The 55,513-nt window shown below is 70.4% G+C and carries 52 protein-coding genes (1 of these 52 cut by a window edge); 21 read left to right on the forward strand and 31 right to left on the reverse strand.

Translation table 11 applies throughout. The annotated features are described in order from the left end of the window. Positions 1 to 46: 46 nt before the first annotated feature. From ACFUN8_RS07355 to ACFUN8_RS07380, 6 genes are all read left to right on the forward strand, one after another. Entirely contained in the window at positions 47 to 994 is a 948-nt protein-coding gene (locus tag ACFUN8_RS07355) for a hypothetical protein (protein ID WP_383632830.1), read from the forward strand. Positions 995 to 1,016: 22 nt separating this feature from the next. After that, complete coding sequence (locus tag ACFUN8_RS07360; RefSeq protein ID WP_383632833.1) at positions 1,017 to 1,598, forward strand: hypothetical protein; 582 nt, start codon at positions 1,017 to 1,019, stop codon at positions 1,596 to 1,598. 26 nt (positions 1,599 to 1,624) lie between these two features. Beyond that, complete coding sequence (locus ACFUN8_RS07365; protein WP_383632836.1) at positions 1,625 to 2,998, forward strand: peptidoglycan-binding protein; 1,374 nt, start codon at positions 1,625 to 1,627, stop codon at positions 2,996 to 2,998. Then, positions 2,995 to 3,693: an ABC transporter ATP-binding protein gene (locus ACFUN8_RS07370; protein WP_383632839.1), complete on the forward strand. Its 699-nt coding sequence runs from the start codon at positions 2,995 to 2,997 to the stop codon at positions 3,691 to 3,693. The genes ACFUN8_RS07365 and ACFUN8_RS07370 overlap by 4 nt, the downstream gene beginning before the upstream one ends. Then, on the forward strand, positions 3,687 to 4,982 hold the full coding sequence (locus ACFUN8_RS07375) for an ABC transporter permease (protein ID WP_383632842.1): 1,296 nt from the start codon (positions 3,687 to 3,689) through the stop codon (positions 4,980 to 4,982). Before ACFUN8_RS07370 ends, ACFUN8_RS07375 begins: the two co-directional genes overlap by 7 nt. A 93-nt stretch (positions 4,983 to 5,075) precedes the next feature. Continuing rightward, entirely contained in the window at positions 5,076 to 6,062 is a 987-nt protein-coding gene (locus ACFUN8_RS07380; protein ID WP_382565145.1) for a sigma-70 family RNA polymerase sigma factor, read from the forward strand. Here ACFUN8_RS07380 and ACFUN8_RS07385 read toward each other — a convergent pair. From ACFUN8_RS07385 to ACFUN8_RS07440, 12 genes are all read right to left on the reverse strand, one after another. Then, positions 5,989 to 6,390, reverse strand: a complete 402-nt coding sequence (locus ACFUN8_RS07385) for an STAS domain-containing protein (protein ID WP_383632845.1) — start codon at positions 6,388 to 6,390, stop codon at positions 5,989 to 5,991. The genes ACFUN8_RS07380 and ACFUN8_RS07385 overlap by 74 nt on opposite strands. A gap of 102 nt (positions 6,391 to 6,492) precedes the next feature. After that, entirely contained in the window at positions 6,493 to 7,770 is a 1,278-nt protein-coding gene (locus ACFUN8_RS07390; RefSeq protein WP_383632848.1) for a thymidine phosphorylase, read from the reverse strand. A gap of 36 nt (positions 7,771 to 7,806) precedes the next feature. Further along, on the reverse strand, positions 7,807 to 8,217 hold the full coding sequence (locus ACFUN8_RS07395) for a cytidine deaminase (protein WP_383632851.1): 411 nt from the start codon (positions 8,215 to 8,217) through the stop codon (positions 7,807 to 7,809). Then, a complete protein-coding gene (locus tag ACFUN8_RS07400) occupies positions 8,214 to 9,479 on the reverse strand; it encodes an ABC transporter permease (RefSeq protein ID WP_383632854.1) in 1,266 nt (421 codons plus the stop codon). Before ACFUN8_RS07400 ends, ACFUN8_RS07395 begins: the two co-directional genes overlap by 4 nt. After that, positions 9,476 to 10,618, reverse strand: a complete 1,143-nt coding sequence (locus tag ACFUN8_RS07405) for an ABC transporter permease (RefSeq protein ID WP_383632857.1) — start codon at positions 10,616 to 10,618, stop codon at positions 9,476 to 9,478. Before ACFUN8_RS07405 ends, ACFUN8_RS07400 begins: the two co-directional genes overlap by 4 nt. Continuing rightward, positions 10,615 to 12,201, reverse strand: a complete 1,587-nt coding sequence (locus tag ACFUN8_RS07410; protein WP_383633087.1) for an ABC transporter ATP-binding protein — start codon at positions 12,199 to 12,201, stop codon at positions 10,615 to 10,617. The genes ACFUN8_RS07405 and ACFUN8_RS07410 overlap by 4 nt, the downstream gene beginning before the upstream one ends. A 169-nt stretch (positions 12,202 to 12,370) precedes the next feature. Then, positions 12,371 to 13,426, reverse strand: a complete 1,056-nt coding sequence (locus ACFUN8_RS07415) for a BMP family protein (RefSeq protein WP_383632860.1) — start codon at positions 13,424 to 13,426, stop codon at positions 12,371 to 12,373. Between the two features lie 160 nt (positions 13,427 to 13,586). Then, on the reverse strand, positions 13,587 to 14,828 hold the full coding sequence (locus ACFUN8_RS07420; RefSeq protein ID WP_383633090.1) for an amidohydrolase: 1,242 nt from the start codon (positions 14,826 to 14,828) through the stop codon (positions 13,587 to 13,589). Positions 14,829 to 15,049: 221 nt separating this feature from the next. Then, positions 15,050 to 16,120, reverse strand: a complete 1,071-nt coding sequence (locus ACFUN8_RS07425; RefSeq protein WP_383632862.1) for a hypothetical protein — start codon at positions 16,118 to 16,120, stop codon at positions 15,050 to 15,052. Between the two features lie 5 nt (positions 16,121 to 16,125). Then, a complete protein-coding gene (locus ACFUN8_RS07430; protein ID WP_383632865.1) occupies positions 16,126 to 17,055 on the reverse strand; it encodes an N-acetylneuraminate synthase family protein in 930 nt (309 codons plus the stop codon). A 10-nt stretch (positions 17,056 to 17,065) separates the two neighbouring features. Continuing rightward, positions 17,066 to 18,286 (reverse strand): cytidylyltransferase domain-containing protein, encoded by a 1,221-nt coding sequence (locus tag ACFUN8_RS07435; protein ID WP_383633093.1) that lies wholly within the window; start codon positions 18,284 to 18,286, stop codon positions 17,066 to 17,068. 362 nt (positions 18,287 to 18,648) lie between these two features. Beyond that, positions 18,649 to 19,974, reverse strand: a complete 1,326-nt coding sequence (locus ACFUN8_RS07440; RefSeq protein ID WP_383632868.1) for a DUF6716 putative glycosyltransferase — start codon at positions 19,972 to 19,974, stop codon at positions 18,649 to 18,651. 187 nt (positions 19,975 to 20,161) lie between these two features. Between ACFUN8_RS07440 and ACFUN8_RS07445 the strand changes: the two genes are divergently transcribed. The 3 genes from ACFUN8_RS07445 to ACFUN8_RS07455 all read left to right on the forward strand — a co-directional run bounded on the left by ACFUN8_RS07445 (position 20,162) and on the right by ACFUN8_RS07455 (position 23,458). Next, complete coding sequence (locus ACFUN8_RS07445) at positions 20,162 to 21,142, forward strand: glycosyltransferase family 2 protein (RefSeq protein WP_383632871.1); 981 nt, start codon at positions 20,162 to 20,164, stop codon at positions 21,140 to 21,142. Next, positions 21,142 to 22,491 (forward strand): polysialyltransferase family glycosyltransferase, encoded by a 1,350-nt coding sequence (locus ACFUN8_RS07450; RefSeq protein ID WP_383632874.1) that lies wholly within the window; start codon positions 21,142 to 21,144, stop codon positions 22,489 to 22,491. The genes ACFUN8_RS07445 and ACFUN8_RS07450 overlap by 1 nt, the downstream gene beginning before the upstream one ends. 169 nt (positions 22,492 to 22,660) lie before the next feature. Beyond that, the gene (locus ACFUN8_RS07455; RefSeq protein ID WP_383632877.1) at positions 22,661 to 23,458 is read left to right on the forward strand and encodes a hypothetical protein; all 798 of its coding nucleotides are present in this window, start codon (positions 22,661 to 22,663) and stop codon (positions 23,456 to 23,458) included. A 26-nt stretch (positions 23,459 to 23,484) separates the two neighbouring features. Here ACFUN8_RS07455 and ACFUN8_RS07460 read toward each other — a convergent pair whose 3' ends face one another. The 3 genes from ACFUN8_RS07460 to ACFUN8_RS07470 form a co-directional block, all read right to left on the reverse strand. Continuing rightward, complete coding sequence (locus ACFUN8_RS07460; protein WP_383632880.1) at positions 23,485 to 25,878, reverse strand: glycosyltransferase; 2,394 nt, start codon at positions 25,876 to 25,878, stop codon at positions 23,485 to 23,487. Beyond that, positions 25,875 to 27,293, reverse strand: a complete 1,419-nt coding sequence (locus ACFUN8_RS07465; RefSeq protein ID WP_383632883.1) for a hypothetical protein — start codon at positions 27,291 to 27,293, stop codon at positions 25,875 to 25,877. Before ACFUN8_RS07465 ends, ACFUN8_RS07460 begins: the two co-directional genes overlap by 4 nt. 436 nt (positions 27,294 to 27,729) lie before the next feature. Then, entirely contained in the window at positions 27,730 to 29,997 is a 2,268-nt protein-coding gene (locus tag ACFUN8_RS07470; RefSeq protein WP_383632886.1) for an MMPL family transporter, read from the reverse strand. A gap of 273 nt (positions 29,998 to 30,270) precedes the next feature. Here ACFUN8_RS07470 and ACFUN8_RS07475 point away from each other — a divergent pair, with 273 nt between their 5' ends. Further along, positions 30,271 to 30,993: a TetR/AcrR family transcriptional regulator gene (locus tag ACFUN8_RS07475; protein WP_383632889.1), complete on the forward strand. Its 723-nt coding sequence runs from the start codon at positions 30,271 to 30,273 to the stop codon at positions 30,991 to 30,993. Here the strand turns inward: ACFUN8_RS07475 and ACFUN8_RS07480 are convergent. Together ACFUN8_RS07480 and ACFUN8_RS07485 are read right to left on the reverse strand one after the other, a co-directional pair. Then, positions 30,990 to 31,799, reverse strand: coding sequence for a helix-turn-helix domain-containing protein (locus tag ACFUN8_RS07480; RefSeq protein WP_383632892.1), 810 nt, complete (start codon positions 31,797 to 31,799; stop codon positions 30,990 to 30,992). The two genes, ACFUN8_RS07475 and ACFUN8_RS07480, sit on opposite strands and share 4 nt — an antisense overlap. Positions 31,800 to 31,846: 47 nt before the next feature. Then, positions 31,847 to 32,596 carry a DUF6879 family protein gene (locus ACFUN8_RS07485; RefSeq protein WP_383632894.1) on the reverse strand — a complete coding sequence of 250 codons (750 nt, stop codon included), beginning with the start codon at positions 32,594 to 32,596 and terminating at the stop codon, positions 31,847 to 31,849. Between the two features lie 217 nt (positions 32,597 to 32,813). On the opposite strand from ACFUN8_RS07485, the gene ACFUN8_RS07490 reads away from it, so the two are divergent. Further along, positions 32,814 to 33,782, forward strand: coding sequence for a radical SAM/SPASM domain-containing protein (locus tag ACFUN8_RS07490; RefSeq protein WP_383632897.1), 969 nt, complete (start codon positions 32,814 to 32,816; stop codon positions 33,780 to 33,782). Positions 33,783 to 33,867: 85 nt separating this feature from the next. Then, complete coding sequence (locus tag ACFUN8_RS07495) at positions 33,868 to 34,221, forward strand: hypothetical protein (RefSeq protein WP_383632900.1); 354 nt, start codon at positions 33,868 to 33,870, stop codon at positions 34,219 to 34,221. A gap of 12 nt (positions 34,222 to 34,233) precedes the next feature. On the opposite strand, the gene ACFUN8_RS07500 is transcribed toward ACFUN8_RS07495, so the two are convergent. Further along, complete coding sequence (locus ACFUN8_RS07500) at positions 34,234 to 34,800, reverse strand: O-methyltransferase (protein WP_383632903.1); 567 nt, start codon at positions 34,798 to 34,800, stop codon at positions 34,234 to 34,236. Between the two features lie 113 nt (positions 34,801 to 34,913). After that, complete coding sequence (locus ACFUN8_RS07505; protein WP_383633096.1) at positions 34,914 to 35,780, reverse strand: alpha/beta fold hydrolase; 867 nt, start codon at positions 35,778 to 35,780, stop codon at positions 34,914 to 34,916. A 192-nt stretch (positions 35,781 to 35,972) separates the two neighbouring features. On the opposite strand from ACFUN8_RS07505, the gene ACFUN8_RS07510 reads away from it, so the two are divergent. After that, positions 35,973 to 36,812, forward strand: a complete 840-nt coding sequence (locus tag ACFUN8_RS07510) for a phosphotransferase enzyme family protein (RefSeq protein ID WP_383632906.1) — start codon at positions 35,973 to 35,975, stop codon at positions 36,810 to 36,812. Between the two features lie 93 nt (positions 36,813 to 36,905). Here ACFUN8_RS07510 and ACFUN8_RS07515 read toward each other — a convergent pair whose 3' ends face one another. After that, positions 36,906 to 37,370: a hypothetical protein gene (locus ACFUN8_RS07515; RefSeq protein ID WP_383632909.1), complete on the reverse strand. Its 465-nt coding sequence runs from the start codon at positions 37,368 to 37,370 to the stop codon at positions 36,906 to 36,908. Positions 37,371 to 37,673: 303 nt separating this feature from the next. Between ACFUN8_RS07515 and ACFUN8_RS07520 the strand changes: the two genes are divergently transcribed. Further along, positions 37,674 to 38,474, forward strand: a complete 801-nt coding sequence (locus tag ACFUN8_RS07520; RefSeq protein WP_383632912.1) for a peptidoglycan-binding protein — start codon at positions 37,674 to 37,676, stop codon at positions 38,472 to 38,474. Continuing rightward, positions 38,471 to 39,343, forward strand: coding sequence for a DUF2690 domain-containing protein (locus ACFUN8_RS07525; RefSeq protein ID WP_383632915.1), 873 nt, complete (start codon positions 38,471 to 38,473; stop codon positions 39,341 to 39,343). Before ACFUN8_RS07520 ends, ACFUN8_RS07525 begins: the two co-directional genes overlap by 4 nt. Before the next feature lie 287 nt (positions 39,344 to 39,630). On the opposite strand, the gene ACFUN8_RS07530 is transcribed toward ACFUN8_RS07525, so the two are convergent. Continuing rightward, positions 39,631 to 39,834: a DUF397 domain-containing protein gene (locus ACFUN8_RS07530; RefSeq protein ID WP_383632918.1), complete on the reverse strand. Its 204-nt coding sequence runs from the start codon at positions 39,832 to 39,834 to the stop codon at positions 39,631 to 39,633. Then, positions 39,821 to 40,645, reverse strand: coding sequence for a Scr1 family TA system antitoxin-like transcriptional regulator (locus ACFUN8_RS07535; protein WP_383632921.1), 825 nt, complete (start codon positions 40,643 to 40,645; stop codon positions 39,821 to 39,823). The genes ACFUN8_RS07530 and ACFUN8_RS07535 overlap by 14 nt, the downstream gene beginning before the upstream one ends. Positions 40,646 to 40,763: 118 nt before the next feature. On the opposite strand from ACFUN8_RS07535, the gene ACFUN8_RS07540 reads away from it, so the two are divergent. Then, positions 40,764 to 41,168, forward strand: a complete 405-nt coding sequence (locus tag ACFUN8_RS07540) for an ATP-binding protein (RefSeq protein WP_383632924.1) — start codon at positions 40,764 to 40,766, stop codon at positions 41,166 to 41,168. On the opposite strand, the gene ACFUN8_RS07545 is transcribed toward ACFUN8_RS07540, so the two are convergent. Beyond that, on the reverse strand, positions 41,154 to 41,810 hold the full coding sequence (locus tag ACFUN8_RS07545) for a TetR/AcrR family transcriptional regulator C-terminal domain-containing protein (protein WP_383633099.1): 657 nt from the start codon (positions 41,808 to 41,810) through the stop codon (positions 41,154 to 41,156). The genes ACFUN8_RS07540 and ACFUN8_RS07545 overlap by 15 nt on opposite strands. A 75-nt stretch (positions 41,811 to 41,885) precedes the next feature. Between ACFUN8_RS07545 and ACFUN8_RS07550 the strand changes: the two genes are divergently transcribed. Beyond that, complete coding sequence (locus tag ACFUN8_RS07550; RefSeq protein ID WP_383633102.1) at positions 41,886 to 43,289, forward strand: FAD-dependent monooxygenase; 1,404 nt, start codon at positions 41,886 to 41,888, stop codon at positions 43,287 to 43,289. Positions 43,290 to 43,298: 9 nt separating this feature from the next. After that, positions 43,299 to 44,207: a hypothetical protein gene (locus ACFUN8_RS07555; protein ID WP_383632927.1), complete on the forward strand. Its 909-nt coding sequence runs from the start codon at positions 43,299 to 43,301 to the stop codon at positions 44,205 to 44,207. Positions 44,208 to 44,237: 30 nt separating this feature from the next. Here the strand turns inward: ACFUN8_RS07555 and ACFUN8_RS07560 are convergent, their stop codons facing one another. Further along, the gene (locus ACFUN8_RS07560) at positions 44,238 to 45,059 is read right to left on the reverse strand and encodes a MerR family transcriptional regulator (RefSeq protein ID WP_383632930.1); all 822 of its coding nucleotides are present in this window, start codon (positions 45,057 to 45,059) and stop codon (positions 44,238 to 44,240) included. Then, complete coding sequence (locus ACFUN8_RS07565; RefSeq protein ID WP_383632933.1) at positions 45,052 to 45,588, reverse strand: VOC family protein; 537 nt, start codon at positions 45,586 to 45,588, stop codon at positions 45,052 to 45,054. Before ACFUN8_RS07565 ends, ACFUN8_RS07560 begins: the two co-directional genes overlap by 8 nt. Positions 45,589 to 45,732: 144 nt before the next feature. Between ACFUN8_RS07565 and ACFUN8_RS07570 the strand changes: the two genes are divergently transcribed. Further along, the gene (locus ACFUN8_RS07570; protein ID WP_383632936.1) at positions 45,733 to 46,296 is read left to right on the forward strand and encodes a hypothetical protein; all 564 of its coding nucleotides are present in this window, start codon (positions 45,733 to 45,735) and stop codon (positions 46,294 to 46,296) included. Positions 46,297 to 46,324: 28 nt separating this feature from the next. On the opposite strand, the gene leuE is transcribed toward ACFUN8_RS07570, so the two are convergent. Further along, positions 46,325 to 46,990: a leucine efflux protein LeuE gene (gene leuE / locus ACFUN8_RS07575; RefSeq protein ID WP_383632939.1), complete on the reverse strand. Its 666-nt coding sequence runs from the start codon at positions 46,988 to 46,990 to the stop codon at positions 46,325 to 46,327. A gap of 87 nt (positions 46,991 to 47,077) precedes the next feature. After that, the gene (locus tag ACFUN8_RS07580) at positions 47,078 to 48,685 is read right to left on the reverse strand and encodes a methylmalonyl-CoA mutase (RefSeq protein ID WP_383632942.1); all 1,608 of its coding nucleotides are present in this window, start codon (positions 48,683 to 48,685) and stop codon (positions 47,078 to 47,080) included. A 435-nt stretch (positions 48,686 to 49,120) separates the two neighbouring features. Here ACFUN8_RS07580 and ACFUN8_RS07585 point away from each other — a divergent pair, with 435 nt between their 5' ends. Beyond that, positions 49,121 to 50,056, forward strand: coding sequence for a L,D-transpeptidase family protein (locus ACFUN8_RS07585; RefSeq protein WP_383632945.1), 936 nt, complete (start codon positions 49,121 to 49,123; stop codon positions 50,054 to 50,056). A 210-nt stretch (positions 50,057 to 50,266) separates the two neighbouring features. Here the strand turns inward: ACFUN8_RS07585 and ACFUN8_RS07590 are convergent, their stop codons facing one another. The 4 genes from ACFUN8_RS07590 to ACFUN8_RS07605 all read right to left on the reverse strand — a co-directional run bounded on the left by ACFUN8_RS07590 (position 50,267) and on the right by ACFUN8_RS07605 (position 55,109). After that, positions 50,267 to 51,514, reverse strand: a complete 1,248-nt coding sequence (locus tag ACFUN8_RS07590; RefSeq protein ID WP_383632948.1) for a hypothetical protein — start codon at positions 51,512 to 51,514, stop codon at positions 50,267 to 50,269. After that, the gene (locus tag ACFUN8_RS07595; protein WP_383632951.1) at positions 51,514 to 52,245 is read right to left on the reverse strand and encodes an RNA polymerase sigma factor; all 732 of its coding nucleotides are present in this window, start codon (positions 52,243 to 52,245) and stop codon (positions 51,514 to 51,516) included. Before ACFUN8_RS07595 ends, ACFUN8_RS07590 begins: the two co-directional genes overlap by 1 nt. 377 nt (positions 52,246 to 52,622) lie before the next feature. Further along, positions 52,623 to 53,246, reverse strand: coding sequence for a hypothetical protein (locus ACFUN8_RS07600; RefSeq protein ID WP_383632954.1), 624 nt, complete (start codon positions 53,244 to 53,246; stop codon positions 52,623 to 52,625). Between the two features lie 219 nt (positions 53,247 to 53,465). Continuing rightward, a complete protein-coding gene (locus ACFUN8_RS07605; RefSeq protein WP_383632957.1) occupies positions 53,466 to 55,109 on the reverse strand; it encodes a family 20 glycosylhydrolase in 1,644 nt (547 codons plus the stop codon). A gap of 298 nt (positions 55,110 to 55,407) precedes the next feature. On the opposite strand from ACFUN8_RS07605, the gene ACFUN8_RS07610 reads away from it, so the two are divergent. Further along, positions 55,408 to 55,513 carry part of the coding region annotated (locus tag ACFUN8_RS07610; protein WP_383633105.1) for a 2-oxo-4-hydroxy-4-carboxy-5-ureidoimidazoline decarboxylase on the forward strand (this coding region is incomplete at its 3' end). The annotated region continues 469 nt past the right edge of the window, so 106 of the 575 annotated nt are shown.

The raw sequence follows: 55,513 nt of genomic DNA on the forward strand, positions 1-55,513 counted from the left end.
CGCCGGAGCCGATTCCGAACACCCTGGGAAAGGTCGGGTTCCGATCATGAAGTACAGCAAGTTCACGCGTGTTTCCTCCGCCCTCGTCTGCGCGGTGCTGCTGGCCGGCTGCGGGGCGTCGGAGGACGACGGAGGCGGCCCGCGTTCCGAAGAAGAGGCGTTGGCGGTTCCCGACCGGCTGACGGTGGCGGATCCGGCGGTGGTCGCGGCCTCCGACATTCCCGTGTTCCCGATAGAGAAGTACCTGCCGAAGGTGGGCGAGGACGCCCGGATCGTCGCCGCCTCGGGTGAGCTGATCAGGGAGTGCATGGCCGGGTTCGGATTCCGGTACGAGCCGCCCGCGCCCAGCCAGGAGACGCTGGACTCCGGGGAGAACGGGGCGAACAGGGCCCGCCGGTACGGGGTTTCGAGCGCTTCGTCCGCGGCGGTGAACGGCTTCCACCTGCCGCGGGACGGTCTCCGTGGTCCGCAGCCGCCCCCCGGGATCCCGCCGATGTCGGAGGCGGAGAACAAGGTCTTCATCGGCGATCAGGATCCCGCCACCGGTGTCCGGCCGGGTGACAAGGTGGCCGGCAAGGAGATTCCGGCCGGCGGGTGTTCGGGGGAGGCCCAGCGCCGGCTGAAGATCGAACCCCGCCAGCGGATGGCTGAGAAGATCAACAACGTCAGTTTCGCGCGTTCGCAGGAGAACGCTCAGGTGAAGAAGGCGCTCAAGGAGTGGTCCGCGTGCATGGGACGCGCCGGACACACCTACAAGACCCCGCTGGACGCACTCGACCGGCTCACGGGCGAGGCCCCCTCACCCGCCGAACTGTCCGCGGCCAAGGCGGATGTGAAGTGCAAGGACTCGGTGAATCTCGTCGGGATCTGGTTCGCCGTCGAGTCCGAGATCCAGGAGACGCTCATCGCACGCAACGAGGAAGTCCTGGCTCAGGACGGGACGTCGTTCGACGCACTCGTGCGCAGAGCCTCGGAAGAAATAGCGAAGTCGTAAGAGCGAAGTCGTAAGGGTAGGAATGGGTAAAGTCATCATATTCGGTCAGCTCTCCCCCCGGCGGACCGCGCCGGCGTGGATTGTCGCCGCGGCGCTCTGTCTCTCGCTCACCTCGGGCTGCACCGAGTCCGACGAGCCCGGCGACCGGCCCGCCGCCGGGGCCGCGGACCGGACCCCGCCGAATACCGCGGCGCCTTCACCCGCCGAGAGCCTGAACGACGGTCAGGTGGAGGCGGAACGGGTGAAGGACCTCGTGAGCGAGAAGCTCGACGTTCATCTCGCCGCGTACGGGGAGGGCACGACATCGCCCTGCCGGCCGAACGCGGCCGAATTGTTCAGCGAGACCTGTCTCGAAGCGGCGCGATCGATAGGTTCCGTCGCCCTGACGGCTCTCGACGAGATCGACGGCGACAAGGGGTTCGGAACCCTGCGCCGCGTCTCGCGGGCGACCGCGGACGCGTCCCGCGGATATACGGAGTCGGGCTGTTCCGCGAATCCTCAGGAAGCCACGGTCCGACAGCAGTGCGTGAGCCGTGGGGCGTTGCTCTCGCAGGCACCGGCGGATCTGCGTGACGGACTGCGTCTGGGGCTCGCGGGACAGTGACGCCAACAGCCGGAACGGGTGGGGAAATGACGGAAACAGCCGCTGAACCGGCGCCCCGGGGTGCCGTGTTCACCCGCAGGCGCAGATGGGTGGTGGGTACGGCCGCGGCGGCGGCGCTGCTGACGGCGGCCGGAGTCCTGGCCGCCGGGACGATCCGCTCGCCCGCCCAGGCGGTGGCCGACGCGGCGCCGCCGCCGGCGAGTCTGCTGACCGCCCCGGTGGAGTACCGGGTCCTCAAGGACTCCGTGATCCTTCGCGGCACGGTCACGGCCGAGCAGTCGGTCGAGGTGTCGGCCGAAGGCGGGCCGGAGGGGACCGCGGTCGTCACCCGGCTCCCGGTGAAGGCGGGCCGGCCGGTCAAGGCCGGGCAGGTGCTGCTGGAGGTGTCGGGCCGTCCCGTCATCGCGCTGGCGGGTTCACTCCCCATGTACCGGGACCTCAAGCCCGGCGGCAAGGGCGACGACGTGGCCCAACTCCAGTCCGCGCTCGCCTCCTTGGGCCACAGCACGGCCGGTGACGAGGCGGGGTACTTCGGCCGGCGCACCAAGACGGCGGTATCGGCGCTGTACGAATCCGTCGGCCACACCCCCCTGGCGGCCCGGCCCGACGGCGGACTCACCGTGGAACAGGCGGGCGACGAGGTGACCGCGGCCCGCAGGGCGCTGGAAGACCTGCCGGACACGGCCCCTTCCGTGCGACGCACACGGGCCACGGAGGATCTCGTCAAGGCCCAGGAGCGCCGCGACGAGATCGAGACTCTGTCCGGCCCCATGGTTCCCACGTCCGAACTGGTCTTCCTCAAGAGCTTTCCGGGCCGGGTGGCCGGCGTGAACACGCGTGTCGGGGCCAAGGCCGCCGGGACGGCGATGGTCGTGTCAGCGGGACGACTGGTCGTCAACGGCGTGCTCCAGCCGCACCAGAAGGGCCTGGTCCAGACGGAGCAGCCGGTCGAGATCCTGTCCGAGTCCACCGGTGCGGTGGCGCCCGGGACGGTGGCCTCGGTCGCGGACGTCATGGAGACGGAGAGCACGGAGGCCCCGGGTGACAGCGCCGCCGACGCGGCCACGGGTGAGCGCGGCTACCCGGTCGTCGTGAAGCCCGCCAAGGCACTGCGCTCCGACTTCGCCGGACAGGACGTCCGGCTGACGATCGAGGCCGCGTCCACCGGAAGCAAGGCGCTGGTCGTGCCCGTGTCCGCCGTCTCGGCGGGGGCGGACGGCAGGACCACCGTCACCGTGGTCACGCCCGGCGAAGGTCAGCGACGCGTACGGGTGACCACCGGCACATCGGGCGACGGTTACGTGGAGGTGCGCCCGGCGCCGGGACAGCGTCTCGCCGAAGGCCGGCGTGTCGTCGTCGGAGTCCGGGGCGCCGCCGACCCGGGGACGCGTGATCGATGAGTGAGCACCCGCCACCACCGGTGGTCGAACTGCGCGGCGTCGGCCTCACGTACCCCGGACCGCCACCGGTCGAGGCCCTCCATCCTTGCGATCTCACCGTGCGCCGCGGCGACTTCGTGACGGTCACCGGTCCGTCGGGCGCCGGAAAGTCCACCTTCCTCAACCTGGTGGGTCTGCTGGACACGCGGACGTGCGGTACGTATCTGCTCGACGGACTGGACACGGGCGCCCTCGGTGACGTGGACCGTACGGCCCTGCGCGGGCGGCGCATCGGTTTCGTCTTCCAATCCTTCCACCTGCTGAACTACCGGACGGCGGTGGAGAACGTGGCGCTGGCGCTCGTCTACCGGAAGAAGAAGCGCGCGGACCGGTTGGCGAGCGCGCGGGAGGCGCTCGCCCGCGTCGGCCTGGGACATCGGATGGACGCGCTGCCCACCACTCTGTCCGGCGGGGAGAAACAGCGCGTGGCCATAGCGCGCGCACTGGTCGGCGAGCCGTCCCTGCTGCTGTGCGACGAGCCGACCGGGAATCTGGACACCGCCACCGCTTCATCGATTCTCTCCCTCCTCGACGAGCTGAACGGGGCCGGTCTGACGTTGGTGGTCATCACGCACGACGCGGCGGTCGCACGGCGGGGCGGCCGCACCCTGGAGATCCGGGACGGGCGCATGACCGAGCAGGCGGTCGCATGCTGAGGCGGACCCGCGCGGCACGGCTGTTCCGGCGCACCCGGCTGTTCCGGCGCGCCCGGCTGTTCCGGCGCGCCGACCGCGTGGTGGAGCCCTCACGGTTGTCCTTCGTCGATGTGGTGGGCGAGAGCCTGGCCGGCATCACACAGCGCCCCGCCCGTTCCGTTCTCACCTCGGTGGGAACGGTCCTGGGAGTCGGCACGTTCGTGGCCGTGCTCGGCATCACCGCGACCGCGTCGTCGCAGATCGACAGCCGGTTCAACTCGCTCATGGCGACCGAGGTCTCGGTCGAGGACGTGTCCCGCGAGAGAACGGAGTTCGTGGAGCTCGCGTTTCCGCCGGACGCCGGCCGGCGCGTCGAAGGGCTGAACGGAGTCCGGGACGCGGGGGTGTACTGGACCGTCCAACTGCCCGCGCGGGACACCGTCCGTACGGCACCGGTCCACGCGGCGGACAACGGCGGACGGATCCAGGTGGTCGCCGCCTCACCGGGAGTCCTGGAGGCGGCCCGTCCCTCCGTCGCGGAGGGGCGCCTCTTCGACGACTGGCACGACTCGACGGGCCAGCGGGTCGCGGTACTCGGGGCGGCGACGGCGGCACGTCTGGGCATCACCACGCTCGAAACCCGGCCGGCGGTCTTCCTGGGCGACGAGGCGTTCAGCGTCGTGGGCATCATCGACGACGTACAGCGTGAGCCGGAGCTGCTGTTGTCGGTCGTGGTGCCCCCGAAGGCGTCCCTCGACATCTGGGGTCCGCCCAGAGGCAACGCGAAGATGCTCGTCGCCACCGACCTCGGGGCCGCGAAACAGGTCGCGTCGGAGATCCCACTCGCTCTCGACCCGGCCCACCCCGACTACTTCGAGGCCGTACCGCCTCCGGACCCGAGATCGCTGCGCACCGAGGTGACGAACGACCTGGACGACCTCTTCCTGCTGCTCGCCGGTGTCTGCCTGCTGATCGGTGCCGTGGGCATCGCCAACACCACACTGGTGTCGGTGATGGAGCGCACCGGGGAGATAGGGCTGCGCCGGACTCTCGGCGCGAGAGCGCGGCACATCAGCGTCCAGTTCCTCTGTGAGTCCTCGGTGTTGGGGACCCTGGGCGGGCTCGTCGGCTCGGCGCTCGGGGTGCTGGGCGTCGTCCTCGTCGCCGTTCTCCGGGACTGGACACCGGTCGTCCACCCGGGCACCGTGACCTCCGCCCCCGGCGTGGGCCTCGTCACCGGGCTGCTGGCCGGTCTCTACCCGGCCTGGCGGGCGAGCCGGGTCCAGCCCGTCGAAGCGCTGCGTCGTTGACCAGGCAGTTTTCCCCGGAGCGCACCGATTGTCAGTGGGCTGCGGTAGCTTCCGAAGGACTGGGTTCCAAGGGGGCTACTGGGGTGACCATCGATGAGTGATACAGCTACGACGCAGGATCTTGACTCCCGGCTGGAGAAACACAGGACGGAGCTGACCGGCTACTGCTACCGGATGCTGGGCTCCGCCTTCGAGGCCGAGGACGCCGTGCAGGACACGATGGTCCGGGCCTGGCGGAGCTTCGAGAAGTTCGAGGGCCGGTCGTCGCTGCGCTCGTGGCTCTACCGCATCGCGACGAACGTGTGCCTCGACATGCTGAACGCGGGCAATCGACGGGCCAGGCCGATGGATCTCACGGAGGCGACCCCGGTGTCGCAGGCGAAGCTGAACTCACGTCCGGAGGTCACCTGGCTGGAGCCGGTCCCCGACGGCCGCGTACTGCCCTCGGTGGTCGACCCGGCGGAGACGGCGGTGGAGCGGGAGACGATCCGGCTCGCCTTCGTCGCCGCGCTCCAGCATCTGCCGCCGAAGCAGCGCGCGGTGCTGATCCTGCGCGAGGTGCTGGCGTGGAAGGCGAGCGAGGTCGCCGAGCTGCTGGAGACGACGGTCGCGTCGGTCAACAGCGCGCTCCAGCGGGCCCGCGCGACGATCGCCGAGTCGGAACCGGCTTCGACCGACGCGTCGGACCCGCTCGACGAGGAGCAGAAAGCGCTCCTGGAGCGGTATGTGGCCGCGTTCGAGGGCTATGACATGAAGGCGCTGACCGCGCTCCTCCATGAGGACGCGACGCTCTCCATGCCCCCGTACGACCTGTGGCTGCGCGGGCACGACGACATCGTGGGCTGGATGCTCGGTGTCGGCGAGGTCTGCCGCGGTTCCCGGCTGGTGCCGACGGTCGCCAACGGCACGCCCGCGTTCGCGCACTACCACCCGAGCCCGGACGGCGACGGGTATGTGCCGTGGGCGCTCATGGTCATCGAGATCGAGGAGGGCAAGGTCACGGGCATCACCTCGTTCCTCGACACGGAACGGTGGTTCCCGCTGTTCGACCTCCCGGCCCGCCTGGAGAAGGACGCGTAGGAGGGTCGGGGCCCGTGTCGACCGGGCCGCCGTGGGCCTCGTCGGGCCGGACGATGTCCGTCAGGCCGACGAGGTCCAGCAACAGGAGCAGCTCGGGCCCCGCGCCCCGCAGCCGGATCCGGCAGCCGCGCCTGCGGGCGACGAGTTGCAGTCTGGCGAGGGCGTTCACGGTGGCCACGGTCGGCCGGCCGAGTGCGCCGACGTCGCAGACCGCGTCGGTGGCGTCGCTGTCTCTCAGCCGTGCGGCCAACTGGTCGCAGAGCTGGGGGACATCGGCCGCGGTGATCGGTCCGCGCAGGGCGAGGAGGATCGTCTTGGTGGCTTCCACACCCATTGAGACCGGCGCGCCCGCCGGAACTCATCGGGGTCCCCCGGACACGGTCCGTCGGTGGCCGTCCGTTCGGTGACCGTCCGTTCGGTGGCCGGTCCGTCAGCCGATGCGGTCCAGGACGATCGGGGGCGCCGTGAACGCCGTCCCGGCCGGCGCGATGTCGTACGCCCCCGTCAGCGACTCCAGCGCGTAGTCGAACTTCGAAGGGGTGTCGGTGTGCAGCGTGAGCAGCGGCTGCCCCGCCGTGACGGTGTCCCCCGGCTTGGCGTGCAGCTCGACGCCCGCGCCCGCCTGCACCACGTCCTCCTTGCGGGCGCGGCCCGCGCCCAGGCGCCACGCGGCGACGCCGACGTCGTACGCGTCGAGCCGGGTCAGCACCCCGGAGGACGGCGCGGTGATCACCTGGCGCTCGCGCGCCACCGGGAGCGCCGCGTCCGGGTCGCCGCCCTGGGCCGCGATCATCCGGCGCCAGACGTCCATGGCCGAGCCGTCGGCCAGGGCCTTGGCCGGGTCGGTGTCCGGCAGACCCGCCGCGTCGAGCATCTCGCGGGCCAGGGCCAGCGTCAGCTCGACCACGTCGGCCGGGCCGCCGCCCGCGAGGACCTCGACCGACTCACGTACCTCCAGGGCGTTGCCCGCGGTGAGACCGAGCGGGGTGGCCATGTCGGTGAGGAGCGCCACCGTGCGTACACCGTGGTCGGTGCCGAGGCCGACCATCGTGGCGGCCAGTTCGCGCGCGTCCTCGACGGTCTTCATGAACGCGCCGGAGCCGACCTTGACGTCCAGGACCAGTGAGCCGGTGCCCTCGGCGATCTTCTTGGACATGATCGAGGAGGCGATCAGCGGGATCGCCTCGACGGTGCCGGTGACGTCGCGGAGCGCGTACAGCTTCTTGTCGGCCGGGGCCAGCCCGTCACCGGCGGCGCAGATCACGGCGCCGGTGGACTCCAGGACGTCCAGCATCTGCGCGTTGGAGATCCGGGCGCGCCAGCCGGGGATGGACTCCAGCTTGTCGAGGGTGCCGCCGGTGTGGCCCAGGCCGCGCCCGCTGAGCTGCGGTACGGCCGCGCCGCACGCGGCGACCAGCGGGGCGAGCGGCAGCGTGATCTTGTCGCCGACGCCGCCCGTGGAGTGCTTGTCGGCGGTGGGGCGGGAGAGCGACGAGAAGTCCATGCGCTCGCCGGAGGCGATCATGGCGGCGGTCCAGCGGGCGATCTCCGTGCGGTTCATGCCGTTCAGCAGGATCGCCATGGCGAGGGCCGACATCTGCTCGTCGGCGACGTCACCGCGCGTGTAGGCGTCGATGACCCAGTCGATCTGCTCGGGGCTCAGCTCACCGCGGTCCCGCTTGGTGCGGATGACGGAGATGACGTCCATGGGGTTCCTTACAGCCGTGCGAGTGGGTGTTACGTGCTACGCGAGGTGCTGCGGGCCGAAGGCCTGGGGCAGCATCTCGGAGAGCGGGAGAACCCCCGCCGGGGTGTCGAGAAGCAGTCCGGGGCCGCCGAACTCGTACAGCAGCTGACGGCACCGGCCGCACGGCACCAGGAGCACGCCCGCGCCGTCCACGCAGGTGAAGTGCGTGAGCCGGCCGCCGCCCGTGGCGTGCAGCGCGGAGACGAGCCCGCACTCGGCGCACAGGCCGAGGCCGTACGAGGCGTTCTCCACGTTGCAGCCGGTGACGGTGCGGCCGTCGTCCGCCAGGGCGGCGGCGCCGACCGGGTACCCCGAATACGGCGCGTACGCACGGGACATGGCGTCCCGGGCCGCCGAGCGCAGGGTCTCCCAGTCGAAGTCGCCGCCTCCGGCGTCGAGGTCCGTCATGTGCCCTGGCCTCTTCGGTAGGTCATGCCGTTCGCCTTGGGCATCCGTAGCCGTTGCGCGGACAGTGCGAGGACGAGCAGCGTCGTCACGTACGGGGCGGCGTCCACGAACTGGCTGGGGACCTGGTCCGTCAGGGCGTACCAGGTGAACAGCAGCGCGGAGACGGCCGCCGAGATCGCGGCGGTGAGGTACTTGCGCTTGTAGAGCTGCCAGCCCACGACGAGCACCAGCAGGATCGCCAGCAGAAGCAGCATCGCGTGCACGTTCTCGGCGCCGCCGCGCAGCTTGAGGCTGTCGGTGAAGCCGAACAGGCCGGCGCCCATCGCCATGCCGCCGGGCATCCAGTTGCCGAAGATCATCGCGGCGAGTCCGATGTAGCCGCGGCCGCCGGTCTGGTTCTCCTGGTAGATGCCGGTGGCGACGATGGCCAGGAAGGCGCCGCCGAGTCCCGCGAGTCCGCCGGAGACGGTGACGGCGATGTACTTGTACTTGTAGACGTTCACGCCGAGCGTCTCGGCGGCGATCGGGTTCTCGCCGCAGGAGCGCAGCCGCAGTCCGAAGGACGTACGCCACAGCACCCACCAGGTGCCCGGGATCAGCAGCAGGGCGACGACCGTCAGCAGGGACAGGCCCGTCACCAGACCGCCGAGCACTCCGGCGATGTCGGAGATCAGGAACCAGTGTTTCTGTTGGAGATCCGCCAGCCCGTCCGCGAGTCCTGGAATGGTGATCTCGGTGATCGAGTCGATGCGTGGGGACTGCTTGGAGGAGCCGCCCGGTTCGTTGGCGAAGGTGAAGTTGGAGAGGTAGCGGGTGACGCCGACGGCGAGGATGTTGATGGCCACACCGGAGACGATGTGGTTGACGCCGAAGGTGACGGTGACGATCGCGTGCAGCAGGCCGCCGAGCGCCCCGCCCAGTATGCCGAACAGGACACCGACCCAGGGGCCCCACTGGAATCCGGCCCAGGCGCCGAACCAGGTGCCGAGGACCATCATCCCTTCGAGTCCGATGTTGATGACGCCGGCCCGTTCGGCCCACAGGCCGCCGAGTCCGGCGAGACCGATGGGTACGGCGAGTTCGAGCGCGCCGGCGACCTGTCCTACGGAGGTGATGTCCTCGGCGCCGCTGATCAGCCGGACCAGCGAGATCAGGGCCAGTCCGCCGGCGATGATCAGCAGAATGACGGGCAGGGTGAGCTTGCGCCGGCCGCCGCCCTTCTTGGGAGCCGCACTGGCTGCGGTAACGGTGCTGGTACTCACAGGGCAGCCCCCTTGGCACTCGTGGAATCGGCATCGGCGTCGGTCTGGATCGCGCCGCCGGCCGCGAGTTCTTCGCCGACCTTCCGCTGTTGGCGGCGGAGCCCGTAGCGGCGGACCAGTTCGTAACTGACCACGACCGAGATCACGATCAGGCCCTGCATGATCGTCGCGATCTCCTTCTCGTACCCGAACTGGTCGAGGGAGGCGGACGACTTGTCGAGGAAGGCGATCAGCAGCGCGCTGAACGCGATGCCGAGCGGATGGTTGCGGCCCAGCAGCGCGATCGTGATACCGGTGAAGCCGAGGCCGGTCGGGAAGTCGAGGCTGTAGGTGTGGCTGTCGCCCAGCAGGGTCGGCATACCGACCAGGCCGGCGACCGCGCCGGAGATCAGCATCGAGGTGAGGATCATCTTCTTGGCGTCGACTCCGGACGCCTGCGCGGCGCTCTCGCTCGCGCCGGTGGCGCGCAGGTCGAAGCCGAAGCGGGTGCGGCCGAGGACGAACCAGTAGATGACACCGCAGAGCGCGGCGACGAAGGTGAAGCCGTAGATCTCACCGGCCTCGGCGCCCATGGACAGCCCGGGGAACCAGCCGGACTCCGGGATCTCACCGGTCGTCAGGTTGTTGGAGCCGGGGGGCTGCTCACCGAAGTTCTTCGGCAGGATCAGCCAGGCGACGAGGCTGGTGGCGATCGAGTTGAGCATGATCGTGGAGACGACCTCGCTCACCCCGCGTGTGGTCTTGAGGATGCCCGCGATGCCGGACCAGAGGGCGCCGACGAGCATCGCCGTGATGACGATGAGGGCGATCTGGAACGGTCCGGGCAGATTCACGCTGGCACCGACGAGCGCCGCCATCATCGCGGCGAGGCGGTACTGGCCGTCGACCCCGATGTTGAAGAGGTTCATCCGGAAGCCGACGGCGACGGCGAGTGCGGCGAGATAGTACGTACCGGCCTGGTTGACGATCAGGACCTGTACGTCGACGTAGCTCGCCGACTCGAACATGATCCGGTACGGCTCCCACGGGTTGGTGCCCGAGGCGAGCAGCACCACCGTGGTGAGGACGATGGCGACGACCAGGGCGAGCACCGGGCCGGCCAGGCCCAGGATCAGCCGGTCCTTGTCGAACTTCTTCATCGGGCCTCGTCCTCCGGGGCTGCCTCAAGATGGCCGGTGGCGGCGCCGGTCATGGCGGTGCCCAGCTCCTCCGGGGTGATGGTGGCGGGATCCGCGTCGGCGACGAGTCTGCCGCGGTACATCACGCGCAGGGTGTCGGAGAGCCCGATCAGCTCGTCCAGGTCGGCGGAGATCAGCAGCACCGCGAGCCCGTCGCTGCGCGCGGCCTTGATCTGGTCCCAGATCTGGGCCTGCGCGCCGACGTCGACGCCGCGTGTGGGGTGGGCGGCGATCAGCAGCTTCGGGAGGTGGCTCATCTCGCGGCCGACGATCAGCTTCTGCTGGTTGCCGCCGGAGAGGGACGAGGCCGTGACGTCGATGCCGGGCGTACGGACGTCGTACTCGACCACGATGCGCCGGGTGTCGGCGCGGGCGGCCTTGGGGTCGAGGAGTCCGCGCCTGCTGTTGGGGCGCTCGGTGACATGGCCGAGGATGCGGTTCTCCCACAGCGGCGACTCCAGCAGCAGTCCGTGCCGGTGCCGGTCCTCGGGGATGTAGCCGATGCCGCTCTCGCGGCGCTCACGGGTGGGCGCGTGCGAGATGTCGGCGGTGTCGAGGGTGACCACGCCGCCGTCCGGGTCGCGCAGACCCATCAGCGTCTCGATCAGCTCGGTCTGGCCGTTGCCCTCGACGCCCGCGATGCCCAGGACCTCGCCGCGGTGGATGGTGAAGCCGATCTCGGAGAGGACCTCGCGTACGACGCCGTCGGAGTCGGTGGCGGTCAGCCTCAGGTCCGCGACGTCAAGAACCGGCACGTCGGTGACGGTCGACTCGCGGGTCTGGGGCGAGGGGAGTTCGCTGCCGACCATCAGTTCGGCGAGCTGTTTGGTGCTGGTGTTGGCGGGGTCGGCCGTGCCCACGGTCGTACCGCGCCGGATGACGGTGATGTCGTCGGCGACGGACAGCACCTCACCCAGCTTGTGCGAGATGAAGATGACGGTGAGGCCCTCGGCCTTGAGTTCCCGCAGGTTGTCGAAGAGGGCGTCGACCTCCTGCGGGACGAGGACCGCGGTGGGCTCGTCGAGGATGAGGATGCGGGCGCCTCGGTAGAGGACCTTGAGGATCTCCACGCGCTGGCGGTCGGCGACACCGAGGTCTTCGACGTAGACGTCGGGGCGGACTCCGAGGCCGTACGCCTCCGAGATCTCGTTGATCTTGTTCCGCGCCCCCTGCCCGATCCCGTACAGCTTCTCGCCCCCGAGGACGACGTTCTCCAGGACGGTCAGATTGTCGGCCAGCATGAAGTGCTGGTGCACCATGCCGATGCCGCGCGCGATGGCGTCGGCCGGGCTGTTGAAGGTGACCTGGTCGCCGTCGACGGTGATGGTCCCCTCGTCCGGCTTCTGCATGCCGTAGAGGATCTTCATCAGGGTCGACTTGCCGGCACCGTTCTCGCCCACGAGGGCGTGCACGGTGCCCTTGGTGATGGTGATGCCGATGTCGTGGTTGGCGACGACGCCGGGGAACCGCTTGGTGATGCCGTGCAGTTCTACGGCGGGCGGACTGCTGGACGCGTTGATGACGCACTCTCCTTGGCCGGACAGGACCGGAGGCGGGGCGGAGGGCAGGGCGGGGGTGAAGCTATCGCGCCGGAGGGGCGTCTACACGCGTAGCGCTGCCGAATCGTGAGCGTAGATCTTGCGGAGAAGGGGGCCGGTTCCGGTGACCGGAGCCCGTAGCGGCGGCTCGCGCCGCCGCTCCGGGCCCGCGGTGCTACGGAGCGGTCTTGACGGTGATCTTGCCGTCGATGATCTCCTGCTTGGCCTTGTCCACGGCGGCGGTCACGTCGGTCATCTTGACGTAGGCCGGGTTGGTGTCGGTGAGGCCGACACCTTCCTTGTCCAGGCCGTACCGGATCTCACCGTTCTGCGGCTTGCCGTCGGCGACCGACTTGATCAGGTTGTACACCGCGTCGGAGACATCCTTGGTGGCCGAGGTCAGGATGCTGTCCTTGTACTGGGCGAGACCGGCCTGCTGGTACTGGTCGGAGTCGACGCCGATGCTCCACTTTCCGGCGCCCGCGGCCGAGACCGCCTCGATCGAGCCGGAGCCGGCCAGACCGGCCGCCGCGTAGATCACGTCGGCCTTCTTGTCGAGCTGGCCCTGGGCGGCGGCCTTGCCCAGGTCGGGCTTGGAGAAGCCCTCGAAGTTCGGCGGCTGGGTCAGATACTGCGAGAGCACCTTCACCGACGGGTCGGTGTCCTTGACGCCCTGGGCGTAGCCCGCCTCGAACTTCTTGATCAGCGGGGTCTCGACGCCACCGATGAAACCGACGGTCTTGGACTTGGTGGTCTTGGCCGCGGCGACACCGGCGAGGTAGGAGCCCTGCTCCTCGTTGAAGACCATGTTGGCGATGTTCTTACCGGTCACCGACGAGTCGTCGATGATGCCGAAGGTCGTCTTGGGGAACTTCGGGGCGACCTTCTTGATGGCCGGCGCGTAGGCGAAGCCCACACCGATCACCGGGTTGTTGCCCGAGCGGGCCAGCTCGGTCAGGCGCTGGATCTTGTCCGCGTCGGCCTCGCCGTCGGACGGCTCGGCGTCGTTGCCCTTGACCTTGAGGTCCTTCTCGGCCTTCACCAGACCCGCGTACGCGGCGTCGTTGAAGGACTGGTCACCGCGGCCACCGATGTCGTACGCGATGGCGACGCTCTTCTCCTTCGAGTCGGACGCGGCGTCCGAGGAGGAGGTGTTGCCACACGCGGTGGCGGTGAGCGCAAGCGCCGCGGATGCGACGCCTACGGTTGCGATCCTGGTGATCCGGCGCAAGGGAGGCTCCTTCAAAAGCGACCTAGGGCGCCTCTTCCGGCGCTGGTTTCGCGGCGATCGTAACGCGCGTAGATGTCAGTTAAAGACCCGTACGGAAGCTGTTATCGGATCGTCGCGAACAGGACCCGCCACGTCTGATTACGAGAAAGGGCACGGCCGGTTACGAACGGTCGCCGTCGATCAGCGCGGCGGCGGTGAAAAGCTCCACACCGACCTGAATCGCCCGTTCGTCCGCGTCGAAGTCCCCCCGGTGCAGATCGCGCCGCGAGGTGTCCCCCGGAGTCCGTACGCCCAGCCGCGCCATCGCGCCGGGGACCTGCTCCAGGTACCAGGAGAAGTCCTCGCCGCCGAGGCTCTGCTCGGTGTCCTCGATCGACTGGGCGCCGCGGCGCGCGGTCTGCGCGTCGCGCAGCAGCTCGGCCACCACCAGGTCGTTGACGACCGGCGGCACCCCGCGCACATAGTTGATCTGGGACTTGGCGTGGTAGAGCGCGGAGATCTCGTCGATCGCGGCGTGCACCAGGTCCGGCGCCTCGCGCCAGGACTTCAGGTCCAGGCAGCGGACGGTGCCGGACAGTTCGGCGTGCTGCGGGATGACGTTGCAGGCGTGGCCGGCGGCGATACGGCCCCAGGTGAGCGCGAGTCCGGACCGGGCGTCGACGCGGCGGGCCAGCAGCGCGGGCACCTCGGTGGCGACCTTCGCGGCGGCGGTGACCAGGTCGGTGGTCAGGTGCGGGCGGGCGGTGTGGCCGCCGGGGCCGTCGAGGGAGACCTCCAGCCGGTCGCAGGCGGAGGTGATCGGGCCGGTGCGCAGGCCGATGGTGCCGACGTCCACGCGCGGGTCGCAGTGGACCGCGATGATCCGGCCGACGCCCTCCAGGACACCGGACTCGATCGCGTCGAGCGCGCCGCCGGGCAGCACCTCCTCGGCGGGCTGGAAGATCAGCCGGACCGGGTGGGGCAGCAGGCCCTCACGGGCGAGTCCGGCCAGGACCAGGCCGGCGCCGAGGACGGCGGTGGTGTGGACGTCGTGGCCGCAGGCGTGCGCCCGGTCGGGCACGGTGGAGCGGTAGGCCACACCGGTTTTGGTGTCCGGGATGGGCAGGGCGTCGATGTCCGCGCGCAGGGCGAGCATGGGGCGGCCGGGCGCGGCCCCCTCGGGAACGCCGATGTCGCAGAAGAGTCCGGTGCCGGTGTTGAGTACCCGCGGCGCGAGGCCGGCCGCCTCCAGGCGGTGCTTGAGCGCGGCGGTGGTACGGAACTCCTGGTTGCCCAGCTCCGGATGCATGTGCATGTCTCTGCGGAAGGCGATCAGCTCGGTACGCAGCGTTTCGGGCAGCGTGCCGGGCAGCGCTGCCGCGCTGGGCTCACCGGAGAGGTCGGCTTCGGACTCGCGGGACATCAACTGGTTCACCTGTTGAAGGGTAGGCCCCCGGAGGGGGCAACTGCCCGACGATCAACAAAACTTCAGCCCGAAAGGCGTAAGAAAACCGGGCGGTGAGCGAATAGCCGCTCGGCGGCGTGGGTAAGCTCGCCCCTCCGTCGTGGGACGACGACGGAACGTGACGTCCCACTGGCCGATTCCGGCCACCCGCCGATTCCGGGCTGCGGCTGCCCGCCGCCTCACGCGGGGGCGGACAGCCTCGGCAGCCTGTGTACGTCCCTGGCCGTCCCGGTGACACCGGACAGGAAGCCGTGCGCGCGCGGCGAGGCGTTGTCCTTCAGCCACTCCGGTGCGATGTCCCACACGGCCACCCGCACGCCCGTACCGGCGAGCGCGAGCGGCAGGGTGTGCACGACCGTCGACGGGAAGCTGAGGACGGTCGACCCGATCGGGCCGCGCCGGGCGATCAGCTCCAGCGGCAGGTCGGGCCGTACGATCTCCAGGCCCGTCTCCGTGGCGAGCCGGTGCAGTTTCTCCACGCTCTCCCTGCGGTGCGCGAAGTACCGCGTCGCGCCGTGGCCGCGGGCGAGCGAGCCGACCGCCTTCACATACTGCTCCAGGTCGACCACGCCCGTCTCGACGAGCGAGGTGCCGACCATGTCGGCGCCCTTGGAGATCCGGGGCGGCCCGAAGGTGGCCTTGGTCCACTCGAACGTGTTGGCCGTGACCGTGATGCCCGGCGGTGCCTCCACGGGCATCGAGGTGAAGACCTCGACGCTGCGGGTGCGCGAGGGCGTGAGCCGGCGCCGCGCGACGGCGGAGACCGGCGCGAGCACCAGCTCGCGCGGCCCGCGCCTGCCGCCGCGCCGGTGCCAGCGCACCAGCGGTTCACCGTGCACGAGTTGCGCGATGAACTCCATCGTCGCCGTCCCGTCGTCCACGACGGTCAGCTCCTTGCTGCTGACGAGGGTCAGCAGCAGCTGTACGTAGCGGGAGAACGGGTCGCCGATGACGATCCGCTCCGCCTTGCGCAGCAGCGGAGCCAGCTCCCGTATCGTCCGCAGCGGCGCGCTCGCGCCGCCGCGGGCCTCCTGCCAGCGCACGGCGAAGCCCGCGTCGCGGGCCAGCTCGGCCATCCGCCGGAGCTGGCCGCGTGACATGGGGTCGGTGGGCGACAGGACGACCACGGTGAGTTCCGCACCGGTCACGCTCGCCCGTGCCCACTCCAGCACGTTCAGGAGTTGGACCGGGCTCTCCACGAATGCGATGGCGCGAGGGGACGGGGTGCGTACCCCGGAGGGACGGCTCATGGCTGTCAGACCGCCACGGGCTGTGCGCCGTCCGCGGCTTCGGCGACGACACCGGTGACACGGCGGAGCTTCTTCATCGGGCCCAGCTCCGACTCGTACACCTTCTTGACGCCGTCACCGAGGGACGCCTCGATGGTGCGGATGTCGCGCACGAGGCGGGTGAGGCCCTGCGGCTCGACGGAGGCGGCCTGGTCGGAGCCCCACATGGCGCGGTCGAGGGTGATGTGACGCTCGACGAAGGCGGCGCCGAGGGCGACGGCGGCGAGGGTGGTCTGGAGACCGGTCTCGTGGCCGCTGTAGCCGATCGGCACGTTCGGGAACTCGGCCTGGAGGGTGTTGATGACCCGCAGGTTCAGCTCCTCGGCCTTGGCCGGGTACGTCGAAGTGGCGTGGCAGAGAAGGATGTTCTCGCTGCCCAGCACCTCGACCGCGTGGCGGATCTGCTTCGGCGTCGACATGCCCGTGGAGAGGATGACGGTACGGCCGGTGGCGCGCAGGGCGCGCAGCAGCTCGTCGTCGGTGAGGGACGCGGAGGCCACCTTGTGGGCGGGCACGTCGAACTTCTCCAGGAACGCGACGGCCTCGGTGTCCCACGGGGAGGCGAACCAGTCGATGCCGCGCTTCTTGCAGTGCGCGTCGATCGTGGCGTACTCGGCCTCGCCGAACTCCACGCGGTGGCGGTAGTCGATGTACGTCATACGGCCCCAGGGGGTGTCCCGCTCGATGTCCCACTGGTCGCGCGGGGTGCAGATCTCCGGGGTGCGCTTCTGGAACTTGACGGCGTCGCAGCCGGCCTCGGCGGCGGCGTCGATCAGCGCGAGCGCGTTGTCGATGTCGCCGTTGTGGTTGATGCCGATCTCACCGGTCACGTAGACGGGGCGGCCGGGTCCGGCGGTGCGGGTACCGAGCGTGCGCAGGCGGGAGTTGGTGCTCATCAGGGGGTCCTTAGCTGGTCGAGATATCAGTGGGGGCGCTGTCGTGGGGATTCGCGGGGGTGTTGACGTCCAGACCTGGACCGAGGAGCCAGGTGGCGATCTCGCGGATCGCCCCGGCGCCGCCGGGGGTCGTCGTGACGGCGCGCGCCGCCGCGCGTACCGCGTCGTGTGCGCTCGCGACGGCCACCGGCCAGCCCGCGAGCGCGAAGCACGGAAGGTCGTTGACGTCGTTGCCGACGTACAGCACCCGCTCGGGTGTGACTCCGTGCTCGTCGCACCACTGCTTCAGTGCGAGGTCCTTGCGGTCGATGCCGTGGAGCACCGGCACGCGCAGCTTGCGGGCGCGTGCGGCGACGACCGGGTTCTGCTCGGTGGAGAGGATGAGCAGTTCCAGGCCGGCGCGGCGGAGGGCGGCGATGCCGAGGCCGTCACCGCGGTGTACGGCGACGGTCTCGCGGCCCTCCGAGTCGACGAGCACCCGGTCGTCGGTCTGGGTGCCGTCGAAGTCCAGGACGACCGCGTCGATGTCGGCGCGGCCGGGGAGCGCGGGGGTGTCCAGGAGCGGCGCGAGGGCGCGGGCCCGCTCCAGGTCGTGCGGGTCGTCGATCTCCAGCACGCGCTCGGGGTCGGTGCTCACCAGTTCGGTGCGCCCGAAGAATCGGTGTCCGGCCTCGCGGAAGCCGTCGGCGCGCATCGCGTAGGCGGCGCCGGTCTCCAGGAACTCCTGGGGGCGGTCCTGCCTGCGGGGTCGGTTCGACTTGTCGTGGTTGACGCCGAAGCCGTCGCTCTCGGAGCGCCAGATGAAGCCGTGGGTCGGCGCGACGGTCAGCGCGCTGTCGGCGCCGCCGTCGGTGACGGCGGACACGACGCCGTCGAGGTCGCCGGGGGTGATGAAGGGGCTGGTGCACTGCACGAGCAGGACCACGTCGGTGTGGTGCGCGGCGCCGCGCGTCGCGCCGTACGCGTCCATCGCGTGCAGGACGGCGGCCTCGCTGGTCGCGGTGTCGCCCGCGATGGCGGCCGGGCGCAGGACGACCTCGGCGCCGGCGGCGCGGGCGGCGTCGGCGATGGCCGCGTCGTCCGTGGAGACGACGACGTCGGTCACCTGCCGGGCGGCCCGGCAGGCCAGCACGGCGCGTACGACGAGCGGGACACCGCCGACCTGGGCGAGGTTCTTGGCGGGGACGCCCTTGGATCCACCGCGGGCGGGGATCACGGCGAGGACGGTCATGGACGGGTCTCCTTGGTTCACTGCGTGCTGTTGCCGCGCCGGGTGACCGGCCGCCGCGCCGGGCGGCGTGTGCTCGGCCCAGCCGGACCACCCGTAACCGGCGAGTACGTCGGCCGGGAGGGGCCGACGGCGTACGCGAGGGCCGGGGTTGGGTACAGAGGTCGCGCCGTGCGGCGCGCGGTCGGCGGGCACCGATCCGTCGGCCGCCGACGAGGGCACGTCGCCCGCGGCGGGCCCGGCCGCGCGCGCGTCGTGCGGCCCGGGCGCGGAGCCCGCGGGCTCGCCACCCGCTGCCGCCGCGGCGGCGGGGACGCCGGTCGCCGACTCGTCGCTCGCCGCGCTCGTGCCCGGCACGGGCCCCGTCACAGGTCGCCCATCCGGCGGATGACCGGGGCCACGCGCTGGACGCCGTGGCGGTAGGCGCCGCGCGCGGCCGCGCGGACGGTGTCGCGGACGACACGGCGGACGCCGGTCGTGCCGGCCGCCGCGGTGCGGTTGGACGCCGTCAGCGGGTGGCCGTCGGGCGCCAGGTGGTAGCGGGCGAGCAGGCCCGGCAGATAGCCGGGCGCGGTGGTCGCCGTGTAGTACGGAGTGATCGGCGGCAGTTGGCCGTCGGCGAGCAGCTTCGCGACGCGCTCGCGGGCCGAGTCGAACGCGGAGGCGTAGCTGCCGTCGGCGGCGACGCCCTGCCGGTCCGCCCAGACGGCGTCGGCCCTCGGCCGCTGCCCGCCGTCGAGCTGGTCCCAGGAGGCGAGGCAGCCGGAGCCGATGAAGTGGTGGTTGCCGAGCGGTTCGCGGATGCCGAGGTCGGTGAGGATCGCGGTGGGGATCCGGCGGTGCAGGGACTCCAGCGCGGCCGTGGAGGAGACGGTGACGAGCAGGTCGGTGCCGTCCAGGACCTCGCCCATGTTCCCGTACACCAGGCGGAAGTTGGGCGGCAGGCCGCCGGGGACCTTCTCGGCGAGGCGCTGGTACGGGAACTCCTCGACGTGCGTGGTCTGCTCCCCCACGCGGCTGCGCAGCTTGAGCAGGACCTCGCGGCGCGGGTGCAGTCTCGCGTGCTCGACCAGCCGTCGCAGCAGGTACGCGCGGTCGGCGCGGGTCAGCGGGACGGACGGCTGGGCCGCGAAGACGACCGTGTCCCTGCCCTCCTCGGGGGTGTACCGGGCGCCGCCGAGGAAGGGCAGCGCGGCCTCGGTCACGGAGTCGGACCCGGCGCCCACGCCCTCGTACACCGCGCGGAAACGCTGGGCGTCGTGGCGGGAGTTGGCGAGGACGATGTCCGCGCCGTGGCGCAGCAGGAGTCCGTCGGACAGCTTCTCGTAGACGACGCCGACGTAGCCGGTGACGAGGGCCGGCCGGTCGGGCAGGTCCAGCGCGGATATGCCGTGCAGCATCGCCTGGACGGCGCCGCCGACCAGGGCGAGGACGACGACGTCGTACGTCTCCTCGCGCAGGACGTCCAGGAACTCCGTCCCGGTCATCTCGCGCAGCGCGTCGGCCTCGGCCCCCACCTCCTCCAGCTGACGGGCGGTGGGGGTCGCTCGTCCGCGCAGCAGGAAGCCGCTGAGCTCGATGTCGCGGTCGTCGGGTGCGATGCGGCGCGCGGTCAGCGCGCCCCACTTCCACCGTGTGTCGGAGTCGGCGAGCACGGCGACCCGGACCGCTTTGCTGGTACGTGATGGCACGTGTTGGACGTTAGGAAGGCATTCCGATTGGCGGCCCAACGCAACAGCAATAAAGGGTTAACAGCGGGTCGACAGCGAGCGAAATGGCCCAGGAACGGACCGGGTTAACCATTCGGCCATCCGTCGTTCACCTCGCATCCGCGCGGATGTCGGAACGAATGCCGGGCCGCCGCCTAGCGTCACGGAGGTGGTCAAGCTCTCTGTCGTCGTGCCGTTCTACAACGTGCAGACATACGTCCCCGAAACCCTTCGAAGCCTCGCCGCGAACACCAGGGAGGATTTCGAGTTCCTGCTCGTCGACGACTGTTCGACCGACGGCACCCTGGACCTTCTGCGGCGGGCCGAGCGCGAACTGCCCGGCGCGGTCCTGCTGAGACACGAGAAGAACGGCGGACTGGCCACCGCGCGCAACACCGGTCTCGACGCGGCGCGCGGTGAGTACATCACCTATCTCGACGGCGACGACTGGGCGGTGCCGGGCTACTACGAGACTCTGCTGGCCACCATCGAGGGCCTGGGCTGCGACTTCGTCCGTACCGACCATGTCCAGTTCACCGGCCGGGCCCGCACGGTGCACCGGGTCCCGGTGGGCCCCCGCGGCGAGGTCCTGAAGCCCCGCGGGACGATCCTGCCGGCCGACAGGACCACGTCGGTGGATTACGCGTACGCCTGGGCCGGCATCTACCACCGGCGGCTCGCCGACCGGGGCCTGCTGCACTTCACGGACGGGCTGCGGACCGCCGAGGACCGGCCGTGGATCTGGCGGCTGCACCGCGAGGCGGAGTCCTTCGCGGCCGTGGGGCTGCTGGGGATCTTCTACCGGCGCGGCGTCGCCTCGTCGCTGACGCAGATCGGCGACGTACGTCAGCTGGACTTCATCCGCGCGTTCGACCAGGTGATCGAGGAAACGGCGGCGGACCCCGAGGGCGAGCGTTTTCTGCTGAAGGCCGTACGAACATATCTGGCCATCATTTCGCACCACTTGGGGGCGAAGGAACGATTCGAACCGGCCGTGGCACGGAAATTGCGCACCATGAGCGCAGCCGCCATGAAACGGCTGCCGCAGGACGTACTGAGAGAAGCGCTGAACTCGATGGACCTGGACCGTTCGACCCAACTGCGCAGGCTGCGCAGGCGCCAGGGCACGACCGGGAAGGCGGCGGCCTGATGAGCACCCTCTCCCCCGCCCGTACGACGCGTGTCTTCTACGCCTCCACCCTGTACGGCGCCGCCACCCTGGCCGCCGCGCTCGACGCCGGGCTGTTTCCGGCCGTCGACCGGACCGTCCTGGTCGTGAGCAACAACGCCGGTACGCCCGAACTGACCCCGGCCGTCCATGAGATGCCCGGGTTCGAGGGGCTGCGCCACCGCTTCGACGACGTGCTGTCGTGGAACGAGACCATCGCGCCGTTCCATCCCGGCGGCTGGGTGCCCCGGGAGGACGATCTGCCGATCTGGGAGCGCCATCTGCGGCTCGCCTGGGGCCTGGGCGACGACGCGGTCGAGCTGGTCCTCGAATCGATCCAGGTCAGCCCCGCGCTCACGCTCGCGGAGATCTTCACGGCCGCCCGGATCGAGGTGTACGCGGACGGACTGATGAGCTACGGCCCCACCCGCAACCGGCTCGACCTCCAGGTCGGCGCGCGCATCCGCCGGCTGCTGCACCTCGATCTCGTACCGGGTCTGGTGCCGCTGCTGCTCACCGAGTTCGGGGTCCCGTCCGAGACGGTGCCGACGGCGGACTTCCTGCGGGTACTCGACCAACTCGCCCACAGCGCGGCGGACTTCGAGGCGCCCGACGTACCGCCCGCGCTGCTGCTCGGGCAGTACCTCTCCACGCTCGGTCTCATCACCGAGCGCGAGGAGGAGGAGCTGCACCTGCGGATGCTGCGGGGCGTGGTCGAACTCGGCCATACGCAGGTGGTGTTCAAACCGCACCCCACCGCTCCGGCCGTCTGGTCGCGGCGGCTGGAGGAGGAGGCGGCGAGGCTCGGCGCCCGGCTGACCGTGCTGGACAGCCCGGTACTCGCCGAGGTGCTGTACCGGCGGCTGAAGCCGGCCCTGGTCGTGGGCTGTTTCTCGACGGCGCTGTTCACGGCGTCGGCGTTCTTCGGCATCCCGGTGGCCCGCACCGGCACGGACATGCTGCTCGACCGGCTCACCCCGTACCAGAACAGCAACCGCGTACCGGTCACGCTCGTGGACGCGCTCGTCCCGCCGCTGGACGACGACGGTACGTACCGGCCCGAGCCGCACCCCGCCGAGCTGGTCGCGGCCGTCGGTTTCGTGATGCAGCCGCAGTTGCACCCGGAGCTGCGGGCGGCGACGGAGACCTTCCTCGCCGGACGCCTGGACCCGCACACGCTGCGGTACTTCAAGCGGCGCCGGCTGACCACGCTCGGGCTGCCGGGCGCGGTCGGCCCCCAGCTCGTCCGTATCCCGCAGAACGCGGCGGCGCAGCGCGTGGTGCGCCGCGCGAGGCGGCTGCGCCGGGCGGTACTGCGGCTGCGCGCGTAGTCGATGCCTGCCACGGCGCGCGCAGTCAAGGCTTTGCGACGGCGCGCCTAGGTGCAGCAGCCCGATATCACCTCTGTCACTCTTTTGGACGATAGTGAACTTTTGATCCATTTGGTGGTACTTCGCGGAAAGTTGCGTCCTCAACCGCTTCCGCCGCGTTGATAGCCATGTGGAACCACGTGAACTCTGGGATCGGAACAGCGTCCTCGCCGAGGCCTTCTGCGCCAGCGACGAGCAGGTGCGGCAGGCCCAGGCCGTACTGGACGAGGCACAGGCGGAGCGGAGCCGTACGCTCGCCGCGTTCGCGGTCACCGTCGGCAACGACGGGGCCGTCGCGGATCTGATGGGTCTGCACGAGCGCGAGGTGCGGATCGCACGGCGCACGGTGGGCAAGAGCGACGCGCGCAGCGTCGCCGAGGAGCTGCTGGACCGCTACCCGCAGGCCCACACGCAGCCGATTCCACAGGCACAGACGCAGGCACAGGCGCAGACGGCCGCCGCGACGCCGCCGCCCGTGCAGCAGCCGTCGGAGGAACCTTTCTCCGAGCAGGCGTACCAGCAGCAGACCCCCCGGGCCGCTCCGGCGGAGGTGCATCTGCCGCACCCCCGTACCGAGAGCGGCGGCCCGCTCCAGGAGATGGCCCAGCACCAGGACTTCGCCTCCCCCGTGCTCCACGCGTCCGAGGCCGAGACCAACCCGGTGGTCTGGTCCGCCAGCATGGACTCGGTGCTGCTCTGGAGCTGGCAGTCCGGCCTCGACCTCCAGACGGTGGCGGGCGAACTGGGCCTGGACATCCGGGCGTTGCTGCTACGTGTCCAGGCCCTGGCCGACAACGGGATGCTGACGCCGTCGGCCACCCAGAGCGCCGAGGCGAACCGGGCGGGCCGACACCGCAGACACCACGAGGAGGCGTACGCGGCGCTGTTCAGCCCGACCGCCACGTTCCCCTCGCCGGTGCATTACTGACGGAGCGTCAGCTTTCTGGGGGCGCGTCAGGACCCCAGGATCGCCCGCAGGTCCGCCGCGTTGGACTGCGTCACCTTCCACAGCTCCTGCTGCCTGCCGTGCACATCGGCCACCGACCCGGCGTGGTCGTCCAGCAAGCCCAGGGCCCGCTCCGTGAGCAGCGCCCCGAGGTTCTTGTCATGGACCGAGACACCCCACTCGGGCCGGTCGATGTCGCGGAGGAAGTACGCCATCTTCGGGTGCGAGATCAGCGAGATGATCGGCGTGCCGCAGCCGAACGGGATCATCCCCGCGTGGCCGCGCATGCCGATGACCAGCTTCGTACGGGCGTAGGTGTCCCTGATCGCGTCGTTGTCGAAGTCGTACATCGGGATGACCGGCAGCGAGATGTCGTGCTCGCGCCGCAGGTCGAACGCGATCTTCTCGTCGTCCAGCGAGTGCGCCACGCACTGGACCTCGGTGTGCGCGCCCAGCGCCCGTACGGCCTTCGCCATCTCGGCGAGGAAGTGGTCGTAGTCGTGGCCGAAGCGCAGCCCCGCCCGGTCGTACGCGGCGTTGATCATGACGGTGTTCTCGCGCTGCCCGGGGGCGGGGTCGGTCCAGCCGTCGATCAGCTGCCGGGTGACCGTGGTCGGGCAGGGCTGGAAGCGCACCTTGTCGTGGAGCGAGGTGGGCAGCAGGGAGCGGACCTTCTCGATCGAGCCGTGGTTGCGGAGCGCGAAGAAGGCGCTGCGCTCGACGAGTTGGCGCAGGGAGGAGTTGAATCGCCCGGCGCGGTAGGACTGGCCGTCGAAGGCGTTGAAGCCGACCGCGTACACGACGATCGGTACGTCGATGCCGTTCAGGTGCTCGTCGGGGACGTTCCACTGCCAGGCGCTGTTGCCGTTCGGCGCGGTGTCCGGGATGAAGAGTCCGCCGCCGCCGATGACCAGGCCGCGCCGCTCGTTGACGCGCTTCAGCGCGGCCTTGTCGAAGAGGCGGTGGGCGTGGATCGAGTGCCAGCGGGCCGGCCCCGTCTCGGTGTCGGCGCCGCCGTTCGCGCCGGTGCTGGTGCCGACCGCGAGCCGTACGGACTCGGGCAGCAGCTTGTCGCCCGCGTTGCCCTGCTGCGGCATGTAGAAGGCCACATGGGCGAGTTGGTCCTCGGCGGCGCCTTCGCGCGGGGCCGGCAGGTCGTGGCCCCGGGTCCGCAGCCGCATCAGCCGGTTGGACCGGTGCGTGGGGTCGACGGCCAGGCCCCGCATCGCGAACTCGTGTGCCGCCGTGTCGTCGCCGTGGATCCAGGCGATCTGCGCGAGCCGCCCGAAGGACGTCGCGGCGCGGACGGGCGAGCCCGCCGCGAGGTGCAGTTGGACCTTGGCCTCCTCGTACCGGGAGACGCTCATCAGGGCGTGCCCCAGCACCTCGTGCGGCCAGGTGTCGTCGACCGGGATGTGCACGCTGCCGAGGATGTCGGCGGCTTCCTGGAACCCGCCCGCGTTGATGTGCGCGTGGGCGACCTTGCGGGCGCTCTCGACGTCCCCGGTGCGCGCGACGTGCTCGGTGCCGTACTTGACGACCAGATCGTGGTGCATGGTGCCGGACACGGCCATGTACGCGGCGTAGAACTCCGCGTCCGTCAGGTCGAATTCGCGCCAGCGGTCCTCGGCCTGCGTGTATCCGGCCTCGCCGCCCTGCCACGGCTTGTGGCGGCCGGTGAAGTGCAGGATCGCGGTGTCGTCGGGCACGGGCTTGTCGCCGGAGAGCCGCCGCTTGACGAAGTTGTAGCGCGAGTCGAGCTGGACGAAGTCGCCGTCGAGCACGGAGTTGAGGATGCCCTGGTCGTGCTTGTCCAGCTCGTAGTCGCCGCTGCGGCCCGTGGCGTCGATCCGCGCGCAGAACTCGTCGCTCAGATACTCGCGCTGGATGACCAGCAGTCCGCTGTTGAGCTTGTGCTGCCCGTAGAAGAACTGCGGGACGGCGGCGAGTCCCTCGCGCAGCTGGAGCAGCTCGGTGAGGTCGCCGAGGACCACCATGTCGGTGTCGAGGGTGATGACGGTGTCGTAGTCGCGCAGCCGGAAGACGTCGAGGATGAAGTACGCCTTGCGGACCAGGTAGTTCTCCTGGTCGCCCTTCTCGTAGCTGTCGTAGCGCGCGGCGTCGACGCGGTGGAAGCGCACCCTCGGGTGCAGCGCCCGGATCGAGGCGACCGACTGGGGCCGCAGGTCGTCGTGGAGGACGACGAAGTCCTCGCACACACCGGGGTTGGACAGCGCGAGGCTGCGCAGCAGCGCCAGGAAGCCGTCCAGATAGTTCTCGTCGACGAAGGACGCGAAGGCCAGACGTCGTTTGCCGGTGAGGGCGTTGGCGGACAGCGGCGCGGTGGTGGACAGCGGCGCGTTCACGGCGGGCCCGGCCGGGGCGTGGGGGGTGGCGGTCATCGCAGGGAGATCCTCGTGTCGGTCACGCTCTGGGCGCGTTCCATGACCCACGCCTTTTCGCTGGTGTACTCGTGCACGGACGTGATGGGCATCCGCATCGCTTCCTTGAGGCGGTAGGCGCCGCTCTCGTAGAAGTCGAAGCCGATCAGGTCGAGCTTCGGGCTGGCGTCCAGGAAGTCCAGCAGCCAGAGCATGTTGAAGCCGCTGGTCGGGATGGCGGGCCACGCGTCGTTGCCGACGCGGCCGATGTTGCGCAGCGGCCAGCGCAGCGACTCGTCGTTGACGTAGGTCTGGGCGCCGGGCACGAGCCGGTTGCGCAGTGAGTTCTTCCAGTCGCCGCTGAGGCCGCCGAAGACCAGCCGGGTGGTGACCTTCTGGTCCCAGTTGAAGCCGTGCTTGTGGATCGAGGCGTGGATGTCGGTCCGCCTGCCGGTGGCCGGCGCGTCGATCTTGTACGAGTTGAAGCGGACCACCAGGTCGTACGCGTCGATCTCGGCGCCGAGCGAACCGCGCCCGACGCTCTGCGAGTTGGCGATCAGACAGATGGACTTGCCCGCGATCTGGTTGCGGAACTCGCCCAGGGTGAGCCACTGGACGTCGCCGAAGGTCGGGTCGGGGACCGGGCCGCGCTGCCGGTTTCGGCGCATCTCGCCGTAGAGGGCGGCGAGTTGGCGGTTCTCCTCGACCGGCCCGCCGTGGGCGAGGCGCAGGTCGAGGTACTGCCCGATGGACACCTGAAGGTCCGTCACCGGGCTGCCGTCGCCGCGCATCGCGAGCAGCGCGCCGATCAGCCGCGGCTCGGCGCCGGCGCGGTCGCCCGCGTCGTGCAGCGCGACGCCGTCGGCCCAGATGTCGGTGGCGGGACCGTCCGCGTACACCGACGCCTGGGGGCAGCCGCGTTCGAGCAGCCGCAGCAGCTCGTCCTGCTGCTCACCGGCGCTGTGCAGACCGGCGATCCGGGGAGCGACGCCGAAGCCGTCCTCCTCGGTCAGGGCGAGGTAGCGCTCGTACGCGGCGATGGTCGCGGGCTCGTCGCCCATGGCCTCCAGCGTGCGGGCGCGCAGCCGCCAGCCGGCCCGCGAGTTCTTGCGCTGGGTCAGCACGGCGTCGCTGATGAGCAGCGACAGCTTCAGCTCGTCGCCGTACCCGCACTCCAGGGCCTTGTTGCCGACGGCCAGCAGCGCGTCCAGCAGCTCCCCGCTCAGCGAGCCGGCCGTCCCGGTCGTCCCGGCGACCACTTTCTTGGCCGCGCGCCGGATGAGCGGCGTGGTGGCGGGCGCGGCCTGGGCGCTCTCGCCGGGGCCGGAGGCGTGGGCGGCGAGCACGAGTCGCAGTTTCTCGGCGAGTTCGCCGCGCCTGCGGTCGAGGCTGCCGACCATCTTCCCGCTGTGCACGGCGCAGGCACGCAGACACACGTCAAGCTCTGTCGGCGTGATCCGGTCCCCCCGACCCGGGACTTGCCCGGCCCCGTCGGGCGGCCCCGCAGGACTGTCCCCGTCGCGCGGCCTGAGCCATCGGTTGCGGACCTTCGTCATGGTGCTCCCAGCGTCTGTCTGCCCGCGATCAGGTTGCGGGTCGGCGACAGGCTAGGAAACCCGCGCGACGGGAAGGTGAACTGACTGCGTCGGCAGGAGGAACGGGTGGAGCCTGAAAAATGGGCGCGCGGGATTGGGCGGGATTGCGCGGGATGTGGACCGCTGGGTGCGGGCTCGGACCGTCGGGCGTCGGGCCCACCGGGCGGCGCGGGGCGAGGTCCGGCGGCGGGGCCGTAGGCGTGGCCCGACCCGACCGTGCCCGCCTCTTCGGAGGGAGAGGCGGGCACGGTGGAGTGCGGTGCGGTGGGACTGGCGGCTAGCTCTTGACGTACGGAGACTCCGCCACCGGCTGCTCGGGCTCCGGCTCGGACTCGGCTCCGGCCGCGGCGGGCGACGGCGCGGGGCCGCCCTCGCTGAGGCCGTACCGCCCGTGGAACTTCCGCAGCAGGGGCGGCGCGTACCAGGCCGAGCGGCCGAGCAGCCGCATCGCCGCGGGGACGAGCACACCGCGTACGGCGACGGCGTCGATGAGGATCGCCAGTCCGCTGCCCAGGCCGAACATCTGCATGAAGCTGACCTTGGCCGTGCCGAAGGCGAAGAAGCTCACCGCGAGCAGGCACGCCGCCGCGGTGACGATACGTCCCGTGTGGCCCAGGCCGTTGGTCACGGCGGACTCGTTGTCCTCACCCTCGTCGTGGAGTTCCTTGATCCGGCTGGTGACGAACACCTCGTAGTCCATCGAGAGGCCGAAGGCGATGACGAACATCAGCACCGTCATGGACGCTTCCATCGGCTGCGGTGTGACACCGAGCAGGGAGGCGAGGTTGCCGTCCTGGAAGATCCACGTCATGACGCCGAGGGTCGCGCCGAGGCTGATCACATTGAGGACCAGTGCGCGCAGCGGCTGCACGACGCTGCCGGTGAAGAGGAAGAGCAGGACGAAGGTGGTGACGGCGACCAGGGCCAGGGCGATCGGGATCTGGCCGCTGATGGAGTCCTTGGAGTCGACCAGCTCGGCGTCGGTACCGCCCACCAGGGGCTCCGCACCGGCGGGGGCCCCGACCGTCCGCACGTCCTTGACCAGGCTCTGGGCGTCGTCGGACTTCGGTTCCAGGTCGCTCACCACGTTGAGCCGCTGCGCGTCGGGGCGGCTGAGGGCGGCGTTGCCGGGGGCGTCGCCGGGGCCGGGCGCCGCGGGCTTTCCGTCGACGTAGGTCCCGGTACCGGCCTCGACGCGTACGACACCGTCCAGCCCGGACAGTTCCGCGGCGTACGACTCCAACGGGGCCTCGCCCACGGCCTTGTCGAGCACGACGTGGATGGCCGCGTCGTCGTTGCCGTTGAACTTCTCCCGCAGCACCGACGAGACCTGACGGCTCTCGGCGCCCTCGGGCAGCACCCGTTCGTCCGGCGTGCCGAGGGTGATGCCCAGCAGCGGGCTCGCCGCCAGCAGCAGCACCGCGAGCACGGGCAGCGCGGTGATCGCGGGGCGCCGCATGACGGTGCGGGCCAGCCGTCCCCACAGGGGCGTACGGGTCTCGACGCGCGCCTTCTTCGCCCAGGGCAGCCGCCCGTTGTTGACCTTGTGGCCGAGGACGACGAACAGCGCCGGCATCACGAACAGGGTGCTGACGGCCGCGATGGCGACGACTCCGACCCCGGCGTAGCCGAACGAGCGGAGGAAGTACTGCGGGAACACCAGGAGCGCGGCGAGCGCGACCGCCACCGTGGCGGCGGAGAACGCGACCGTACGGCCCGCGGTGCGCACCGTGTGCCGTACGGCGTCGTCGACGCTCGACCCCGTCGCGAGCTGCTCCCGGAACCGGCTGATCATCAACAGGGCGTAGTCGATGCCCAGTCCGAGGCCCAGCGCGGTGGTCAGGTTGGTCGCGGAGTTGGAGACGTCGGTGACGCCGCCGAGGAGGGCGAGTTCGGCGAACGTACCCGCGATGGCGATCGTTCCGATGACCAGCGGCAGCAGGGCCGCGACGACGCTGCCGAAGACGACGAGAAGCAGGATGAGGGTCAGCGGTACGGCGATGGCCTCGGCCAGCAGGAGGTCCTTGGGCACCTGCGTCGACATGTCGGCACCGACCGCGGTGCCGCCGCCGGCCTGGATGGTGAGCCCGCCCTCGTACTCGCCCTTGTACTTGTCGATGATGGTCTTGGCGTGCTTCTCCTGCTCGGTGGTGTCGCCCTTCACATGGGCGAGCACCATGGCCTCGCGGCCGTCCTCGGAGCGGAGGTCGGGGCTGTCCGTCTCCCAGTAGGAGACGAGGTTGTCGAGATCCTTCTCCGCCTTGAGGTCGGCGACGAGCGCCTGGCCGCTCTTCTCGGCGGCCGGGCTGTCGACACGGCCTTCCCCGGCGCGGACCAGCAGGATCAGGTTGGTCTCCCCGCCGAACTTCTCCTCGATGACCTTTCCGGCCCGGCTGGACTGGGAGGCCGGGTCGTCGTAGCCGCCGCCCTTCAGCACACTGAACGCGCCGGCGCCGACGGCGCCCATGAGGGCCACGGCCACGGCGGCGACGACGAGTACGAGCCGGGCCCGGCGGATCGCCAGTTCGGCTATGCGTTCAAACACGCGCGCGTTCTCCTTCTGGATGTTCACGATGAAACGGGGTGAAAACGGCATGGCGCAGCCGCGGTTGGGATGGGGGTGACCGGCGCGCCGCTCCAGCGGGGTTCTTGGCCCCGGTGAGGAGGTGGGTGCGGTGTCGGTTTCGGTGCCGGTGTCGCACTCTTCGTCGCCGCGGGAGACGTTAGCGAGGCGAGGAAAGATTTGGCAGTGTTAGATTTTCCTCACACCTGGCGACTTCTTGATGCCCGGCGAGGGCCGGCGCCGTACGGTCGCCGTATGCCCACAGACGAACGCGCGCCGACACCTTCCCTGCGCGAGCGGCGCAGGGCCGCCGCCACCCGGGAGATCCTGGACGCCGCCGAGTCCCAGATCACCGAACACGGCCCCACGGCCCTGTCCCTGCGAGCGGTGGCCCGCAGTCTCGGCATGACGGTGCAGGCGCTCTACCACTACTTCCCGAGCCGGGACGCCCTGATCACCGCGCTCATCACCAAGGCGTACGACGACCTGGCCGACGCCGTCCAGACGGCCGTCGACACCGCGCCGGACGACTCGGACACACCACGCCTGGTGACCGCGGCCGAGGGCTACCGCCGCTGGGCCATCGACCACCCCGAGCTGTTCCAGCTCCTCTACGGAACACCGCTGCGGCACTACGAGGCACCCCTCGACGGCCCCACCACCCGGGCCATGGTCCGCATGGGCGCGATCTTCGAACGCGAACTGTTCGACGGCTTCACCGCCCCCCAACTCGCCGCCGCGGACGCCACCACGCCCTCCCCGTTCCTCCCCCCGGCCGGCACGGGAGCCCTGCCGCCCCCCGCGTCGGCGCTGCTCATGAGCGCGTGGGGCCACATGCACGGCCTGGTCATCCTGGAGGTCTTCGGCCACACGGCCTTCCTCGGCGACCACCAGGCCGGAATCTTCCACATGGCGATGCACCACCTGCTCAAGGACGTCCACGGCCGGATCCCGGCGGCGGGGGACGTTTCCGACTAGGTCGCGTCGGGCCGGAGTTCGCGCCGTACGCGGGAGATGACGTGGTGGGCGTCGGCGCCGTAGACGGCGGACGCCTGGAGCGAGTCCCAGGCGCGCTCGTAGGTGGCGATGCCGACGGCGTCGTCTATCCACAGCTCGGCGTGCCAGTCCTCGACGATGACGAGCCTTTTGTCGAAGATCCAGAAGCCGTTGGCGGGCGGAATCTTCAACGGGGCACCGAACGGAATGATCCCGAGCTCCACGGTGTCCATACCGATCACGCCCGTCAGCCGGTCGAGCTGTGCGGCGAGTACAGCGGGTGGGCAGACCAGAGCGTGCAGGGCCGCCTCCCACATGACGATCCGGTACCTGCCACCCGGCTCGTACAGACCGACCTGCCGTTTCATGCGTGCACGCACGGCGTCCTCTATGTCGCGCGGCGACTGATGCAGGTTGGCGTAGCGGGTGAAGATGTGCCGCGCGTAGTCGGCGGTCTGCAGCACCCCGACGATCATCGCCCCTTCCCAGGCGCGAAAGGTCTCCGTCCGGGCGAACTCCGCGTTGAGCGTCTCCTGTACGGCCCGATGGCCGGAGGCCAGTTGGCGACGCCAGGACCGCGTGTGGGACTCCAGAGCGGCCAGCCGCGAGGTGAGTTCCGCACCCGCGCTCGGATGTGCGGTCTCGTGTGCCCATCGACGCAGGTCGTCGGCTGTCGCGGTCTGCTTCCCGTTCTCAAGCTTGCTCACCTTGGACTGCGGCCAGCCAAGGCGCTCCGCGAGCTGCAACCCGGTGAGATCGCCCGCCTTGCGCAGTTCGCGAAGCCTCATACCCAGGGCTTCGCGAGCCACTTGATAGTCACTCACCGGGTCACTGCCTATTCTGCGGCTGCTACCTCTGCCGCGAACACTTCGTAGGGGACGGCGGAATGAAGCGCGGCATCACGCGCCTGTGCGTAACGCAGCACCGCCACCGGCTCCGTGATCAGCTCGACGTCGATCAGGTTGTCATCGGCGTCGAAGTTGAGCAGAGCGACGAGCCGCGAGTCGAGGATCCAGAAATCCTCGTCGGGCAGGCGAAGCCCGTCGGTGTCACCGCGTCGCAGGATACGGATGTCCTCACCGACCGCGCTGTTCCGCCTGGCGTTGTCGAGGAGATACAACTGCCCGGTGGTCGGCGGGTTGTCGACGATGCGCACCCTCCCGAACGTCTTGCCGAGCGCGACCTGCTCGCGGCGCTCGTCGCACCATTCGACGTCGACGCCGTCCCACTGAACGGGCTCACCACGGGTGAACTGGGCGTAAGTCTCGGTGACTTCGTCCGAGCCGTACCGGCGACGGGTTTCGAGCCGCCAGGCGGTGTGCTTGAAGGTGGTGAACAGCCCGTCGAAGGCCGCCAGATCGATGATGTGCCGGGTGCGATCCTTGGGTCCGAAGTCGGCGAGGAGTTCTCGTGGCACGACGATGGCCGTCTCTCCGGCGGAGAGATGCTGAAGCTGTGCGATGTCGTCGGGCTCGGCAAGCGGCGGGCCGTGCACGATGACCTCTCCCGTGTCCAGATCCTCATGGACGGACGGACACCCGTTGACGCCCGAGCCGGTTCCGTTGAAGCGGAGTCGACGCACCATGACCATGTCCTTTCGTGGGACGGCTGATCCATCCAGCATGATCGGGCGCGCGGTCCCGCACTACAGCCTCTCTTCGCCTTCAGGAGAATGACGGCGAATAACGGAAACTTCCCGGGAATATTCGAGAATGATTCACGGCGCTCGCCGCGCCCCCTCCCTAGCGTCCTGCTCGTGGCACCTCCGGACGCCCCCCGTCCGCCGAGCGAAATGAGCGACCATGGGCTATCTGCGCCCCACCTTCGCGTGGCTGGAGATCACCGGCCTCTGCAACGAGAACTGCCGCCACTGCTATGCCGGTTCGTCGCCGCAGGGCGACCACGGCAGCATGACCGTGGCCGACTGGCGTCGTGTCATCGGTGAGCTGAAGGGCATGGGCGTGCGCAACGTCCAGTTCATCGGCGGCGAACCCACCCTGCACCCGGCGCTGCCCGAACTCATCCGGCACGCCGTCGCCAACGGCATGCGGATCGAGGTGTTCTCGAACCTGTCCCACGTCAGCGACCCGGTGTGGGCCGCGCTTCAAATCCCCGGCGTGCGGCTGGCGTTCAGCTACTACAGCGACAACCCCGCCGACCACGACGACGTGACCATGACCCGCGGCTCGCACGCCCGGACCCGGGCCAACGTGGAGAAGGCGAGGAGCCTCGGCATCCCGTTACGGGGCAGCGTCATCGGCGTACTCGAAGGGCAGCGCGGCGAGCAGGCCCGTGGCGAGCTGCTGCGACTCGGTGTCCGCGACGTACGGACGGACCGCATCCGCCCGTTCGGCCGGGGCGCGGACGGCAAGGACCCGAGGATGGACCGGCTCTGCGGGCGCTGCGGGCGGGGCAAGTTCGCCGTCTCGCCGGACGGTGACGTGTGGCCCTGCGTCTTCGCCCGGTGGATGCCGCTCGGCAACGTACGGGAGCGCGGCCTGTCCGACATCTACCTCGGGACAGCGATGCGCGCCGCCCGAGCGGAACTTCAGGCGGTGTTCCCCGGCACCGAGGTCTCCATGTCCCCCACCTGCCTGCCCGACTGCGGCCCGTCGTTCGAGTCGTGCGCCCCGCAGACCGCCTGCGCACCGGACGCCAGGTGCGGCCCGACGGAGGACGACGAGTACGCGGGGCGGGCGGGTGGGGTCATCGGCGCGCCCGGGCGTTCCGTGCGGTACTACGACCCCGGCGTCTCAGGCACCGACTGCTGAGACCGGCGGACCCGGCCCCCGCCTCCTCCCGTCCGGTACCGTCGTCGCTGCCCGTTCCGGATCGTGCGCAGGGAGCAACCCCGTCATGAGCAGTGAACTCCTCTATGTGGCGCGGCGCGACGCGTACGCCGCCTTCCTCACCGCCGCCGACGCCGAGTCCCACGTGGCCTGGCACCGGCTGGACGGCCGGTTCGTCGACGGCGCGGCGGCGGTGGCCGCCGTCGACGCCGCGTACGCCGCGACCCGGGCCGCGTTCAACGTCATCGCCGTCGAGGGGGTCGGGCCGGTCGAGGAAGCCCGTGGGGCGCTGGAGCTGCTGGCCGCGATGCACAAGGACGGCGGCCTGGCACCTGACTGGAAGGCGTTCAAGGTCGCGCGTGAGGGCTTCCTCGTCGCCGCGGCGGACTTCCTCAGGTCCTCGCGCGACCAGGCGTCGTGATGCCGCCCCTGCTCACGGGCTGCGGGTCGCGATGATCGTTGAGCTGGTGGGTGTGGTGAGTACTTCGGTCGCGTTCAGGGCCGGATGCGTGAGGTAGAACAGCCGGAGCTCGTCCACCTCGCCCTCGAAGCGCGGCGGCCAGTGCGGGGAGGGCGTGAAGTCGTCCAGGAGGAGAAGGCCGCCGGGGGCCAGCAGTTCCACGACTCGCTGGGCGTCGTCGCGTTTGCCGCCGCCGTCGCAGAAGAAGACGTCGAAGGGGGCGTGCCGTTCAAGGAGCCGCCAGTCGCCGGTGAGAACGTCGACGCGCTCGTCGTCCCCGAAGACGGCGGTCGCCCGGCGGGCCAGGTCCTCGTCGCGTTCCACGGTGAGCAGGCGCGCGCCGGCGCCGAGGCCGCTGTGCAGCCAGGCGGTGCCGACCCCCGTGCCGGTGCCGCTCTCCGCGATGACTCCGTCGGGCTTCGAAGCGGCGGCCAGCCGGAGCAGCCTGCCCACCTCGGGGATGCAGCTCTTCTTGAATCCCGCCTCGGAGGCGATACGCTCCGCGGCCACCACACGAGCCGGAACCGCACGTTCAGTCATGCTCACTCCCCTTCGCCTGTTCCGCCCGGTCTCGAACTGGTGCGGCACCACCCGCCCGGTGACGGACCCCACGTCCGGTCGCCGGGCGTGGCCGGCCTCTCGATCGAGCACTGCTACGGAGCGCCGGCCCCCACCCCGGCCGCGAGTTCACCCAGCACCCGGGCCGCCGGCGCCGGGTCGGTCAGCCACTTCAGGTGGCTGCCCTCCAGGGTGCGGACGTCGTACGGGTTGTCCGGTGTCAGCTCGTCGCCCTCGCGGATCAGCCGGTCCTGCAGGGCGAGCGGCAGGCTCGTGTCGTCGGCGAGGCGGACGTACGTCTTCGGGATACGGCCCCAAGTAGCGGCCTGCGCGCGGTCGTCGGAGGTTCCGACGTCCAGGTTCTCGTCGGGCTGGAAGGTGTTGAGGAAGGTCAGGAACTCCTCGTCGGTGCCGTCGGCGAGGAAGGCCGCCTTGTACGCCGCGAGCAGGTCCGGGTCCGCGGTACGGAAGTTCGAGCGCATCAGCCCGAGTTCGGCCGGGTTCCCCACCATCCCCGGAGCCAGGGCGGCGACATCGACCGTCGCCATCTCCGGCTCGGCGTAGTAGCCGCCGACGTCGAGCGCGACCGGGCACCAGGCCGACACGTAGACGATGCGGTCGATCAGGTCCGGCCGCGCGTTGGCGGCGGCCGTGGCCGTGACGCCGCCGCGGCTGTGCGAGACCAGGATGACGGGACCGTTCCGCTTGGCCCGTTCCACTATCCCGATCAGGTACGCGGCGTTGTCGGCGAGCGTCACACCCTTGATCGAACCGGGCGCGGTGGCGAGCCCGTCGAGATCCTGCGGCGCCTGATAGGCGCGCACGTACGTCGCCGCGAACCCGTGGCCCGGCAGGTCGACGGCGACCGAACGGTGCCCGAGGAGGCCGAGTTCGGCCTGGAGCGGCGCGAAGGAGAAGGAGTTCGCGAAGGCTCCGTGAACGAGTACGAACGTCGGCTGCATCTGTCGGCTCACTTTCCTGCCTGAGGCAATTTCCTACCTGGGGCGGTCTCCTGCCCGCGGACGATCTCCTACCCGCGGGCAATCGCCCGGTCCCGGTACCAACGCCGCACACTACCCAGCGGAAGATCGTCCGGACCGTCGCGGGGTAGGGTGCGCGGGTTGCAGCGCTCAGGCGAGAGGGGCAGGGCGACGATGCGGGCGTCGGAAGTTCCACGTGCGGTGGCCGCGGCCAGGTCGATCGCCTCGTCGCTCGGCCTGACAGCCGACGACGCGATCGTTCTCCAGGACTCGAACAGACTCACTCTGCGGCTGCTGCCGTGCGACGTCCTGGCCCGGGTGGCGCCTGTGGCACATCAGGCCGCGCGGTTCGAGGTCGACCTCGCGCAGCGGCTCGTCGAAGCCGGGTGCCCGGTCGCCGCTCTCGATCCCCGGGTGGAGCCACGCGTCCACGAGCGGGACGGCTACGTGGTCACGCTGTGGACCTACTACGAACCCCCGACGCCGCAACCTCGTACGCTCCCACCGGCCGACTACGCCGACGCGCTCGCGCGGCTGCACACCGGCATGCGCACCCTCGATGTCCCGACCCCGCGATTCACCGATCGGGTCGATCAAGCGCTGCACCTCGTCGCGAACCGCGACCGGACCCCGGCCCTCGCCGACGCGGACCGGGAACTGCTCGGCGACACGCTACGAGACCTGAGCCGCGCGATCGGCGAGCGCGGCGCCCCCGAGCAGTTGCTGCACGGCGAGCCGCACCCGGGCAACGTGCTCAGCACGAAGAACGGGCTGCTGTTCATCGACCTTGAGACATGTTGCCGAGGGCCCGTCGAGTTCGACCTCGCCCACGCGCCCGAGGAGGTCGGCGAGCACAGTCCGGGTATCGATCGGGACTTGCTGCGCGAGTGCCGGATCCTCGTACTGGCGATGATCACCACGTGGCGCTGGGATCGGGACGACCAGCTCCCGAACGGGCGGCAGTTGGGCACGGAGTGGCTCGGCCAAATCCGCGCGGCGCTCGGTCGCGGCTGATCCCCGAAGCTCCGCGCGCGAACGGCCGTCCCCCGAGATCCGTTCGTGAACGGCCGCCCCCGGAGCCGAAGCGCCCGGGGACGGCCGGGTGTGTCAGGGACGCCAGCCGTCGCGGACGGTGCCCTGCCGCACATCGTTGGCGCCACTGCACAGCCCGTTGTCGGGTTCGGGCCAAATCAGGATGGTGTCGACCTTGTTCGCCCAGGTGCTGCCGCCGGGGTGGTCGAAGGAGCCGAGGTTCACGGCCTTGTTCTTCGGGATGCAGATGTACGCGTCCGGGGAGCGCCCGGTGTCGAGCAGCCAGACTGAGTCGTCGTTACGGGTGTTGACCACCGCGTCCGGCTCGTTCTGGATGGACGCCGGCAGGTTCTGGTAGTACGTGTCCTGGAACCAGCCGATGACGCTGCCCCCGGTGTAGGAACCGCCGTACAGGCACACGCGCGGATACGAGCAGCCGTGCATGCTGTCGGCGGAGGCGGGCGAGGCGGTCAGCGGGGTCAGGGTCGCTGCCAGTCCGACGGCGAGCAGGGGCGCCGCCAGCTTTCTGTTCAGTTTCATTCGGAACGCTCCAGGTGAGGCGGTACGGGCGGAGCCGACCGCACCGGCCTGGCTCCGCAACGAGACTGGGGGTTCAGCGCGATGCCCCGCGACAGTTGACGTGGAAGTGACGCCATCCCGGGACGCCCGGGGCGCTGACCTGCTGGGACGTCGCCCGCCGAGTCGGTGCGGCGGGACGACCGCGTGAGGGGAACGGCGACACGACGAGGGTCGCTGCTCCGTGTGTACGCCGTGACGGCTGATGCAGAATGAGGCCGGGACACGAGGGGCCGGGGTTACGGTCCATGACGCGAGTGGGGGGACATGTCGCGTTGGAAAGAGTTGCCCGCCGAACTGCATCCGGACGTAAGCCAGTTGATCGTGCGATTGCGCAGACTGAAGGACCGCGGCGAACTGGGCACCCGGCAACTGGCCGCGAAGACCGGCTACAGCGCGAGGTCGTGGCAGCGGTATCTCAACGGCAGGTCACTGCCGCCCCGGGAGGCCGTCGAGGCGATGGCCCGCATCGGCGGTGACGACCCGTCCCGGCTGCTGGTCCTGCACGAGATCGCCGCCGAACACTGGGCGCAGGGACGCGAAGCCGCGACCCCCGCCCCGGAGAGCGCCCCGGCCGCGCCGGTACCCGCGCCGCCCACGGAGCGGCAGCCGTACGGGCGTTACGCGCCCGCCCTCGTCGCGGTGGGAGCGGTGGCCCTCGTGCTGTCCGTCTCCGCGTCCGTCCTGCTGGCCGTGCGGCTCGCCGACGCCCGCACCGCGCTGGCGGACGAACGCGCCAGTACGGTCATGGCGACCCCGTCCACCGCGTCGGAGTCCTTGGTGCCGGTCGTCTACACCTGCCGGCTGGAGCAGCGTGACGGCCGCTGGTACGCGGGCCTCAGCCGCACCACGGACACCATCCTGGCGTACACCCACGTGGGGCCGATGGTGGCCGAGGCGCAGTGTCTGCTGCGCCGGGCGGGCATCCCGCCGGGAGACATCGACGGCGTCTTCGGCCCGAACACGCAGCGCGCGGTCCAGCGCATCCAGACACGGGACGGGCTGGTCGTGGACGGTGTCATCGGCCGGCACACCTGGAAGGCCCTCCGGGAAGCGGCGCCGAAATGACCGTGGTGCACTCGGGACACACCCGACTGAGCGCGGCACTGCGGGAGTTGCGGGCCCGTACGGGTCTCAGCCTGGTGGCGCTGTCGCTGCGCACGGCGTACAGCAAGTCCACCTGGGACCGTTACCTCAACGGCAAGAGCCTGCCCCCTCGTCAGGCCGTACAGGAGTTGTGCCGGCTGGCGAACGAACCGGACGGGCGGCTGCTGGCCCTCTGGGAGATCGCCGAGTCGGACTGGAGCGGACGCGCGGCGGCCTCGCCCCCCGCCGCCGAGGAGCCACCGCGGGAGCCGCCGCCACCCCCGGAGACCGGGCGGCCCCGCGTCCACGGGGGCGGCCTCATGGTGGTGCTGGCATCGGCCTGCTCCGTGGTCGTCGGCGGTGTGGCACTGGCACTGTTCCTGCTGCCGGCCCCGGAGGCCCCGCAGGACGACCCGCTGTCGGCCTCCGCCCCGTACTCCCTCGCCCCCCAATGCAGAGGAGCCGTCTGCGAGGGCCGCGACCCGATACGCCTGAACTGCGGCTTCGCCCCCGACACCCTCACCACGTACCGCACCGCCACCGGCGCCCACATGGAGCTGCGCTACAGCGAGAAGTGCGGCGCCGGTTGGGCCCTGGTGTGGGGGACCCGGATCGGCGACCGACTGGAGGTCAGGGCGGCCGGCCCGACCCACGACGTACGCATCAGGGACACCACCGACACGGAAAGCTACGTCTCCACCGACATGACCGCGGCCCGTCCCGGCAGCACAGTCCGGGCCTGCTTCCGGCCGGCGTCGAAGGACGGCGAACGGGAGTGCGTCGAGGCACGCGTGGGCGAGGCCACGGCGGCGCCCCTGATCAAACCGCCGGATCCGAACCCTTCTCCGTGAGGCTGATCGCTGCCTCTCGCCTCAGAGCGCGCCGCAACTCCCGAAGCTGGTCTTCCGTACCCGCAGCGCCTCGCAACACCTGCTGCAACGTGCGCTCCGACTCTTCGAGGGACCTCTGAAGCCTGGCAGCTTCCTCTCGGACGACAGCGCTCCAGTCCCCGACGGGACCACTGGTCCTGACGAAGTCGGCCAGCGCACTTCGCTCCCGGTAAACCGATACCTGGAGAACCACGAGAGCGTCCGACACCTGCATGGCGACATCCTGACACGGGCCAGGACCTATACGGTCACGCGCGGAACGTCCCGGTCTTCACGGCTGCGACGAAGGACGACCAGCCGGCGGCGGGGAATACGAGCGCGGGGCCGTGCGCGAGCTTGGAGTCCCGGACGGGGACGACGGGGTGGCCGTCGGCGACTTCGAGGCACTCCCCACCGGCGCCGCCGCTGTAGCTCGACTTGCGCCACCCCGTGAAGCGCTCACTGCTGACCATTTTCGTATTCCTCCGCTACGGCCCGCATCAGGCCCATTGACTTCTGGTGCGACAGCGCATCGCCCAAGGCCAGATCGTAAGCCGCCTGACAACTGCCCACCAGGGCCGGATCGTCCATCAAGTTCCCGGTGTACAGACCCTCGACGTACGCGATCGGCGGGCCGTCCTCGAAACTCATCAAGGTGAGCAGACTCTCCATCACGGCGTGCGCACCAAGACCGAACGGCAGCACGTGCAGCCGCAGACGCCCTGCCTCGGCCATACCTGCGATCTTGCGTAGCTGCGCGGCCATGGTGAGCGCGCCTCCGACTGGGCGTCGGATTACGGCTTCGTCCAGCAGCGTCCACAGTACGGGGCCTGACGGCCCCTCAAGGATGTGTGCCCGTTCCATGCGGTTGACCACACGCCGGTCAATTTCGTCCATCTGGTAGTTCGCGTGGTACGAGCGAAACACCGCCCGCGCATAGGGCTCGGTTTGAAGCAGGCCCGGCACGAGTGAGAGCCCGTACTGACGGATCTTGATCGCCTGCTTCTCCAACTCGGCAGCGGCGGAGAAGTGTTGGGGGTACTTCGACTCCAGGTCCTCCAACCACCGCTCGAAGAACCCGTCCGTCCCCAACGCCTGATCGATCCGTTTCGCGTCCGACGGGCTCGGCAGCCGTCGCCCCGCCTCGAAATGGCTGATCAGTGTGTGGGAACACACCACCAACTGCGCCAACGCCTCCTGCGTCATCCCCGCCGCGATGCGACGCAGCTTCAGTTCCTCCCCGTACTTCTCCCGAGGACTACGCGGTACCCGCTGCACCGACATGCGATCAACTCCCGCCCTTGATGTGCGCGTTGTCAAGATCGAACCCCTTCCAGGCTAGCTGCCACCACCCCACTCTGTAAGTGGAATGTCACAGAGAGCAACTTGAGGAGGTGGCCGAATGAACCCCGGCCTCGGAGATTCGGTGGTGCTCCGCTGGAGCCGCCACCCGCGCTGTGTCGGCCTCGCGCGCTGGGAGTTGCGGAAGGCGCTGGCCGCGTGGGGGCTCGCGCCGTTGGAGGAGGCGGCCGTGCTCGTGTTGTCCGAGTTGCTGACCAACGCGGGGCGGCACGCGCGGGTCTCGCCGGGGCGGGAGATCGAGACCTGGTACGTGCGGCTGTCCGACACGCTCCGTATCGAGGTGCACGACACCTCGCCCGAGTGGCCCGAGGTCCGCGAGGAGGACCTGGAAGCGCCCGGCGGGCGAGGGCTCACTCTCGTCGCCGCGCTCGCGGACAGTTGGGGGGTCAAGGACCGCAACGGGCCCGGGAAATCCGTCTGGGCGGAGCTGTCACTTCATGAGTGACCCGATCCCCGCCACCACCGCCGCCAGCCCCGCTTCGAAGCCCGCGTCGTGGTCGCTGAACAGCTCGAAGCCGGCCGCCGCCGCCAGCGGGTGCTCGGCGAGGCGGTCCGCGCGGGCCGCCAGGTCGTAGCCCTCCGCGCCCTCCTCGCCCGAGGCCGGGTCGGGACCCATCGACTGTTCCTCGATGACGTAACCGATGGTGTAGCTGTACGCGGTGAACCAGGCCCGCGCGGCCCCGGCGGGGGTGAAACCCCCGGCCGTCAGCATGCTCAGATGGCGCTCCATCGGGCCCGCGTACGCCGCGTGGTCGGTGAAGCGTGTGCCGCTGTAGACCTTCGCGCCGTCGCGGTAGCGCAACAGGTGCTCGCGCAGCCCGCGCATGGCGGTGGCGAGCCCGTCGCGCCAGTCGGCGGGCAGCTCGGTGGGGAGGTCGGCGTTCATCCGGCGCAGCATCTCGGTCGCCATCTCGTCGAGCAGCGCCTGCTTGTCCTTGAAGTGCCAGTAGAGCGCGGGCGCCTTGACGTCGAGTTCCTTGGCGATGGCCCGCAGGGTGAGCCCTTGGAGGCCCGTCTCGTGGAGGAGACGGAGGGCGGTGCGGGCCACCAGGGCGCGGTCCAGTCGTGTCGTAGCCACCTTGACAATTTAACAGCGTTAAGCGCATCCTCCTGAACGAGCGCACTTAACAACGTTAAGGAGATCATCGTGAAGGCGGACGCAATGGACATAATCGATGTACTGGTCGTCGGTGCCGGGCCCACCGGCCTCGCCCTCGCCTGCGACCTGCGACGTCGCGGGGTCTCCGTACGCGTCATCGAGCAGGCCGACCACCTCTTCCCCGGCTCGCGCGGCAAGGGCATCCAGGCACGCACCCTGGAGGTCCTTGACGACCTCGGTGTCATCGACGCCGTCCTCGCGTCGGGCGGCCCCGCGCCGGTCGGCATGGTCTGGCAGGACGGGGAGCGGCAGGGCGAGCACCGGATGTTCGAGGAGGTCGCGGCGACCGTCTCGGAGCCGTACGCCGGACCCTGGCTGGTGCCCCAGTGGCGCACCCAGGAGATCCTGCTCGCGCGCCTGACCGAGCTGGGCGGGAGCGTCGACTTCGGTACGGCGCTGACCGGGCTGGCGCAGGACGCGGACGGGGTGACAGCGGCGCTGTCAAGTGACCGGCCGCCGATCCGGGCGCGGTACGCCGTGGCCGCCGACGGCGGGCGCAGCACCGTACGCGGTCTGCTCGGGGTCGCGATGACCGGCGAGAGCGTCGACCCGGCGCCGATGCTGGTCGCCGACGTCCGGATCCCGACCGCGCTGGACCGGCTGAACTGGCACTTCTTCGTCGGCGCCGACGGCTCCTACCTGTCGGTCTGCCCGCTGCCGGGTACGGAGGACTTCCAGCTCACCGCGCAGTTCAAGGACGGCTCCGCGCCGGACACCTCGGCGGCGGGCGTACGGTCCGTGGTCGCCTCCCGTACGCATCTCACCGAGGCGGACGTCAGCGAGGTCCGCTGGTCGTCGGACTTCCGGCCGCGCGCGGCGCTCGCGGACCGCTTCGCCGTCGGCCGGGTCTTCCTCGCGGGCGACGCCGCCCACATCCACTCACCGGCGGGCGGCCAGGGGCTCAACACCAGTGTCCAGGACGCGTACAACCTGGGCTGGAAGCTCGGGCAGGTGATCCGGTACGGCGCGGATCCCGCGCTGCTCGACTCGTACGAGAGCGAACGCCGCCCGGTGGCGGCCGACATGCTCGGGCTCTCCACCCGTATCCACCGGGGCGAGGCCGAGCGGGGCGGGGCGACCCGTCAACTCGGCCTGGGCTACCGGGGTGGACCGCTCTCCGTCGGCGGCGCGGGGAATCTGCTCGCGGGCGACCGCGCGCCGGACGGGCCGCTGCCGGACGGGAGCACGCTCTTCGACGCACTGCGCGGTCCGCACTTCACGCTGCTTGCCGTCGGCACGGACGCCGAACTGCCGCCCCTGGACAGCGACTTGGTTCATGTACGGCATCTGGACGCGTACGAGCCTTACGGCAAGGGGCTGTTCCTCGTCCGTCCCGACGGCTACATCGGCTGGGCGGGCGAGGACGCGACGGGGCTCGGCGGGTGGCTGGCGAAGCTGCGTAAATAGACTTGGCCCATGAGTTCTCCCGACACCCAGTTGCCCTCGCTCACCACTGAACAGGCCCAGCGCCTGCGGGAGTTGGTGCGGGAGTATCACGCCCGGCGGGGCAACTCCGTGACGGTCGCCGGTGACACGGTGTACTCGGACCGGGGCACCCAGGCGCTGTACAACCTCGCCGAGCTGTGCCGTCGCGCCGAGCCGGGCGCGTGGCCGGGGATCGTGGAGCACCACTTCAACGCCCTTGAGAACGCGACGCGTTCGGCGGAGGCGGCGGCGGTCGCGGGCCCCGGCGCCTGGGCCGAGGACATACGCCGGAGTGTGTATCTGCGGCTCGTGCCCGACGACGCCATCCCGGCGGAGGCCGCGCCGTCGTTCAGCTACACCCGCCCGGTGGCGACCGGACTGCTCGAAGCGCTCGCGCTGGACCTGCCCGACTCGCTGCGGCTGCTGGACGACCGGGACGTCGCCCGTACGGGTCTTGAGGAGTTGCGCTCCGCCGGGCGCGCCAACCTGGTCGCCGAGCCTGTCGACTACGACCTGACGCGCACGGACAGCGGGGCCGTCGTGCACCTCGTGACGGGCGAGTCGATGTTCGTGGCGAGCAAGGCGCTGGTCCTCGACGATGTGGCGCGGTCCCTGATCGGGCGTGAACTCCCCCACGAAGGAGCCTTGTTCACCGTACCCAGCCGCCATTTCCTCGTCTTCCACCCGCTGGAGGACGCGAACGCGGTCGGCGCGATCAACGACCTGGCCGCGTTCGGCCTGGGCGCGTACCAGGACAATCCCGGTCCGCTCTCGCCCCGGATCTACTGGTGGCACAAGGGCGACGTGACCTGCCTGACCGAGATCGACGACGCGACGACGACCTTCTCGATCGTCCCACCGGACGAGCTGATGGTGATCCTGCGCCGCCTGAGCGCGTGACGCCCGCCGCCGCGCCAGGCCCTGTCCGACCTACTGCCACGTCGCGGTGTCGGGGTCGATGCCGTGGGCGCGCGCGCCGGCGTCGATGATGCGGCGGAACCAGGTGGCGAGGCCGGCGCGGATGCCGTCGTAGTGGGCGGCGAAGCCCGGATCGGCCTCGTACTTGCGGCCGAGACAGACCTGCATCTGCCGGGTGAGGGGGAAGTACGAGGCGAAGACCTCGCGGTGCCTTTCCACGAGTTGATTCGCCTCCGGGCTACCTGGTGCGACACCGGTGTCCATGGCGTCCCCGAGGGCGCGGTCGAAGTCGGCGACGGCGTCGGCGACGGCCTGCCATTCCGCCGGGCCGCGAGAGGCGGAGTTCTCGGCGTACCGCAGCCATTGCGTCGTGTCTCCGTAGCGTCGGCGCGCTTCGGCGGACCAGTCGGGGTTCCACCGGGGGCCGAAGATCGCGGCCTGCTGCTCGACGGTCAGCAGCAGGCCGCGCTCGTGGGCGTCGATCATCCGGTCCAGTCCGGCGCTGAGCTGCCGGAGGCGGTCGATCCGTTCGGCGACCTGGGTGCGCTGCGCGCGCAACGCGCCGGGTACGTCGACGGCCGAGCCCTCCGTCGAGCCGTCCAGGACGGCCCGGATCCTGTCCAGGCCGAGACCCAGTTCACGGTAGACGACGATGCGGTGCAGGCGTTCCAGATCACCGGCGGTGTAGAGCCGGTATCCGGCAGCCGTACGCGACGACGGTCGCGCCAGACCGATCTCGTCCCAGTGGTGCAGCGCGCGGACGGTCACGCCCAGACGTGTCGAGACCTGCCCGACGGTCAGCCCGTCGGCGTCGGCGTGCGTGGCATCAGGCATGCCCCTCATTGTCGCCTCGGCCGGTGACCGGTGCGGTGATCCCGATGGCCGCGAGGTTCCGGGCCTCCTCACTGGCCGGATCGAACGGCCTCGCCGCGGTGAGGACGATCCGCGCGTTCTCCGGGGTGATCACCTCCACATCGCGGGTGTTCCAGGGGGTGTCCCGTGGGCCGTCGACCGAGTCCGGGCGCAGCGCGCGACAGGCTTCGACCAGCGAATCGACCTGGCTGAGCACGCACGAGAAACTGATCCTCATCGCCGGTGCCCGCTCCGGGACACTCCCCTCCGAGACGAGAAGTACGTCCTGGAACGCCCACCGGCGTAGATGCACCAGCGTGCCGGGGATGCCGAACAGCTCGAAGAAGCCGAGCCCACGGCACCAGAAGTCCACCGACTCCGCCAGGTCGCTCGTGGGGATCGTCACGAACGCGGGCATTCCGTAGATGCCGCGGAACGGCTCCGGCGGAACCGCGTCCGGGCCGGGGGCGGGCACGGGACTTGTCTCGAACGCGTTGTAGTAATCGCTCATGCGCTCAGCCTCCGGCCTCACGCGGCGTGAGGGTCAAGCGAGCCGGGTCGGTGAATCCCGGCGCCGGCCCGACGGTGGATCAACGGGCCGTCGAAGCGCATGATGGAGCCGCCTGTCCCGTCAGAAGCGAGGTGTCGCGTCCCGATGAAACGCAGAAACAGATTTCTCCTGGCGGGCCTGGCCTCCGCGGGCGCCGTCGCCGGCGCGGGCCTGCTGTACAACCGCCGGCCGCATCCCACGGAGTGGCTCTACGTCACGGTCTTCAGCGAGCCCGGCTATCTGGGCCGCAACGAGACGCTGTCCTGGACCGGCGGCGAGCGCGAGATCGTCCCGCTCGACCAAATACAACTGCCGCGCATCGGCTCGATCAGGCTGGAGCGGCGCGTGTACCGCTTCCAGCCCGACGTGCGGCCACCGAACGTGTTCATCCTGTGGCACGCCATCACCGAGCGCGCGGACCCCACGGACCCCGAGGAGGGCCTGAGCAGCTTCATCGCCATGAACCAGCTCGCCGGCATGTTCTCGCTGGGCCAGTGGGAGTCGGTCCGCGAGTCCGAGGCGCGGTCGGGAGTACGGCTCTGGGCCGAGCGCCCCGGCCAGGCCATCGCTCCCGGTGCCGCGCCCTCTCACGACGTCCTGGCCAACACGGCCGACCTCGGCTCCTGGAGCACCCGCACCCGCTACCTCGAACTCGGCTACCACAGCTGATCCGGGAGAGAGGCCCGAAGCTCCGCTCCTACGCGCCGCTGAGCGACAGCTTCGCGGCGAAGCCCAGGAACAGCGCGCCCACCGTCGAAGTCGCCGCGGCCGAGAGGCGCTTGCGGCGGCGGAAGGCGGTGGAGAGCCAGGTGCCTCCGAAGATCAGCGCGGTGAGGTAGAGGAGGCTGACCACCTGCGCTATGACGCCGAGGACGAGGAACGACAGGGCGGGATAGGCGTAGGTCGGGTCGACGAACTGCACGAAGAAGGAGATGAAGAAGAGGATCGCCTTCGGGTTGAACAGGCAGATCACGAAGGCGCGCCGGAACGGCCGCTCGTCCTCGGCCGAAACGACGGGCGCATCGGCCACCGGCTGCTCGTCCGGCTCGCTCTCGTGCCGCGACCGCCACATCGACCAGGCCGCGCGCATCATGCCGACGGCGAGATACGTCAGATAGCCCGCGCCCGCGTATTTCACTACGGAGAAGGCCAGTTCGTTGGCCTGGAGCAGCGAGGCGACGCCCGCCGCCGACAGCACCATCAGCACGGTGTCACCGCAGAAGACACCGGCGGCCCCTCGGTAGCCCTCGCGCACGCCGCGTCGGGCGGCCAGCGAGAGCACGTAGATCGAGTTCGGACCCGGCAACAGAATGATCATGACGACGCCGACGAGGTAGGTCGGCAGATCTATGGCACCCAGCATGCGGCGGAGTATGGCACGCCCCGGATGGGGGCAACGAGGCGATTTCGCCCCTCGGACAGAGCCGAGATCCAGCGGGCGCGCGAAGCGTCAGAACGTCTCCGTCGGCACGTACGCGCCCCACACCTCCCGCAGCGTGTCGCACACCTCCCCCACCGTGGCCCGCGCCTTGAGCGCCCGCTTCATCGGGTGGAGCACGTTGCTCGTACTCCCCGCCGCCGACCGCAGCTCCGCCAGCGCCGCGTCCACCTCGCCCTGGTCGCGCTCCGCGCGCAACGTCGCCAGCCGCGCCGCCTGTTGGGCCTCGATCGCCGGATCGACACGCAGCGGTTCGTACGGCTCCTCCTCGTCCAGCCGGTAGCGGTTGACACCGACCACCACGCGCTCCCCGCTGTCCGTCTCGCGCGCGACGGCGTACGCGCTCCGCTCGATCTCGCCCTTCTGGAAGCCGCGTTCGATCGCCTCGACCGCGCCGCCCATGTCCTCGACGCGTGTCATCAGCGCGAGCGCCGCCTCCTCCACGTCGTCGGTCATCTTCTCGACGGCGTACGAACCGGCGAACGGGTCGACGGTCGCGGTGACATCGGTCTCGTACGCCAGCACCTGCTGTGTACGCAGTGCGAGGCGCGCCGACTTGTCCGTCGGGAGCGCGATCGCCTCGTCGAAGGAGTTCGTGTGCAGCGACTGCGTACCGCCGAGGACGGCGGCCAGCCCCTGCACCGCCACCCGTACGAGGTTTACCTCGGGCTGCTGCGCGGTGAGCTGCACGCCCGCCGTCTGGGTGTGGAAGCGGAGCATCAGGGACTTGGGATTCCTCGCGCCGAATTCCTCGCGCATCACCCTGGCCCAAATGCGGCGCGCGGCACGGAATTTGGCCACTTCTTCGAGAATCGTCGTACGCGCGACGAAGAAGAAGGAGAGCCGCGGCGCGAAGTCGTCCACCTCCATTCCGGCGGAGATCGCGGTACGGACGTATTCGATGCCGTCCGCCAGCGTGAACGCGATCTCCTGCGCGGGCGTCGCTCCCGCCTCCGCCATGTGATAGCCGGAGATCGAGATCGTGTTCCAGCGGGGAATCTCCGTACGGCAGTACTGGAAAATGTCCGCGATCAGCCGCAGTGACGGTTTCGGCGGGAAAATATAAGTACCGCGTGCGATGTACTCCTTGAGTACGTCGTTCTGCACCGTGCCCGTGAGCGCGGCGGCCGGTACGCCCTGCTCCTCGGCGACCAGTTGGTAGAGCAGCAGCAGGAGCGCGGCCGGTGCGTTGATCGTCATCGACGTGGAGACCTGGTCCAGCGGGATCCCGTCGAAGAGGATCCGCATGTCGTCGATGGAGTCGATGGCGACCCCGACCTTGCCGACCTCGCCGCTCGCGATCGGCGCGTCGCTGTCGTGCCCCATCTGCGTCGGCAGGTCGAAGGCGACGGAGAGCCCGGTCGTGCCATGGGCGATCAGCCGCCGGTAGCGGGCGTTGGACTCGACGGCGGTGCCGAAGCCCGCGTACTGGCGCATGGTCCACGGCCGGCCGGTGTACATCGACGGGTAGACCCCTCGGGTGTACGGGTACGCGCCCGGCTCGCCGAGGCGCTCGGCCGGGTCCCAGTCGGTCAGCGCGTCCGGGCCGTAGACCGGCTCGATCGGCACACCGCTCTCCGTCCGCCGTGTCGCTCCCTCGCCACCGGGCTCGTGCGCCATCCGCCCCGCCTCCGTCGCTCGCCGTGTCAACTTGTCAGCCCGCCCATCATGCGGGCGCCGCCGTCCCGGCGATATGAGCCTCCGGGAGTGTCGCGCCCGCTTCTGCCAGGGTTTCCGCTTGGGCCTTCCGGCTTCCGGTTTCGCGTTTCCGGTTTCGCGTGGTTGCGCACGACGGTGTCCGTCAGGAAGGCTCTCCCGTCGAGACGTGCTTTCCTTTCGCGGAGCCGTGAGGTGGAATTCGGCCTCGGCCAAGTTTTTACGCGAAGACGGGGTCGTCCGGGCAACCGGAACGGGCTCTGAGCTGTCTCAAGAGATACCTGCCCGTTCCAACGGTCCGTTCAACAGCTCGTTCAACGGTCCGTTCAACGGCTCACGCACGCTCGGATACTCGGATACTCGCCATCGGACAGCTCAGTGGCAGACAGGGGGACGAAGTTGCCCAGAACATCAACGCGGACAGGAACGCGCCAGTCGCGTACGGCCGCGCTCCGCGTCGCGCTCGCCACCGGTGCCGTGCTCGCCGTCACCGTCGGCTGCTCGGCGCAGGTGGTGACCGATCCGGCGGGTGCCGCCGACGACAAACCGGGCACCGGCAGTGGCAGCGGCGTGCGGATCGACCCGGCCGGGCCCGCGTCGAGCAGCCCCTCGGCCGAACCGGCCGCCGCGTCGAAGCCGCCGGCCACGCCCTCCGCGAAACCGTCGAAGAGCGCGACCGAGAAGCCCGCGCCGCCGAAGCCGAAGACGGTGCTGGCGAGCGGCGCCGAGGGCGACCAGGTCCGTGAACTCCAGGCCAGGCTCCGGCAGATCGCCCACTTCAACCGCGCGCCCACCGGCTACTACGGCTCGGTCACGGCCACGGCCGTCTCGTCGTTCCAGGCCAAACGCGGACTACCGCAAACCGGGACGACCGACACCGTCACCTGGCAGAAACTGCTCGGGATGACGAAGAAGCCGACCGCCGCCCAGCTGCGCCCGCCGGCCGCCGTCAAGCCGGCGCCGAAGCCGGACAAGCGGTGCCTGACGGGCCGGGTGCTGTGCATCAGCAAGAACAGCCGGTCGCTGTCCTGGATGATCGACGGCAAGGTGATGTCGACGATGGACGTCCGGTTCGGCTCGCAGTACACACCGACCCGCGAGGGCACGTTCAAGGTGGGCTGGAAGTCCCGGGACCATGTCTCGACGCTGTACGACACCCCGATGCCGTACGCGATGTTCTTCAGCGGTGGCCAGGCGGTGCACTACTCGGCGGACTTCGCGGCGAGGGGGTACAGCGGGGCGTCGCACGGCTGCGTCAACGTACGGGACGAGAAGAAGATCGCGGCGCTGTTCGACCAGGTGCGGACCGGCGACAAGGTCGTCGTCTACAAGTAGCGACGGGTTGAGAGGCGCGGGCGGGACCGGGGGAACGTATCCCGCCCGCGCCAATTGTGCGTCGAGCCGAAGGTACGGGGGGAACCCCGGCTCAGACGCGGCCGATGACCAGTCGGCTCACTCTTTACTGCGCCACAGGGCGAAAAAACGTCACACCCGGATCCCGGGCACCGACCATGGCCGAAAATCGCACCAATGGCGTGGGCGGCGCTACGACGCGGAGGGCTCGGGGCCGGGCGCCGGAGGAGCGGTCGGCTCGTCCGGGGCGGGGCCCGAGGCCGTGTCGGAGCCCGAGCCGGTGTCGGAGCCGGGCATCGCCGGGAGTTGGGGCGGCAGGTTCGGCTCGTCGGACTCCGGCGGGTTCATCCCGATGGTCTCGCCGTAGTCGCCACCCGGCCAGTCGCTCGGCGGCCCCTCGGACCCGCCGCCGGTGCCACCGCCCGAACCGCCGCCCGGGCCACCATCGGTGCCGCCGCCCGTATCGCCGGGGGTGCCGCCCTCAACCGGGCCGCCGCTCTGCGGACCGTCGCCACCGCCACCGCCGGTACTGCCACCGCCGGTACTGCCGCCGTCACCACCGCCGTTGCTGTTCCCGCCGTTGCCGTTGCCGCCGTTGCCCTGAGCGCCGTCGTGATGACCGTCGCCGTCCGGGTCGGCCCTCAGCAAGCGGTCGCAGAAGCGGGTCACACCCTCCGGCCCCTTGGCCGCGTCCTCCAACAGCTCCTTCTTGGCGGGGGCGATCGTGCCGCTCCGGTACTCGTTGCACGCCTGGACGAGCTTGGCGTACCACTTCTCGCCGTCGCCGCTCTTCCAGCCGTTGCCCGTCGCCTGGCTCTTCTTCGTGTTCTTCGGACCACCGGCACCCGCGTCGGCGCCCGTGGCCCCGGGCGCGACCGGATCCGGACCGCTCTCCGTGTCGGCGGGGAGGGGCGGCGGGTTGAGGCTGCTGCTCGGCGATTCGGACACCAGGGGCTCCGGTGTCAGCGCGTCCGAGAGGGAGTTCGCCGGCCGGGGCGGGCTCTCCCCCGCCGACGGCGCGTACAGGAAACCGGCTCCGGCGGCCACACCGCTGAGCGCGCATCCGGCCATGGCCGCGGCCAGGCCCAGCCGCAGCGGGCGCCCGAAACTCGGCAGCCGTACGCCACGGCGCTCGGGATCGAGACGTACGGTCCCGATCCCGCCGTCGCCCGCGTGCGCGTCGGCGTCCCAGCTCCGCGAAACGGTTCGTCCCGCCGTCCCGACCGGCGCCCCGACCGCCTGCCGGAACGCGGCGAGCGCCGCGGCCTCGCCGGGCAGCTCGGCCGAGCCCGCGTACGCGTCGCCCGCGGCCTCCTCAAGAACCCTGGCGAGCCGATCGGCCTGCGCCTGGGCGTGTACGTCGGCGGTCTCGACCGGCCGGCCGCGCAGCAGAAGCTCCGCGACTCCGTCGTCGAGCCACGTCTCACGCTCGTGCGCCATCACATGTCCTTCTGCGTCCCCGGCGGCGAATGCGTCACACCGGCCGGCTCGGGGGCCTCCTGATGACGGACGCGCTGCGGCGGTACGGTTCCCAGCTCCAGCCCGTTCGGCCCGCCCTGCGCGGAGCGGGCCGCGCCGTCCATGCCCTCCATGCCTTCCGGGCCCTCCAAGGGTTCCGGGTCTTCGGCCCCCAGCAGCTCGGCCAGCCGCTTGAGCCCGCGGTGCGCCGCCGTCCGTACGGCGCCGGGCCGCTTGCCGAGCGTCCTCGCCGCGCTCTTCGCGTCGAGTCCGACCACGACACGCAGCACGACGGCCTCCGCCTGGTCCTGCGGCAGTTGCGCGATCAACGCCATCGTCATGCCGGTGGACAGGGCCTCCATCGCCTCGTCGGCGGTGTCCGAATCGGCGGCCTTGCCGGCCAGCTCCGTCTCGTCACTGCCGGCCGCCGGGCGCCTGCCCCGCATCCGTATGTGATCGAGGGCGCGGTTACGGGCTATCCGCGCGGTCCAGCCACGGAAGCGGTCGGCGTCGCCACTGAAGCGTTCGAGGTCGCGGGCGATCTGGAGCCAGGCCTCAGAAGCCACGTCCTCGGCATCAGGCTCGCCGACGAGCGTTCGTATGTAAGCCAGCAACCGCGGGTGCACGGCGCGGTACACAGTCCGGAACGCAGTCTCGTTCCCGTCCTGTGCCGCGAGCACCGCGGCGGTGAGCTCCGCGTCGTCCCCCAGCACCCCACACAACCTGTCTTGAATCACGGCTGGTCACTGCCGCGCGCCCCCACGCGCTCCTGCACGCTACGGCCTCTCCGATGCCCAAGTCCATAATTTGTACAACTCGCAACAACCTGCTGACAGACCTCGGTGTGACAGAAAACGCTCTCCTGACGCTGACATGAGTACGGGGCCGCACAGCGTCCCCGCCGGACGACGACCGGGGCCTCTCCTGTGGGGGGTGGCGGCCCCGGTCGTCCTCTCCACCCCCCGCGCGCACAGCCGTGACCCGCACGTTCGTTGATTTCGGACAGCGTGTTCAGGCGACGCGGACAGCGCGGCGCGGCCCCGGAGCGCATCCCGACCCGTACGGACGCCCGGCTCCTGCGCGCCGTGCGTCAGTTCCCGGCCCTCGCCCGGCGCGAGACGACCGCGCGCAGGACCCGCTGGCCCTCGATCGAGAGATCCAGTGCCTGCCGCAGTCCCGCCGTGCCGGCGGTCTCGGACAGGATCTCCAGGATCTGGATCTGGCGGCGCAGTTCGCCGGAGACCATCGGTCCGGCGGTGAAGGGGCCGATGCCGGGCTTCCCCTCGGGGCCGTCGGCCACTCCCGTACGGCAGCGGGCCACCCAGTCGCTGTACGCGCCGCTCGCGACGGTGCCGGGCGCGCCGATGACCCGGTCGCCGACCACGTCGAACTGCTGGTGGATCTCCAGCGCCACGACCGAGCAGCTGTCGGACCAGACGCGCAGTGGCTCCGCCGCCCACTCGGAGGGCGCGGCGGCGAGCATCTTCCGTACGAGGACGGCCGTTTCGTCGTTGCTGACGGCCGCTTCCATGGCTTCCCTGGCCACCGCGAGTCGCGGGGCCCAGGTTGTCTCGCCGTCGGCGAGGCCCGACCAGAGCGGGCGCAGCACCTCGCCCTCGTCGGCGAGGAGGGGCAGGCAGCGGTCGAGGCAGGCGACCCCGCTCGCGGCGAGGCCCCGCTCATCCGCCCGAACGATCAGTTCCACCAGGCTCATTCACGTCTCCCGTCGCGGGCAGAATACTGCTCATTAAAGCGCCCGGCGGCTGAAAAACGTCACTTGTGGCTCAGATGTAGCCCAGAATCCAGGCTCGGTACGCGAGGAAGACCCGTCCGCGACCGCTACGTCCACAATCGCCGGACGGAACGAAACCAGCCCGTCCGGCGATTGAGGTCACGACACGCAGCCCCGGTGATCGAGGGCCCAACACCCGCTCTAACCGGCCACCTTGTTCGCCAGCGATCTGAACTCCGCCCAGGTGAGGCCCGGTTTCACCGGGTTCCACACCTTCTGCGACAGCGCTGCCAGCGGCAGTTGGATCCCGGTGGCGACCTGGTCCTGCGTCTGCGCGCTCGCGATGTCGCCCCACACCGCGAACCGCGCGCCGAGGATCAGCTTCGAGTACTTCTCCGGCACCGGCTTCGTGCCGCGCAGTACGAACGGGGTCCACTGCTCGTAGATCCGCTGGCCTGTCGGGTAGACGAAGTCGTTCGGCTGGCCCAGCACGTAGTAGAGGAACTCGTCGTTGAGGTTCACCACCGGCCGGCCCTCGCGCAGATAGTCCAGCGGGGGCCGCGCGCCGATCTCCTTGCCGGTCCAGTAGTCGACCTGGAGGTTCTGGTCGGCCTTGACGACGCCGCCGGGGAAGAAGCCGTCGTTCCAGGCCGAGATCTCCTTCTTCTTCGGCCGGACCACCGCCGCGCGGTCGTTCATCCAACCGGTCGTGAGGTCCTGGACCCTGGCGTCGGCGCCGTACTTCTTCTTCGCGGCGGCGGCCAGTTGCGGGAACGACGCCTCGGGGTCGCTGACCACGAGCGCCTGGTACTCGTCGGCGCCGATGTGCCAGAAGCGGCCGGGGAACAACGTGTCGTACTCGCGCAGCAGTTCGTCCACGATCTTCGCGGCGGCGGGCTTCGAGATGTCGATGGCGCCGCGGGTGATCCTGCCGTTCACGTCCCGGAGCTGCAGCTCGGGATGGGGTGCCATGACGGCGCCCAGATGTCCCGGTGAGTCGATCTCGGGGACGATCTCGATGTGCAGCTGACCGGCGAGCGCGACGATCTTCCGCACCTCGGCCTTGCTGAGGTGCTGCTGGGAGACGATCTCGGGGTGGGTGTCCGAGGCGATGCGGAAGCCCTGGTCGTCGGAGAAGTGCAGGCCCAGCTGGTTGAGTTTGAGGTCGGCCATCTCGCGCAGCCGGTTCTCGATCCAGCCCGGGGTGTAGTACTTGCGCGCGATGTCCAGATTGAGTCCGCGCTGCGGGCGGTCGGGCCGGTCGCGTACGACACCCTCGGGTATCGCGCCGTCCGCGCGCACCGACTGCTTGAGCGTGCGCGTGCCGTAGAAGACCCCGGCCTCGTCGGGTCCGGCGATCCGGACGCGTCCGTCCCGCGCGGTGAGCGTGTACGACTCGGGGCCCGCCTGCTTGCCCGACTCCAGGGCCAGCTCGATGTCACCGGCCTTGGCCCCGACGGCGCCCCGGTAGTCGATCTTCAGCTCCTTGGCGATGAGCTTTCCCTCGTCGGCCAGCTTCCCGCTGTTTTTCGCGATGACGACGCCGCTGTTGCCGGCGGGCCGCCAGCCGGGACCGCGGGCCGCCTCGAACTGCCGTACGGACGGCACGGCGCGCGGCGCCTTGGAGAGCGCGAAGCTGCGCGAGGGGGTGGGTGCGGCCGGGCGGGTGTCGGACCGTACCGCCGACGCCTCGGAGGTGGCGGCGGCCGGTGGAGTGGCGGCCGTTCCCGCCGGTGCGCTGTGGTCGGGCGGGGTGGCGTCGGGCCAGGCCAGCGCCGTGAGGGTGACGGCGGCCGCCACGACAGCGGCGCCGCCCACCAGAGTCCCTGGGGAGTTCCACCTCATCCGTGATCATCCCTTGCATGGCGATAGAGGAAGGAAGTAGGGCGAACGTCCCATGTCCTCGCCCGTCGCGCGAGCCGAGGGTGTCCCGTCCGAGTGAAATTCGCGCATCTGTCGGGCAGCCGTCATCCACCGTCGATAGCGTTGCGAAACATCCGTCTCGCCCTTATCTTTCTTCGCTTCCGCCACTCCACCGACCGTCGTCACCGACCACTGCCGCCAGGAGCCCACGCTGTCCAGCGATCGCCACGCCGGTCTGACGCGCTTCAACACCGCCCCGGCGGACACCGTCGAGCACGCGCTGCTGGCCTGCTGCGGAAACCGCCGCTGGGCCCGCCGGCTCGCCGACCACCGCCCGTATCCGACGGTCGACGCGCTCCTCGCCGCCGCCGACGAGGCGAGTTACG

It is taken from the genome of Streptomyces sp. NPDC057307 (assembly GCF_042667665.1).
Lineage (GTDB): Bacteria > Actinomycetota > Actinomycetes > Streptomycetales > Streptomycetaceae > Streptomyces.

What these genes read in the sequence shown, in the direction of transcription:
- ACFUN8_RS07355 (WP_383632830.1), top strand. Translation starts at nt 47, where the DNA reads ATGAAGTACAGCAAGTTCACGCGTGTTTCCTCCGCCCTCGTCTGCGCG.
- ACFUN8_RS07360 (WP_383632833.1), top strand. Translation starts at nt 1,017, where the DNA reads ATGGGTAAAGTCATCATATTCGGTCAGCTCTCCCCCCGGCGGACCGCG.
- ACFUN8_RS07365 (WP_383632836.1), top strand. Translation starts at nt 1,625, where the DNA reads ATGACGGAAACAGCCGCTGAACCGGCGCCCCGGGGTGCCGTGTTCACC.
- ACFUN8_RS07370 (WP_383632839.1), top strand. Translation starts at nt 2,995, where the DNA reads ATGAGTGAGCACCCGCCACCACCGGTGGTCGAACTGCGCGGCGTCGGC.
- ACFUN8_RS07375 (WP_383632842.1), top strand. Translation starts at nt 3,687, where the DNA reads ATGCTGAGGCGGACCCGCGCGGCACGGCTGTTCCGGCGCACCCGGCTG.
- ACFUN8_RS07380 (WP_382565145.1), top strand. Translation starts at nt 5,076, where the DNA reads ATGAGTGATACAGCTACGACGCAGGATCTTGACTCCCGGCTGGAGAAA.
- ACFUN8_RS07390 (WP_383632848.1), bottom strand. Translation starts at nt 7,770, where the DNA reads ATGGACGTCATCTCCGTCATCCGCACCAAGCGGGACCGCGGTGAGCTG.
- ACFUN8_RS07395 (WP_383632851.1), bottom strand. Translation starts at nt 8,217, where the DNA reads ATGACGGACCTCGACGCCGGAGGCGGCGACTTCGACTGGGAGACCCTG.
- ACFUN8_RS07405 (WP_383632857.1), bottom strand. Translation starts at nt 10,618, where the DNA reads ATGAAGAAGTTCGACAAGGACCGGCTGATCCTGGGCCTGGCCGGCCCG.
- ACFUN8_RS07420 (WP_383633090.1), bottom strand. Translation starts at nt 14,828, where the DNA reads ATGTCCCGCGAGTCCGAAGCCGACCTCTCCGGTGAGCCCAGCGCGGCA.
- ACFUN8_RS07425 (WP_383632862.1), bottom strand. Translation starts at nt 16,120, where the DNA reads ATGAGCCGTCCCTCCGGGGTACGCACCCCGTCCCCTCGCGCCATCGCA.
- ACFUN8_RS07430 (WP_383632865.1), bottom strand. Translation starts at nt 17,055, where the DNA reads ATGAGCACCAACTCCCGCCTGCGCACGCTCGGTACCCGCACCGCCGGA.
- ACFUN8_RS07435 (WP_383633093.1), bottom strand. Translation starts at nt 18,286, where the DNA reads ATGACCGTCCTCGCCGTGATCCCCGCCCGCGGTGGATCCAAGGGCGTC.
- ACFUN8_RS07450 (WP_383632874.1), top strand. Translation starts at nt 21,142, where the DNA reads ATGAGCACCCTCTCCCCCGCCCGTACGACGCGTGTCTTCTACGCCTCC.
- ACFUN8_RS07460 (WP_383632880.1), bottom strand. Translation starts at nt 25,878, where the DNA reads ATGACCGCCACCCCCCACGCCCCGGCCGGGCCCGCCGTGAACGCGCCG.
- ACFUN8_RS07475 (WP_383632889.1), top strand. Translation starts at nt 30,271, where the DNA reads ATGCCCACAGACGAACGCGCGCCGACACCTTCCCTGCGCGAGCGGCGC.
- ACFUN8_RS07480 (WP_383632892.1), bottom strand. Translation starts at nt 31,799, where the DNA reads ATGAGGCTTCGCGAACTGCGCAAGGCGGGCGATCTCACCGGGTTGCAG.
- ACFUN8_RS07485 (WP_383632894.1), bottom strand. Translation starts at nt 32,596, where the DNA reads ATGGTGCGTCGACTCCGCTTCAACGGAACCGGCTCGGGCGTCAACGGG.
- ACFUN8_RS07490 (WP_383632897.1), top strand. Translation starts at nt 32,814, where the DNA reads ATGGGCTATCTGCGCCCCACCTTCGCGTGGCTGGAGATCACCGGCCTC.
- ACFUN8_RS07495 (WP_383632900.1), top strand. Translation starts at nt 33,868, where the DNA reads ATGAGCAGTGAACTCCTCTATGTGGCGCGGCGCGACGCGTACGCCGCC.
- ACFUN8_RS07500 (WP_383632903.1), bottom strand. Translation starts at nt 34,800, where the DNA reads ATGACTGAACGTGCGGTTCCGGCTCGTGTGGTGGCCGCGGAGCGTATC.
- ACFUN8_RS07505 (WP_383633096.1), bottom strand. Translation starts at nt 35,780, where the DNA reads ATGCAGCCGACGTTCGTACTCGTTCACGGAGCCTTCGCGAACTCCTTC.
- ACFUN8_RS07510 (WP_383632906.1), top strand. Translation starts at nt 35,973, where the DNA reads ATGCGGGCGTCGGAAGTTCCACGTGCGGTGGCCGCGGCCAGGTCGATC.
- ACFUN8_RS07515 (WP_383632909.1), bottom strand. Translation starts at nt 37,370, where the DNA reads ATGAAACTGAACAGAAAGCTGGCGGCGCCCCTGCTCGCCGTCGGACTG.
- ACFUN8_RS07520 (WP_383632912.1), top strand. Translation starts at nt 37,674, where the DNA reads ATGTCGCGTTGGAAAGAGTTGCCCGCCGAACTGCATCCGGACGTAAGC.
- ACFUN8_RS07525 (WP_383632915.1), top strand. Translation starts at nt 38,471, where the DNA reads ATGACCGTGGTGCACTCGGGACACACCCGACTGAGCGCGGCACTGCGG.
- ACFUN8_RS07530 (WP_383632918.1), bottom strand. Translation starts at nt 39,834, where the DNA reads ATGGTCAGCAGTGAGCGCTTCACGGGGTGGCGCAAGTCGAGCTACAGC.
- ACFUN8_RS07535 (WP_383632921.1), bottom strand. Translation starts at nt 40,645, where the DNA reads ATGTCGGTGCAGCGGGTACCGCGTAGTCCTCGGGAGAAGTACGGGGAG.
- ACFUN8_RS07540 (WP_383632924.1), top strand. Translation starts at nt 40,764, where the DNA reads ATGAACCCCGGCCTCGGAGATTCGGTGGTGCTCCGCTGGAGCCGCCAC.
- ACFUN8_RS07550 (WP_383633102.1), top strand. Translation starts at nt 41,886, where the DNA reads ATGGACATAATCGATGTACTGGTCGTCGGTGCCGGGCCCACCGGCCTC.
- ACFUN8_RS07555 (WP_383632927.1), top strand. Translation starts at nt 43,299, where the DNA reads ATGAGTTCTCCCGACACCCAGTTGCCCTCGCTCACCACTGAACAGGCC.
- ACFUN8_RS07560 (WP_383632930.1), bottom strand. Translation starts at nt 45,059, where the DNA reads ATGCCTGATGCCACGCACGCCGACGCCGACGGGCTGACCGTCGGGCAG.
- ACFUN8_RS07565 (WP_383632933.1), bottom strand. Translation starts at nt 45,588, where the DNA reads ATGAGCGATTACTACAACGCGTTCGAGACAAGTCCCGTGCCCGCCCCC.
- ACFUN8_RS07570 (WP_383632936.1), top strand. Translation starts at nt 45,733, where the DNA reads ATGAAACGCAGAAACAGATTTCTCCTGGCGGGCCTGGCCTCCGCGGGC.
- leuE (WP_383632939.1), bottom strand. Translation starts at nt 46,990, where the DNA reads ATGCTGGGTGCCATAGATCTGCCGACCTACCTCGTCGGCGTCGTCATG.
- ACFUN8_RS07580 (WP_383632942.1), bottom strand. Translation starts at nt 48,685, where the DNA reads ATGGCGCACGAGCCCGGTGGCGAGGGAGCGACACGGCGGACGGAGAGC.
- ACFUN8_RS07590 (WP_383632948.1), bottom strand. Translation starts at nt 51,514, where the DNA reads ATGGCGCACGAGCGTGAGACGTGGCTCGACGACGGAGTCGCGGAGCTT.
- ACFUN8_RS07600 (WP_383632954.1), bottom strand. Translation starts at nt 53,246, where the DNA reads ATGAGCCTGGTGGAACTGATCGTTCGGGCGGATGAGCGGGGCCTCGCC.
- ACFUN8_RS07605 (WP_383632957.1), bottom strand. Translation starts at nt 55,109, where the DNA reads ATGAGGTGGAACTCCCCAGGGACTCTGGTGGGCGGCGCCGCTGTCGTG.